General features: G+C 63.0%; 56 protein-coding genes and 1 tRNA gene (2 of these 57 cut by a window edge). 30 read left to right on the top strand and 27 right to left on the bottom strand.

Annotated features, from left to right (window positions below; genetic code table 11):
- The 3 genes from glmU to AC4BBN_RS05365 form a co-directional block, all read left to right on the top strand.
- Positions 1-783, top strand: partial view of a bifunctional UDP-N-acetylglucosamine diphosphorylase/glucosamine-1-phosphate N-acetyltransferase GlmU gene (gene glmU / locus AC4BBN_RS05375; RefSeq protein ID WP_490590919.1) — the 3' portion only. The gene continues 618 nt to the left of window position 1, outside the view; only the last 783 of its 1,401 coding nucleotides appear in the window; the start codon falls outside the window, past its left edge; the stop codon is at positions 781-783.
- A complete protein-coding gene (locus AC4BBN_RS05370; protein ID WP_490590918.1) occupies positions 780-1,520 on the top strand; it encodes a sensor histidine kinase in 741 nt (246 codons plus the stop codon). The genes glmU and AC4BBN_RS05370 overlap by 4 nt, the downstream gene beginning before the upstream one ends.
- A 63-nt stretch (positions 1,521-1,583) precedes the next feature.
- The gene (locus AC4BBN_RS05365; protein WP_490590917.1) at positions 1,584-2,144 is read left to right on the top strand and encodes a DUF2059 domain-containing protein; all 561 of its coding nucleotides are present in this window, start codon (positions 1,584-1,586) and stop codon (positions 2,142-2,144) included.
- Between the two features lie 83 nt (positions 2,145-2,227).
- Here AC4BBN_RS05365 and AC4BBN_RS05360 read toward each other — a convergent pair whose 3' ends face one another.
- Together AC4BBN_RS05360 and AC4BBN_RS05355 are read right to left on the bottom strand one after the other, a co-directional pair.
- A complete protein-coding gene (locus tag AC4BBN_RS05360; RefSeq protein WP_490590916.1) occupies positions 2,228-3,484 on the bottom strand; it encodes an Hsp70 family protein in 1,257 nt (418 codons plus the stop codon).
- Complete coding sequence (locus tag AC4BBN_RS05355) at positions 3,481-4,185, bottom strand: alpha/beta hydrolase (RefSeq protein WP_490590915.1); 705 nt, start codon at positions 4,183-4,185, stop codon at positions 3,481-3,483. The genes AC4BBN_RS05360 and AC4BBN_RS05355 overlap by 4 nt, the downstream gene beginning before the upstream one ends.
- 100 nt (positions 4,186-4,285) lie before the next feature.
- Between AC4BBN_RS05355 and AC4BBN_RS05350 the strand changes: the two genes are divergently transcribed.
- Positions 4,286-5,041, top strand: coding sequence for a hypothetical protein (locus AC4BBN_RS05350; RefSeq protein WP_490590914.1), 756 nt, complete (start codon positions 4,286-4,288; stop codon positions 5,039-5,041).
- Positions 5,042-5,045: 4 nt separating this feature from the next.
- Here the strand turns inward: AC4BBN_RS05350 and ftsY are convergent, their stop codons facing one another.
- Positions 5,046-6,116 carry a signal recognition particle-docking protein FtsY gene (gene ftsY, locus AC4BBN_RS05345; protein WP_490590913.1) on the bottom strand — a complete coding sequence of 357 codons (1,071 nt, stop codon included), beginning with the start codon at positions 6,114-6,116 and terminating at the stop codon, positions 5,046-5,048.
- Positions 6,117-6,144: 28 nt separating this feature from the next.
- Between ftsY and AC4BBN_RS05340 the strand changes: the two genes are divergently transcribed.
- From AC4BBN_RS05340 to coaD, 4 genes are read left to right on the top strand one after another with little or no spacing between them, the layout of a single operon-like run.
- Positions 6,145-7,527, top strand: a complete 1,383-nt coding sequence (locus AC4BBN_RS05340) for a M16 family metallopeptidase (RefSeq protein ID WP_490590912.1) — start codon at positions 6,145-6,147, stop codon at positions 7,525-7,527.
- A complete protein-coding gene (locus tag AC4BBN_RS05335; RefSeq protein ID WP_490590911.1) occupies positions 7,527-8,870 on the top strand; it encodes a M16 family metallopeptidase in 1,344 nt (447 codons plus the stop codon). The genes AC4BBN_RS05340 and AC4BBN_RS05335 overlap by 1 nt, the downstream gene beginning before the upstream one ends.
- A complete protein-coding gene (rsmD, locus tag AC4BBN_RS05330) occupies positions 8,867-9,526 on the top strand; it encodes a 16S rRNA (guanine(966)-N(2))-methyltransferase RsmD (RefSeq protein ID WP_490590910.1) in 660 nt (219 codons plus the stop codon). Before AC4BBN_RS05335 ends, rsmD begins: the two co-directional genes overlap by 4 nt.
- Positions 9,523-10,023 (top strand): pantetheine-phosphate adenylyltransferase, encoded by a 501-nt coding sequence (coaD, locus tag AC4BBN_RS05325; RefSeq protein ID WP_490590909.1) that lies wholly within the window; start codon positions 9,523-9,525, stop codon positions 10,021-10,023. Before rsmD ends, coaD begins: the two co-directional genes overlap by 4 nt.
- 4 nt (positions 10,024-10,027) lie before the next feature.
- Here coaD and AC4BBN_RS05320 read toward each other — a convergent pair whose 3' ends face one another.
- The gene (locus AC4BBN_RS05320; RefSeq protein ID WP_490590908.1) at positions 10,028-10,762 is read right to left on the bottom strand and encodes an alpha/beta fold hydrolase; all 735 of its coding nucleotides are present in this window, start codon (positions 10,760-10,762) and stop codon (positions 10,028-10,030) included.
- Positions 10,763-10,844: 82 nt separating this feature from the next.
- Between AC4BBN_RS05320 and AC4BBN_RS05315 the strand changes: the two genes are divergently transcribed.
- Entirely contained in the window at positions 10,845-11,282 is a 438-nt protein-coding gene (locus AC4BBN_RS05315) for a universal stress protein (RefSeq protein ID WP_490590907.1), read from the top strand.
- Positions 11,282-12,301: a tripartite tricarboxylate transporter substrate-binding protein gene (locus AC4BBN_RS05310; protein ID WP_490590906.1), complete on the top strand. Its 1,020-nt coding sequence runs from the start codon at positions 11,282-11,284 to the stop codon at positions 12,299-12,301. Before AC4BBN_RS05315 ends, AC4BBN_RS05310 begins: the two co-directional genes overlap by 1 nt.
- 21 nt (positions 12,302-12,322) lie before the next feature.
- Here AC4BBN_RS05310 and AC4BBN_RS05305 read toward each other — a convergent pair whose 3' ends face one another.
- On the bottom strand, positions 12,323-12,625 hold the full coding sequence (locus AC4BBN_RS05305) for a DUF1840 domain-containing protein (RefSeq protein ID WP_490590905.1): 303 nt from the start codon (positions 12,623-12,625) through the stop codon (positions 12,323-12,325).
- Between the two features lie 121 nt (positions 12,626-12,746).
- Between AC4BBN_RS05305 and AC4BBN_RS05300 the strand changes: the two genes are divergently transcribed.
- The 4 genes from AC4BBN_RS05300 (at position 12,747) to AC4BBN_RS05285 (ending at position 15,307) form a co-directional block, all read left to right on the top strand.
- Positions 12,747-13,043 carry a polyhydroxyalkanoic acid system family protein gene (locus AC4BBN_RS05300; protein ID WP_490590904.1) on the top strand — a complete coding sequence of 99 codons (297 nt, stop codon included), beginning with the start codon at positions 12,747-12,749 and terminating at the stop codon, positions 13,041-13,043.
- A 135-nt stretch (positions 13,044-13,178) separates the two neighbouring features.
- Positions 13,179-13,670, top strand: a complete 492-nt coding sequence (locus AC4BBN_RS05295; RefSeq protein WP_490590903.1) for a phasin family protein — start codon at positions 13,179-13,181, stop codon at positions 13,668-13,670.
- A gap of 148 nt (positions 13,671-13,818) precedes the next feature.
- Positions 13,819-14,493: a TetR/AcrR family transcriptional regulator gene (locus tag AC4BBN_RS05290; protein ID WP_490590902.1), complete on the top strand. Its 675-nt coding sequence runs from the start codon at positions 13,819-13,821 to the stop codon at positions 14,491-14,493.
- A gap of 40 nt (positions 14,494-14,533) precedes the next feature.
- Positions 14,534-15,307 (top strand): hypothetical protein, encoded by a 774-nt coding sequence (locus AC4BBN_RS05285; protein ID WP_490590901.1) that lies wholly within the window; start codon positions 14,534-14,536, stop codon positions 15,305-15,307.
- Here the strand turns inward: AC4BBN_RS05285 and miaB are convergent.
- Together miaB and AC4BBN_RS05275 are read right to left on the bottom strand one after the other, a co-directional pair.
- A complete protein-coding gene (gene miaB / locus AC4BBN_RS05280) occupies positions 15,304-16,650 on the bottom strand; it encodes a tRNA (N6-isopentenyl adenosine(37)-C2)-methylthiotransferase MiaB (RefSeq protein ID WP_490590900.1) in 1,347 nt (448 codons plus the stop codon). The two genes, AC4BBN_RS05285 and miaB, sit on opposite strands and share 4 nt — an antisense overlap.
- A gap of 102 nt (positions 16,651-16,752) precedes the next feature.
- A complete protein-coding gene (locus AC4BBN_RS05275) occupies positions 16,753-16,965 on the bottom strand; it encodes a hypothetical protein (protein WP_490590899.1) in 213 nt (70 codons plus the stop codon).
- A 528-nt stretch (positions 16,966-17,493) separates the two neighbouring features.
- On the opposite strand from AC4BBN_RS05275, the gene AC4BBN_RS05270 reads away from it, so the two are divergent.
- The 5 genes from AC4BBN_RS05270 (at position 17,494) to AC4BBN_RS05250 (ending at position 22,679) form a co-directional block, all read left to right on the top strand.
- Positions 17,494-18,588 (top strand): ABC transporter substrate-binding protein, encoded by a 1,095-nt coding sequence (locus AC4BBN_RS05270; RefSeq protein WP_490591391.1) that lies wholly within the window; start codon positions 17,494-17,496, stop codon positions 18,586-18,588.
- Between the two features lie 119 nt (positions 18,589-18,707).
- On the top strand, positions 18,708-19,586 hold the full coding sequence (locus AC4BBN_RS05265) for an ABC transporter permease (protein ID WP_490590898.1): 879 nt from the start codon (positions 18,708-18,710) through the stop codon (positions 19,584-19,586).
- Positions 19,583-20,383, top strand: a complete 801-nt coding sequence (locus AC4BBN_RS05260; protein WP_490590897.1) for an ABC transporter permease — start codon at positions 19,583-19,585, stop codon at positions 20,381-20,383. Before AC4BBN_RS05265 ends, AC4BBN_RS05260 begins: the two co-directional genes overlap by 4 nt.
- 44 nt (positions 20,384-20,427) lie before the next feature.
- On the top strand, positions 20,428-21,495 hold the full coding sequence (locus AC4BBN_RS05255) for an ABC transporter ATP-binding protein (RefSeq protein WP_490590896.1): 1,068 nt from the start codon (positions 20,428-20,430) through the stop codon (positions 21,493-21,495).
- Positions 21,496-21,497: 2 nt separating this feature from the next.
- The gene (locus AC4BBN_RS05250) at positions 21,498-22,679 is read left to right on the top strand and encodes an HAD family hydrolase (protein WP_490590895.1); all 1,182 of its coding nucleotides are present in this window, start codon (positions 21,498-21,500) and stop codon (positions 22,677-22,679) included.
- Here the strand turns inward: AC4BBN_RS05250 and AC4BBN_RS05245 are convergent.
- From AC4BBN_RS05245 to AC4BBN_RS05215, 7 genes are all read right to left on the bottom strand, one after another.
- Positions 22,668-23,879, bottom strand: a complete 1,212-nt coding sequence (locus AC4BBN_RS05245) for a multidrug effflux MFS transporter (protein ID WP_490590894.1) — start codon at positions 23,877-23,879, stop codon at positions 22,668-22,670. The genes AC4BBN_RS05250 and AC4BBN_RS05245 overlap by 12 nt on opposite strands.
- A gap of 95 nt (positions 23,880-23,974) precedes the next feature.
- Positions 23,975-24,051: transfer RNA gene (locus tag AC4BBN_RS05240), tRNA-Met, on the bottom strand.
- 114 nt (positions 24,052-24,165) lie between these two features.
- Positions 24,166-24,945: an enoyl-CoA hydratase gene (locus AC4BBN_RS05235; protein WP_490590893.1), complete on the bottom strand. Its 780-nt coding sequence runs from the start codon at positions 24,943-24,945 to the stop codon at positions 24,166-24,168.
- Positions 24,946-25,047: 102 nt separating this feature from the next.
- Positions 25,048-26,883: a M61 family metallopeptidase gene (locus AC4BBN_RS05230; protein WP_490590892.1), complete on the bottom strand. Its 1,836-nt coding sequence runs from the start codon at positions 26,881-26,883 to the stop codon at positions 25,048-25,050.
- Positions 26,884-26,920: 37 nt separating this feature from the next.
- Positions 26,921-27,355 (bottom strand): DUF3429 family protein, encoded by a 435-nt coding sequence (locus tag AC4BBN_RS05225; RefSeq protein ID WP_490590891.1) that lies wholly within the window; start codon positions 27,353-27,355, stop codon positions 26,921-26,923.
- Positions 27,356-27,448: 93 nt separating this feature from the next.
- The gene (locus AC4BBN_RS05220) at positions 27,449-28,168 is read right to left on the bottom strand and encodes a DsbC family protein (RefSeq protein WP_490590890.1); all 720 of its coding nucleotides are present in this window, start codon (positions 28,166-28,168) and stop codon (positions 27,449-27,451) included.
- A 51-nt stretch (positions 28,169-28,219) separates the two neighbouring features.
- The gene (locus AC4BBN_RS05215) at positions 28,220-29,338 is read right to left on the bottom strand and encodes an FAD-dependent monooxygenase (protein WP_490590889.1); all 1,119 of its coding nucleotides are present in this window, start codon (positions 29,336-29,338) and stop codon (positions 28,220-28,222) included.
- A gap of 103 nt (positions 29,339-29,441) precedes the next feature.
- On the opposite strand from AC4BBN_RS05215, the gene AC4BBN_RS05210 reads away from it, so the two are divergent.
- Positions 29,442-30,326: an MOSC domain-containing protein gene (locus tag AC4BBN_RS05210; protein WP_490590888.1), complete on the top strand. Its 885-nt coding sequence runs from the start codon at positions 29,442-29,444 to the stop codon at positions 30,324-30,326.
- A 13-nt stretch (positions 30,327-30,339) separates the two neighbouring features.
- Here AC4BBN_RS05210 and AC4BBN_RS05205 read toward each other — a convergent pair whose 3' ends face one another.
- The 8 genes from AC4BBN_RS05205 to deoC form a co-directional block, all read right to left on the bottom strand.
- Entirely contained in the window at positions 30,340-31,383 is a 1,044-nt protein-coding gene (locus tag AC4BBN_RS05205) for an ABC transporter permease (protein ID WP_490590887.1), read from the bottom strand.
- Positions 31,380-32,957, bottom strand: coding sequence for a sugar ABC transporter ATP-binding protein (locus AC4BBN_RS05200; RefSeq protein WP_490590886.1), 1,578 nt, complete (start codon positions 32,955-32,957; stop codon positions 31,380-31,382). Before AC4BBN_RS05200 ends, AC4BBN_RS05205 begins: the two co-directional genes overlap by 4 nt.
- Before the next feature lie 75 nt (positions 32,958-33,032).
- A complete protein-coding gene (locus AC4BBN_RS05195) occupies positions 33,033-34,034 on the bottom strand; it encodes a substrate-binding domain-containing protein (protein ID WP_490590885.1) in 1,002 nt (333 codons plus the stop codon).
- 25 nt (positions 34,035-34,059) lie between these two features.
- Positions 34,060-35,088 (bottom strand): ABC transporter permease, encoded by a 1,029-nt coding sequence (locus AC4BBN_RS05190; RefSeq protein ID WP_490590884.1) that lies wholly within the window; start codon positions 35,086-35,088, stop codon positions 34,060-34,062.
- Positions 35,089-35,098: 10 nt separating this feature from the next.
- Positions 35,099-36,043: a ribokinase gene (gene rbsK, locus AC4BBN_RS05185; RefSeq protein WP_490590883.1), complete on the bottom strand. Its 945-nt coding sequence runs from the start codon at positions 36,041-36,043 to the stop codon at positions 35,099-35,101.
- 4 nt (positions 36,044-36,047) lie between these two features.
- Complete coding sequence (locus AC4BBN_RS05180; RefSeq protein ID WP_490590882.1) at positions 36,048-36,500, bottom strand: RbsD/FucU family protein; 453 nt, start codon at positions 36,498-36,500, stop codon at positions 36,048-36,050.
- Between the two features lie 42 nt (positions 36,501-36,542).
- Positions 36,543-38,939 (bottom strand): aldehyde dehydrogenase family protein, encoded by a 2,397-nt coding sequence (locus tag AC4BBN_RS05175; protein WP_490590881.1) that lies wholly within the window; start codon positions 38,937-38,939, stop codon positions 36,543-36,545.
- A gap of 4 nt (positions 38,940-38,943) precedes the next feature.
- Entirely contained in the window at positions 38,944-39,972 is a 1,029-nt protein-coding gene (gene deoC, locus AC4BBN_RS05170) for a deoxyribose-phosphate aldolase (protein ID WP_490590880.1), read from the bottom strand.
- A gap of 222 nt (positions 39,973-40,194) precedes the next feature.
- On the opposite strand from deoC, the gene AC4BBN_RS05165 reads away from it, so the two are divergent.
- The 3 genes from AC4BBN_RS05165 to AC4BBN_RS05155 all read left to right on the top strand — a co-directional run bounded on the left by AC4BBN_RS05165 (position 40,195) and on the right by AC4BBN_RS05155 (position 43,193).
- Positions 40,195-40,977 carry a DeoR/GlpR family DNA-binding transcription regulator gene (locus AC4BBN_RS05165; RefSeq protein ID WP_490590879.1) on the top strand — a complete coding sequence of 261 codons (783 nt, stop codon included), beginning with the start codon at positions 40,195-40,197 and terminating at the stop codon, positions 40,975-40,977.
- A gap of 198 nt (positions 40,978-41,175) precedes the next feature.
- Positions 41,176-42,267, top strand: a complete 1,092-nt coding sequence (gene ychF, locus AC4BBN_RS05160; RefSeq protein ID WP_490590878.1) for a redox-regulated ATPase YchF — start codon at positions 41,176-41,178, stop codon at positions 42,265-42,267.
- Positions 42,268-42,440: 173 nt separating this feature from the next.
- A complete protein-coding gene (locus AC4BBN_RS05155) occupies positions 42,441-43,193 on the top strand; it encodes an RNA pseudouridine synthase (RefSeq protein ID WP_490590877.1) in 753 nt (250 codons plus the stop codon).
- Here the strand turns inward: AC4BBN_RS05155 and AC4BBN_RS05150 are convergent, their stop codons facing one another.
- Positions 43,194-43,673, bottom strand: coding sequence for a YqaA family protein (locus AC4BBN_RS05150; protein WP_490590876.1), 480 nt, complete (start codon positions 43,671-43,673; stop codon positions 43,194-43,196).
- Between the two features lie 309 nt (positions 43,674-43,982).
- On the opposite strand from AC4BBN_RS05150, the gene aceA reads away from it, so the two are divergent.
- Entirely contained in the window at positions 43,983-45,302 is a 1,320-nt protein-coding gene (gene aceA, locus AC4BBN_RS05145) for an isocitrate lyase (protein WP_490590875.1), read from the top strand.
- A 58-nt stretch (positions 45,303-45,360) separates the two neighbouring features.
- Here aceA and dkgB read toward each other — a convergent pair whose 3' ends face one another.
- Together dkgB and AC4BBN_RS05135 are read right to left on the bottom strand one after the other, a co-directional pair.
- On the bottom strand, positions 45,361-46,176 hold the full coding sequence (gene dkgB / locus AC4BBN_RS05140; RefSeq protein WP_490590874.1) for a 2,5-didehydrogluconate reductase DkgB: 816 nt from the start codon (positions 46,174-46,176) through the stop codon (positions 45,361-45,363).
- A gap of 36 nt (positions 46,177-46,212) precedes the next feature.
- Positions 46,213-47,418: an MFS transporter gene (locus AC4BBN_RS05135; RefSeq protein WP_490590873.1), complete on the bottom strand. Its 1,206-nt coding sequence runs from the start codon at positions 47,416-47,418 to the stop codon at positions 46,213-46,215.
- Between the two features lie 100 nt (positions 47,419-47,518).
- On the opposite strand from AC4BBN_RS05135, the gene AC4BBN_RS05130 reads away from it, so the two are divergent.
- Entirely contained in the window at positions 47,519-48,409 is an 891-nt protein-coding gene (locus AC4BBN_RS05130) for a LysR substrate-binding domain-containing protein (RefSeq protein ID WP_490590872.1), read from the top strand.
- Here the strand turns inward: AC4BBN_RS05130 and AC4BBN_RS05125 are convergent.
- Positions 48,406-48,915, bottom strand: coding sequence for a septal ring lytic transglycosylase RlpA family protein (locus AC4BBN_RS05125; protein WP_490590871.1), 510 nt, complete (start codon positions 48,913-48,915; stop codon positions 48,406-48,408). The two genes, AC4BBN_RS05130 and AC4BBN_RS05125, sit on opposite strands and share 4 nt — an antisense overlap.
- Positions 48,916-49,043: 128 nt before the next feature.
- Between AC4BBN_RS05125 and dusB the strand changes: the two genes are divergently transcribed.
- From dusB to AC4BBN_RS05100, 5 genes are read left to right on the top strand one after another with little or no spacing between them, the layout of a single operon-like run.
- Positions 49,044-50,093: a tRNA dihydrouridine synthase DusB gene (dusB, locus tag AC4BBN_RS05120; protein WP_490590870.1), complete on the top strand. Its 1,050-nt coding sequence runs from the start codon at positions 49,044-49,046 to the stop codon at positions 50,091-50,093.
- Entirely contained in the window at positions 50,090-50,326 is a 237-nt protein-coding gene (locus AC4BBN_RS05115) for a Fis family transcriptional regulator (RefSeq protein ID WP_490590869.1), read from the top strand. The genes dusB and AC4BBN_RS05115 overlap by 4 nt, the downstream gene beginning before the upstream one ends.
- A gap of 51 nt (positions 50,327-50,377) precedes the next feature.
- The gene (gene purH, locus AC4BBN_RS05110) at positions 50,378-51,949 is read left to right on the top strand and encodes a bifunctional phosphoribosylaminoimidazolecarboxamide formyltransferase/IMP cyclohydrolase (RefSeq protein ID WP_490590868.1); all 1,572 of its coding nucleotides are present in this window, start codon (positions 50,378-50,380) and stop codon (positions 51,947-51,949) included.
- A gap of 4 nt (positions 51,950-51,953) precedes the next feature.
- Positions 51,954-52,277, top strand: a complete 324-nt coding sequence (locus tag AC4BBN_RS05105; RefSeq protein ID WP_490590867.1) for a c-type cytochrome — start codon at positions 51,954-51,956, stop codon at positions 52,275-52,277.
- 26 nt (positions 52,278-52,303) lie between these two features.
- The gene (locus AC4BBN_RS05100; RefSeq protein ID WP_490590866.1) at positions 52,304-52,594 is read left to right on the top strand and encodes a putative quinol monooxygenase; all 291 of its coding nucleotides are present in this window, start codon (positions 52,304-52,306) and stop codon (positions 52,592-52,594) included.
- Between the two features lie 58 nt (positions 52,595-52,652).
- Here the strand turns inward: AC4BBN_RS05100 and AC4BBN_RS05095 are convergent, their stop codons facing one another.
- Positions 52,653-53,820, bottom strand: partial view of an MFS transporter gene (locus tag AC4BBN_RS05095; RefSeq protein WP_490590865.1) — the 3' portion only. The gene runs 125 nt beyond the window's last position; 1,168 of the gene's 1,293 nt are visible here — the last part of the coding sequence; its start codon lies off the right edge, out of view; it ends in the stop codon at positions 52,653-52,655.

Here is a 53,820-nt window from a genome sequence, read left to right as displayed (position 1 = left end):
GTCAAGATGGCCGTGGCCGATGGCGTGCCGGTAGTGGCGCACAAGATCAGCGACGAGCTGCAGGTCGCTGGCGTCAACAGCCCGGTGCAGCTGGCCGAGCTGGAACGCGCTTACCAGCGGCAGCAGGCGCTATCACTCATGGAGCAGGGCGTCCGCCTGGCCGACCCAGCGCGGCTTGATGTGCGCGGTAGCCTGCAGTGCGGGCAGGACGTGTCAATTGACGTGAACTGCGTGTTTGAAGGCCAGGTCAGCCTGGGCGAAGGCGTGCGCATAGGCGCCAACTGCGTGATCGCCAACGCCCAGATCGCCGCGGGCGCGGTGATCCACCCGTTCACCCATATCGATGGTGAAAAGCTGGGTGTTTCGGTAGGGCCCGGCTCCTTGATCGGCCCGTTCGCCCGGTTGCGCCCGGGTGCCCAGCTGGGTGCCGAGGTGCATATCGGCAACTTTGTAGAGGTGAAGAACTCCACCCTGGCCAACGGCGCCAAGGCCAACCATCTGGCCTACCTGGGGGACGCCACCGTGGGTGAGCGCGTCAACTATGGCGCCGGCAGCATCACCGCCAACTACGACGGCGCCAACAAGCACCGCACGGTGATTGGCGACGACGTGCATGTGGGCAGCAACTGCGTGCTGGTTGCGCCCATCACCATCGGTGCGGGCGGTACGGTGGGCGGTGGTTCTACCCTGACCAAGGATGCCGCGCCCGGCGTGCTCAGCGTGGCGCGTGGCCGCCAGGTAGCGATTACCAACTGGAACCGTCCGAAAAAGGCCAAACCTTGAGCGGGGCCGACGCCACCATCGCTGATCTGCAAGCCTGCCTGCAACGTAGCGAAGCGCACAACGCCGCGCTGCAGGCTGAGCTGGAGCGCTTCGCCTATACCGTGTCTCACGACCTGCGGGCTCCGCTGCGCCATATCACCGCTTACGCGCCACTGGTGCGCGAGATGCTGGCCGAGGGCGAAGACCCTGCGCAATGCCTGGATACGTTGGAGCAAGCGGCGCGCAATATGGCCCGCATGCTGGACGCCGTGCTGGAGCTGTCCCGCCTATCGCGTGTGGCCGTGCAGCCGGTCGTGCTGCCCATGGCCGCGCTGGTCGCCGAGGCCCAGCGTGCACTGGCAACTGCGGCGGCCGGCCGCCAAGTGGAGTGGCAGCTGCCCGACAGCTGGCCCGAGGTGCATGGCGACCCCGCACTCATACGCCAGTTGTGGCAGCAGCTTTTGTCGAATGCGCTGAAGTTCACCCGATCGCGTGCTTTGGCGCAGATTGCGCTGGGCTGGGAGCTGCAGGATGGTATGTTGGCGTTTTGGGTGCGCGACAACGGCGTGGGTTTCAACCCTGCGGCCAGCGGATCCATGTTTGACCTGTTCCAGCGCCTGCACACCACGTCGGAGTTCGAGGGCGCAGGTGTGGGCCTGGCTTTGGCGCGCCAGATCGTGCTGCGCCATGGCGGCAGCATCCATGCGGAAGGCGTGCTGGATGGCGGCTGTACCCTGCGTTTCACCCTGCCTGGTTAGGGCGCGATAATGTTTCGCAGAGTGCCACTACCCGCCACATATTTTTCCAACTGAGAACCGACCATGAAAAAAACCATCCTTGCGGTAACTTTGCTGGCTGCAGCTGCTTTGGCGCAGGCGGAAATTAGCCCAGCCAAGCAAGAGCTGATCAACAAGGTGTTGCAGCTGCAACAGCCCACGCTGGACCAGATGTCGCGCCAATTGGCCGAAGGGGATGCCCTGCGTTTGATGCAGAACGCCATGTCGGTGATCCAGTTCAAGGTACCGCCTGAAAAGCGCGAAGCCCTGGCCAAGGACGTGCAAGGCGATGTGAAGAAATACGTGGACGATGTGCGTCCCATGCTGCGCGACCGTCTGACCAAGCTCGCACCTAGCGCCGTCGGCCCACTGCTGGATGGTCGCTTCAGCGAAGACGAGTTGCGTCAGCTGATTGCGGTGCTGGATTCGCCCGTGTTACGCAAGTATTCGCAGATGGCGCCAGACCTGAACAAGGCGATATTCGAGAAGATTTCCGCCGACAGCAAGAGCCAGATCGAGACCAAGCTGCGCGCGCTGGATGCGGCCATCGTCAAGCGCCTGAGCGCTGTGGGCGTCATGGGCGCTGCACCTGCCGCCAGCAAATAAGGCCTAGGCATAAAAATAGCCGCCAGCGCAGTATCTACCTGCGCTGGCGGCTATTTATTTGATAGCGAATCCTGCGCGCAGCTTTAGGCTGGCACAGCCTCCCGCGCCACCGAACCTGCATAGGCCAAGCCGGCCGCCACGCTGGAGAAGCGGTCGCCCGCCACCAGGCGGGAGTGGGGGAACAGGGCCTGCATGGCCTGCTGCAGCGGCGCCAGGGCAGACGAGCCACCTGTGAGGTAGACCACGTCTGGCTGGGCCAGCCCAGCCATATCCACGCAGGACTGGGCGGTTTGCACCACGCGTGCCAGCTGGGCCTGCAGCGCCTGGGCCAGGCCTTCAGGGGTGAGCAAGGCTGTCAAACCGCGCTCTATGCAATCTAGGTCCATGGTCGCCTCCGCCCCGGACAGCGAGCAGGCAATCTTGCTGGTTTCCACATTGGCCAGGATGTGGTGGCCCACGCGCTCTTCCAGAACGTGCATCAGCCGCTGGTGCAGAGCGCGGTCCTTGTAGTCGTCGCGCAGGTCGGTGGCCTGGGCCAGGCTTTTGCGTGAATACGACTGGTGGATCAGGTGCCAGGTGGACAGGTCGAAAAAGATGCCGGACGGCACCTCGCGCCCGCTGGGGCCGGTATGGCCCAGGCCCAGCAGCGGCATGGCGTGGCGCAGGTTCAGCAACTGGTCAAAGTCGGTGCCGCCGATGTGCACGCCGGTGGTGGCCAGGATGTCGCTGGCGCGGTCGGCGTGCAGCTGGCGGCCTGGGCCGACGCGGACCACGGTGAAGTCTGAGGTACCGCCGCCAATGTCCACCACCAGCACCGTGGTCTCGGTGCTGACGCGGCGTTCGAAGTCGAACGCGGCCGCGATGGGTTCCAACTGGAACTGCACGTCCTCAAAGCCCGCCGCACGGGCGGCCTGCTCCAGCGTGGCCTGGGCCAGGGCATCGCGCTGGGCGTCGTCGTCCACGAAATGCACCGGGCGGCCCAGCATGGCGTGCTGCACGGCGTGGCCCAGATGGGCTTCGGAGCGCTTTTTCAATTCTTTGAAGAACAGCACCAGGATCTCGGTGTAGCTGATGAGCTGGCCGTTGACCACGGTTTTCTCGTCCATCAGCCGGCTGCCCAGCAGGCTTTTGATGGAGCGCATCAGCCGTCCCTCGGTGCCCGCCAGGTAGGCCTGCATAGCGGCGCTGCCAAAGCTGGTGTGCTGGTCTTCGTAGGAGAAGAACAGCGCGGTGGGCAGGGTGGGCTTGCCCGCGTCCAGCGGGATGGTTTCCAGGCTGCCGTCTGCCCGCACCAGGGCCGCTACGGTGTTCGAGGTGCCAAAGTCGATTCCCAGCATCATCCCTGTGCCGCTCCCAGAACAGACTTCAGGAAGTTGCTGATGTCAGCCACTTCCTGTGGGTGCACGCTATGCGGCATGGGATAGGTGTGCCACTGCACTGGGTGCCCCAGTGCGGTCAGCGCTTGGCGTGAGCCTTCGGCGCGGGCCAGGGGCACCACCGGGTCGGCCGTGCCGTGGGCCATGTAGATGGGGGTGTTGAAGTTGGCGGGGTGGCGCTCGGTCGCCAGGGTGTCGGCCAGCGGCAGGTAGCCCGACAAGGCCATGATGCCTGCCAGCCGTGCCGGATGGCGCAGCCCGGTGTGCAAGGCCATGGCGCAGCCCTGGGAGAAGCCGGCCAGCACGATGTTTTGGGGTTTGATGCCGCGTGCCACTTCGTGGGCGATCAGGGCCTCGATGGCGCGGGCCGAGGCGTGGATGCCGGCCGCGTCTTCCTGGCGCACCAGGTCCACATTCTTGATGTCGTACCAGGCGGGCATCACGTAACCGTTGTTGATGCTCACCGGCATGGTGGGTGCGTGCGGGAACACGAACCGGATGGGTGCACAGCCGCGCAGGTCCAGCTCGGGCACGATGGCCGCAAAGTCGTCACCGCTGGCACCCAGGCCGTGCAGCCAGATCACAGCGGCGGTGGGCTGCGGCGCGCTTTCAATTTCAATGCGTTGCAACAGGGCATTAAACGAGGCACTAACGGGAGAAGTCATGGGAGTCCATACGGGTAAACCGCGGGTTTGCGGCATCAGAAGGGGGTCGATTCTAAAGACCCGGGCCTACTGCCGCCTCCAAGGCAGGCAAAATCACCGGGTGCTCTATCTCCGCATCCTTATTCTGTTGTCTTTTTGCGCCAAGCTGGGCCCGGCCTGGGCGCAGCCCGCAACCAATCTGCCCGCCAGCAAGGACATGCAGATCGTGCAGCGTATTGACGATGTGCTGGTCGGCGTGGACGCAGTTTCGCTACAGATCGTGGACCGTAACCATGTCAGCGGCAGCTATTTCCTGATCAATCTGCACCAGCCCAGTCCGGTCGCTGGCAGCGCCGAGTTCGTGGTGGACTGCCAGGGGCCGCTGCGCATTGCTACGCTGGAATCGACCCTTCCGTCGGGCTCCCTGAAGGCCGAGACACCCCCGCTGCAGCGGCGCAGCGGGCCGCTGGACATGGCGCAGCTGGTGTTTGCGCCGGTGCACATGCTGGACGGCACCTGGCTGGTGGCTGAATTTGCCTGCCGCAGCAGCAGCCAGCCCGGCCGGGCGCGCCAGATCGCGCGCCAACTGCTGGAGCAGGGCGGGCCGCCCGACACGCGCACCCTGTACTGCGATTTGCGGGCCGATGGCAGCACCCAGGTGCGGCGCGGTGTGGAGCTGCGTTTCAGCGAGCAAGAGGACGCCGTGGCCGTGAACCGGCAGTGGCTCAGCTCCGGCTTTGTGGACAACAAAGAGGTGGTGTTTGGCAGCGGCGCCCAGTGGATCGTGGACCGCCAGGCCAGCCGCGCCCGGTTGCAGGCACCGGGGGGCGAAGTGCTGTACGCCGGCCGGTGCGATAGCCGGGCTCCAGCGCAGTAAGAAACTAGCTCAGCAAAGCCTGCGCGAATTCGCGCGCGTTGAAGGTTTCCAGGTCTTCCAGCTTTTCGCCTACGCCGATGAAATACACCGGAATGGGCCGTTCCTGGGCGATGGCGGCCAGCACGCCGCCCTTGGCCGTGCCGTCCAGCTTGGTGACGATCAGGCCGGTGAGCTGGATCGCATCGTCAAAAATCTTCACCTGGCTAACGGCGTTCTGGCCGGTGTTGCCGTCAATCACCAGCAGCACCTCGTGCGGCGCTGTGGGGTCGGCCTTTTGAACCACGCGGCGGATTTTCTTCAGCTCTTCCATCAGGTGCAGCTGGGTGGGCAGGCGGCCAGCTGTGTCCACCAACACCACGTCGCGGCCACGGGCCTTGCCGGCGCTGACCGAGTCGAAGGCCACGGCGGCCGGGTCGCCGCCGTCCTGGCTGATGATTTCCACCGTATTGCGGTCGGCCCAGACGCCCAGCTGCTCGCGTGCTGCGGCGCGGAAGGTATCTGCTGCTGCTAGCAAAACGCTAGCGCCTGACGCAGACAGATGGCGCGTCAGCTTGCCAATCGACGTGGTTTTTCCGGCACCGTTGACGCCGGTGACCATGACCACCGTGGGCGTGTGCTGGCCGATCACCAGGGCTTTTTCCAGCGGCGCCAGCAGGGCGGTGATGGATTCCACCAACAGGGCCTTCACGGCTTGCGGCTCGGTGGCCTTGGCGGCTTTGACGCGCTGTTTCAGGTCGGCCAGCAGGTGCTGCGTGGCTTTGACGCCGGTGTCGGCCATCAGCAGCGCGTCTTCCAGCTCTTCGTAGAGGGCGTCGTCGATCTGCGTGCCGGTAAAGACGGTGGTGATGCTGGAGCCGGTCTTGCGCAAGCCGTTCTTCAGCTTGTCCAGCCAGCCGGCGCGGGGTGCGGCGGGCTCTGCGACGGCGGCTGGTACCCGCGCTTCTGCAGGCGCGGGTTTGGCTGTAAATGGGTTGCGTAGCCAGCCTGCTGCAGGGGCTTCGGCGGCCGGGCTGGGGGGCGCCACGGGGGCGGCGGTATCGGGGGCGGGAGGTTTTTTCTTGAAAAAGCTGAACATTTGGTGCGTTCTTAGAATCAGCCATTCTATGAAACGTCATTTACTCCTGTTGTGCTGCGGCCTGAGTGCCCTGGCCCACGCCCAAACTGCAGCGCCCGCGGTCACCCGGTGCGACCTGCCGAATGGCATGGCGGTCATCGTCCAACCCGACCACCGCGCCCCCACGGCCGTGCACATGCTGTGGGTGCGTGCCGGCTCCATGGACGAGGTGGACGGCAGCTCGGGCGTGGCCCATATTCTGGAGCACATGATGTTTAAGGGCACGCCCAGCCTTCCGCCGGGCGAGTTCTCGCGCCGCGTGGCCGCCCTGGGCGGGCGTGAAAACGCCTTTACCGCCAAGGACAACACCGGCTACTACCAGCAGATCCCCGCCACCAAGCTGGAAGCGGTGATGCAGCTGGAGGCCGACCGCTTTGCCCACAACCAGTGGAGCGACGAGGAGTTCAAGCGCGAGCTGGAGGTGGTGAAGGAAGAGCGCCGCATGCGCACCGAGGAGTCGCCACGCGCTTTGCTGAACGAGGCGCTGAACGCCACCGTCTTCATGGCCTCGTCCTACCGCCGCCCCGTGGTGGGCTGGATGAGCGACCTGGACGCCATGACGCCCGACGACGCCCGGGCCTTCTACCAGCGCTGGTACACCCCGGCAAACGCCGCTGTGGTGGTGGCCGGCGACGTGGACCCGGCCCAGGTCTGCCAGCTGGCCAGCAAGTACTACGGCAGCATCCCGGCGCGCGCCGTGCCGCCGCGCAAGCCCCGGCTGGAGCCGCTGCAGGCCGGCATCAAGCGCATGGACTTCAAGGCCCCGGCCGAGCAGGCCTATGTGACCCTGGCCTTCAAGATACCCGGCCTGGCTGATGACAACGATGATGCCCTGGCGCTGACCGTGCTGGCCGCCGTGCTGGACGGCTACAGCGGCGCCCGGCTGGACCGCGCGCTGACGCAGGAGCACGGCCAGCCGGGTGGCCCGGTGGCCGACAGCGCTGGTGCCTACAGCGGCCTGATCGGGCGGGGCCCGCAGCTGTTCATCCTGGAAGGCGTGCCTGCCAGCGGCCACACCACCGAACAGGTTGAAGCCGCCTTGCGGGCCCAGGTGGCCCTGGTGGCGCAAAAGGGCGTGACCGAGGCCGAGCTGAACCGCGTCAAGACCCAGTGGGTGTCCAGCGAGGTCTACAAGCTGGACTCGGTGATGAACCAAGCGCGTGAATTGGGCGGCCACTGGGTGCAGGGCCTGCCGCTGGACACCAACCGGCGCCTGATCGAACGCCTGCGCGGCATCACCGGCGCCCAGGTGCAGGCCGTCGCCGCCCGCTATTTTGGCGACGACCTGTTGACCGTGGCGGCGCTGCGGCCCCAGCCGCTGGACCCGAACCGTCAAAAGTCCCGTGCCTTGCCCACCGGAGATCTGCGCTGATGAATACTATTAAAAAGATAGCTGCTTGCGCAGTATTTATATGCGCTGGAGGCCTTTTTTATGTACAAGCTGCGCAAGCCGCCATTCCTATACAGCACTGGACGCAGGGCGGCACCCAGGTCTATCTGGTGCCCAGCCCCGGCATCCCCATGCTGGACGTGCAGATCGACTTCGACGCCGGCAGCCGCCGTGACCCCGTGGCCCAGACCGGCCTGGCCAGCCTGACGGCCGCCACGGCGGGGCGCGGCATACGGGCCAGTGCTGGCCAGCCCGCGCTGGATGAAAACGCCTTGGGCGAGGCCTGGGCCGATCTGGGCGCATCTTTCAGCAGCAGTGCCAGCGCCGACCGCATGGGCTTTGCGCTGCGCACCCTGACCTACCCTGACCTGCTGGACAAGGCCGTGGCCCTGGCCGCCCGCCAACTGGCCGAGCCGGCCTTTCCCGAGGCGCTATGGGAGCGCGAGCGCCCGCGCATCCTGGCTTCGCTGAAAGAGGCGAATACCCGGCCGGCGACGATTTCCGGCCGCGCTTTTTCAACTGCCGTGTACGGCGACCACCCCTATGGCCGCGAGCTGACGCCCGAGACTTTGGCCCGTATCGGCGTGGCGGATATGCGCAAGCTGTACGCCAGCAGAATCCTGCCCTGCTATGCCACGGTCAGCCTGGTGGGGGCGGTGGACCGGGCGCAGGCCGAGCAACTGGTGTCGCGCCTGCTGCAGCGCCTGCCGCAGACGGCGCAATGCCCGGCCCTGCCGGCTGTGCCCGAGGTGGCCCCTTTGCAAAAAGCCAGCGAGCAGCACATTGCCTTTGCTGCGGCCCAGGCGCAGGTGCTGCTGGGCCAGCCGGGATACGCGCGTTCTGACCCTGACTTTTTCCCGCTGCTGGTGGGCAACCACATCCTGGGCGGCGGGGGCTTTGGCTCACGCCTGACCAGCGAGGTGCGTGAGAAGCGCGGCCTGAGCTACAGCGTCTACAGCGCTTTTGCGCCGGGTCGGCATGCCGGCGCCTTCACCATCGGCCTGCAGACCCGTCCCGACCAGGCGGTGCAGGCGCTGCAGGTGGCCAAGGACGTGCTGGCCCGCTTCGTGGCCGAGGGCCCGACGGCTGCCGAGCTGCAGGCCGCCAAGGACAATCTGGAGGGTGGATTCGCCCTGCGCCTGGACAGCAACCGCAAATTGCTGGACAACGTGGCTAACATCGCCTGGAACCATCTGCCACTGGACTACCTGGACCACTGGACAGAACAGATTGAACGTGTGACCCAGGCCGACATTAAGGCCGCGTTCGCCCGCGTACTGCAACCCGAAAAAATGGCCACTGTAGTGGTCGGAGAAAACCCATGAGCACCCTGCAGCGCCCCACCAAATCCCCTGCCAAGAAGACCAAACCCCGCCCCTCGGACCCGCACCCGGTGGGCGGCAAGCCCGGCGAGGTGCGCATCATCGGCGGCCAGTGGAAACGCACCCGCCTGGCGGTGGCCTCCAAGCCCGGCCTGCGCCCCACGCCCGACCGGGTGCGCGAGACCCTGTTCAACTGGCTGGGCCAGGACCTGGGCGGCTGGCGCTGTGTGGATGCGTTTGCCGGCACCGGCGCGCTGGGGTTTGAGGCTGCGTCGCGCGGTGCAGCCAGCGTCCATCTCTACGAGCAAGACCCGGCGCTGGTGGCCCAGCTGAAAGCCACGCAAATCAAGCTGCAGGCCAGTGCCACGCAGATTCAGCGCGGCGATGGCGTGGCGGCTTTGCGCCAGCTGGCCCCGGCCAGCGTGGACCTGGTGCTGCTGGACCCACCGTTCGAGTCCGACCTGTATGCCGGCGCCCTGGCGGCGGCGGCGCGGGCCGTGCAGGCCCAGGGCTTTGTGTACCTGGAGGCCCCCGCAAAGTGGACCGACGAGTTGCTGCAGCCGCATGGCCTGCGCACTTTCCGCTACCTCAAGGCGGGCGCGGTCCACGCCCATTTGCTGCAGCTGCTGGCGGCTGGAGATGCGGGGGGTGCGGCATGAATCCGCCGATTGTGGCCGTCTACCCCGGCACCTTTGACCCCATGACCCTGGGCCACGAGGACGTGGTGCGGCGCGCTACCCAGCTGTTTGGCAGCGTCATCGTGGCGGTGGCAGCTGGCCACCACAAGAAGACCTTGTTCAGCCTGGAACAGCGTATGGAGATGGTGCGCGAATCGGTCAAGGTTTACCCCCAGGTGCAGGTGGAAAGCTTCTCCGGCCTGCTGCGCGACTTCGTGGTGTCGCGCGGCGCCAAGGCCATGGTGCGCGGCCTGCGCGCGGTGACCGACTTTGACTATGAATTTCAGCTGGCCGGCATGAACCGCACCCTGATGCCAGACGTGGAAACCGTCTTCCTTACCCCCAGCGACGGCTTCCAGTTCGTGTCCAGCACATTTGTGCGCGAGATCGCTTTGCTGGGCGGCGAAGTGCATAAATTCGTCTCGCCCTTTGTGCAGCAGCAGCTGGATGCGAAGGTGCGCGAGCGGGCGGCACCCTGAGTCTTTACGTTCGGTGTGGCGTCTGCGACGTTGGCGTGGGCAGCAAGCGGTCCAGCCAGTCCAGCAGCAGGCGGTTCACCGCAGCGGGTTGCTCTAGCGTCAGCATGTGGCCGCACCGGGGCAGCAGATGCAGCTCCGCAGCCGGCACCAGGGCGGCGATTTCGCGGGATAGTTCGGGGGGCGTCATCAGGTCGTCGGCGCCGCACAGCACCAGCGTCGGGCAGCGGGTTTGGCGCAGATGGAGGCGGGCGTCGGGCCGCTCCATCAGGGCCTGGTTCTGCCTTACCCACTGTGTGGTGTCGGCGCGTAAGACCAGCTCCCTGTAGCGCGCCGCCAGTGCTTTGTTGCAGGCCTGTTCACGCGAAAAGGCCATGGCGCTGCTGGCGCGCACGAATTCTGCGACCCGCCCGTCTTTGAACATCTGGATGGCATTTTCCCGTTGCCGCCGGTGGGCCTCGGTTTCCGGGCGGGCGTTGGTGCCCAGCAGGGCCAGCCCCAGGATGCGTTCGGGCGCCAGGCGCGCGGCCTCCATGGCCACCATGCCGCCCATGGAGGCGCCGCACAGCAGCAGTTGGCCCTTGTGTTCTTGCAATAGCGCCTGGGCCATGGCTTCGATCCGGGCGTGGCGTGTATGTACATCACTCACCATTGCACGCCAGCGCGGAGCTAGTGCGGCCAGCTGATCGCGCCATATTTCAGCGTCTGTGGCCAGTCCGGGTATCAATATCAATGCGGGCATGCGGAATCTTTTGGCGGCGGGGGTGGCGTTGAAGGCGGATTTGGGCCTATGCTGGACTTTTCAAAGTTCGAGAGGATAAGCCATGAAAATTCTGTTGCCCCTGGATGGCTCCGACGTGTCTTTGCAGGCGGTGCGGCAGGTGATCAGCCTGGTGCGCCAGGGCTTGCAGGCCAGCGTGGTGCTGGCCAATGTGCAAGAGCCCGCGCAGTTGTACGAGATGGTGATGGCCGCCGACCCTTTGCTGATTGAGCGGGCCAGTGCCCAGGCCGGTGCCCATGCGCTCAAGGCCGGCGAGGCTTTGTTGCGGGAGGCCGATATTCCTTTTGAGTGCGAGGTGGCCAGTGGTGACCCGGCCCATACCCTGATCGACATCGTGGAACGCTACGGCTGCGATATGGTGGTGATGGGCGCGCGTGACAAGGGCAGCCTGCGCAGCGCCTTGCTGGGGTCGGTGTCGCATGAGGTTCTACATGCGGCCAATGTGCCGGTGATGGTGATCAAACCACAGGAGGACGCCTGATGCCCTTCAGACCCTGGGCCGTCAGCCTCAGGCCATTGCTTGCGCTCAAGCAATGCGCGGCGGTGCTGGCGGCTAGCTCTTTGGCGCTGTCGGTCCAGGCGGCCGGCTTCCCTGGTAAAACCATCAGCATCATCGTGCCGTTTTCAGCTGGTGGCCCCACGGACCGGGTGGCGCGAGATCTGGCCGAGGCCTTGCGCAAGCCACTGGGCGGCATCAGCATCGTGGTGGACAACGTTGCCGGTGCCGGTAGCTCCATCGGGTCGGCCAAGGCCGCACGCGCCACGCCAGACGGCTATACCTTGCTGCTCAACCATATCGGCATGGCCACCATGCCCACCCTGGTGCGCAACCTGCCGTTCAAGGTGGAAACAGATTTTGAATACCTGGGCCTGGTGGACGAGGTTCCCATGACACTGGTGAGTAAACCCAGCATGCCTGCCAGCAATTACAAAGAGTTGGCAGCCTGGATTGGGCAGAACAAGGGCCGTATCAACCTGGGCAATGCCGGGGTGGGCTCGGCCTCACACCTGTGCGGCTTGTTGTTTCAAAGTGCGCTGCAAGCCGATATGACTACCGTGCCCTACAAGGGAGCGGCACCTGCAATTACCGATCTGATTGGCGGCCAGATCGATCTGATGTGCGACCAGACCACCAACACTACCAACCAGATCGAGGCCAAAAAGGTCAAGGCATTCGCTGTAACGACAGCCAAGCGCCTGACCACGCCCCTGTTGAAAGACCTGCCGACCTTGCAGGAGCTCGGATTGAAGGACTTTGAGGTCACGATCTGGCATGGCCTGTACGCACCCAAGGGTACGCCAGTAGCTGTGTTGGCCAGGCTGAATGCGGCGCTGAAGGTTGCACTGAAAGACCCGGATTTCATCCGCAAGCAGGCAGATCAAGGGGCCGTCGTAGTTGCGGACAAACGCCTGGAGCCGGTGGAGCACAAGAAGTTCGTGGCCGCCGAAATTGCCAAATGGAGCCCCATCATCAAGGCTGCAGGCGTATACGCCGATTGAGCTCGGCGCAGCCGCTGCAAGCTACCAGGTCACGTCGGCATCTTCCTTGGCGCAGCGGTGCAGCATGGCGATAAAGGGCATGGCGCGCTGCTGCAGAGATACTGTGTCAGCCAGATGGGCCTTGGCTTCTGCGGTGGCTTCCTTGCGTTCCTGGTTGTCTTTTGTAACGGCAGCGTTCAGCGCGGCTTCGGCTGCCGCAAACTCGCTGACCAAAATGATGCCGTGGGCACCTGGCGTCTTACCGATGATTTCCAGTACCTGGCGTCCATTGGCTTCGTGCATGATGAGATCGCCGTCGGCTTTGGATTTGAATTTGTACAGCATGGAAAACCTTTTCAAAGAGGTGTCACTATTGTGCCCTTCTTGGGCGCAATAGACTGGCATCATCCGGCCTTGCATCCGGTTTGGAGCAGATGTTTTCAGTCCTTTTTTCAGGAGTATCTTGGTGAGCGATATCCATATGCAGCGTGAACACACTTTGGGTTTGTTGAATGCCCGCAAACTTGTCGGCGAATGGATCGAGCAGGCCGAAACCCGGCTGGGTATGAGCTGCAGCTACCAGCAAGGCGAGTCCAGCGACGAGATCAGCTTCCAGCGTCCGGGCGTGACCGGAACGGTGCAGATTACCGAGGACCGCTTTGTGTTGGACGCCGAGCTGGGCTTTCTGCTGAGTGCCTTCAAGGACAAGATCGAGTCTGAGGTAGCCCGGCGCATGGACAAGATGCTGGCCCAGGCGGTTTAGGCCGCTGTTTTATGGTGTTGGCTAGAGCTGCGCCTCTAGCAGCTTAGGATCACGTCCCTACACCTTATGCGTGGTCGTGTGTACAGTGGCGCCATTGTTTTTGAGATCGTTCATCTCTATTTTTGAGGATATTCCATGGCCACGAAACAGCCCGGCGACAGCGGCACCACTCCAGAGGGCGGCGCCTCCGCCAATCCATCTGTCAAGGATTCGGCCCAGCAGATATGGCTGGCGGGTTTGGGCGCATTCGCCAAGGCGCAGGAGGAGGGCGGCAAGGTGTTTGAAGCCTTGGTCAAAGAGGGGCTGGGCATGCAGCGCAAGTCCCAGGTCATGGCCGAAGAAAAAATCACCGAAGCCGCCAGCAAGATGACCAACCTTGCCCAGGGCATTACCGAGCGCGCCACCGGACAGTGGGACAAGCTAGAAAATATTTTTGAAGACAGGGTTGCCAAGGCTTTGAAGAAGCTGGGCGTGCCCTCGGCCCGCGATGTGGATTTGCTGCTGCAGCGGGTGGACGCCCTGACCCAGGCGGTGGAAGCACTCTCGGCCCGCGTCGACGATGGCAAGCCTGCTGCCAAGCGGGCGACCCCGCGTAAAACCGCAGCCGACGATAGCTCTGCGGAATAAGACAGGGGTTGTTACTCCTGGACTGAAAAAGGGTGCTGCGGCACCCTTTTTTGTGGTCTGTGCACCGATGACCCTAATAGCGCCATCCCTAGTTTTATCGCCGCATGGCCTGGGGTAGAGTGGGGCATTCATCACAGGGAAGACATCCATGGCGAAAAAAGCGCCGCGCCGCACTGCAGAACGCATTCTGGAGGTTTCGCTGGATCTGTTTAACCGGTTTGGAGAGCCGAACGTCTCCACCACACTGATCTCCGCCGAATTGTCTATTAGCCCCGGCAACCTCTACTACCACTACCCGGCCAAAGAAGAGCTGATCAACGCATTGTTCGACCGCTATGAGCGGGGTTTGACCGAGCTGCTCAATGCCAGCGACGGCGTGCGTGATGTAGAAGACGCATGGTTCTTCATGCACAGCCTGTTCGAGTTGATTTGGGAATACCGCTTTTTGTACCGTGACCTGAATGATTTGCTAAGCAATAACCGCCACCTGGAAACCCATTTTCAGTGGGTGCTGAAGAACAAGACAAGGGCCTTGCGCGCCTTGCTGGACAGCATGGCCCAGGCCGGGGCCTTGCAGATCGATGCCCGCGAGACCGAAGCCACCGCCACCAGCATGGTGGTGGTGCTGACGTACTGGCTGAGCTTTGAATACGTGCGGGACCCGCGCCACGCCATGGAGCCGCAGAGCGCGCAGCTGGCGCCATTGCGCGGCGCCCACCATGTGCTCAATGTGCTGCTGCCTTATCTGGAAATGGGGCAGCGCATGCACCTGCTCAAACTGGTTTCTGCCTATAGTGACGGGGCTGCCAACGTAGCGGCCTGATTCCCCCAGCGAGCAACGCTGCCAACCCAGGAGACATGCCATGACAAAGTGGACGACTTTTCCTTATCCAGGCGCTTTTGCTTTTGATACGGCCAGCCTGGCCAAGAGCTGGCAGCGGCTGCACCAGCTGGATGTGGAGCCACCGCCAGGCGACGCCCGTCTACTGGAGGCCTGGGCGCTGTTCCACAACGGTGAATTCCAACAAGCCACCGAAGCCGGGCTGGCACTGGGGAATGCGGGTATGAACGTGGCCAACAAGGCCTGCAGCATGTACGCCACCTATCTGGAGCCGCGTGAGAAGGCGCGGTTGGACCTGTTCCTAGACGTGGCCAAGCGTGCACAAGCCCAGGCCGAGTCCGAGCCGAGCAACGCCAATGCCTGGTACTGGCATGCCTATGCGCTGGGGCGTTACAGCCAGTGCATCAGCGTGGCCAAGGCGCTGGCCCTGGGCTTGGGCGGCAAGGTCAAAGATTCCTTGGAGCGCACCATCCGTTTGCAGCCGCACCATGTGGCGGCCCATGTGGCCCTGGGGGCATTCCATGCCGAGGTGATTGACAAGGTTGGCCCCTTGATTGGCAGCATGACCTATGGCGTGAGCAAAGAGGAAAGCCTGCGCCTGCTGCGTGAGGCACTGCGTATGCATCCGAGCTCGGCCATTGCCCTGGTGGAATATGCGAATGCCTTGGTGATGCTGAATGGCGAGGCGTCCATGCCCGAGGCCACGCGTCTGTATGAGCAGGCCTCGGGGGTGGAGCCGCTCGACGCTTCCGAGCGGCTTACGGCGGACCTGGCCCGCGCCGAACTAGAGTCTTAGCTCGCGGTTTCCAGCAACCGGACTTCGCCGCGCAGCGAGAACGACATGGCCTCGGTGATGGTGACGTCCACCATCTGGCCGATCAGGCGTTCAGGCCCTTGGAAGTTGACGGCCCGGTTGCATTCCGTGCGGCCCATCAGCTCCAGGCCATGGGCACCAGGGCGGCGTGAAGGGCCTTCCACCAAAATCCGCTGAACGGTACCCACCCGCTGGGCGGCAATGGAGCGCACGCTGTCGTTCAACACGGTCTGCAGGTGCTGCAGGCGTGCCAGTTTCACCTCGTGCGGGGTGTCGTCTGCCAAGTTGGCCGCCGGCGTGCCGGGGCGGGGGCTGAAGATAAAGCTGAAGCTGTTGTCATAACCCACGTCGTGCACCAGCTTCATCATTTTCTGGAAGTCTTCCTCGGTCTCGCCTGGAAAGCCCACGATGAAATCGCTACTCATGGCCATGTCAGGGCGTATCGCGCGCAGCTTGCGCACCGTGCTCTTGTATTCCATAGCGGTATAGCCGCGCTTCATGGCCATCAGGATGCGGTCGGAGCCGTGCTGCACCGGCAGGTGCAAATGGCTGACCAACTTGGGCAGCTTGTCGTAGGCATCGATCAGGCGCTGGGTGAACTCGTTCGGATGGCTGGTGGTGTAGCGGATGCGTTCGATGCCGGGAATGTCGGACACGTATTCCAGCAGCAGCGCGAAGTCGGCAATCTCGGCAGTGTCACCCATGCTGCCCCGGTAGGCGTTCACGTTCTGGCCCAAAAGCGTCACTTCCTTCACACCCTGGTCGGCCAGGCCGGCGACTTCCACCAGCACGTCATCGAAGGGGCGTGAAACCTCTTCGCCGCGCGTGTAGGGCACCACGCAGTAGCTGCAGTATTTGGAGCAGCCTTCCATGATGCTGACGAAGGCGGAGGCGCCTTCTACACGGGCTGGCGGTAGGTGGTCGAACTTCTCGATTTCCGGGAAGCTGATGTCCACCTGGGGCCGGCTCTGCAGCACGCGCTGGTTCAGCATCTCGGGCAGACGGTGCAGGGTCTGCGGGCCAAACACCACGTCCACATAGGGTGCGCGGGCGATGATGGCTGCACCTTCCTGGCTGGCCACGCAGCCGCCCACGCCAATTTGTACACCCTTCTTTTTCAGGTGCTTGATGCGACCCAGGTCGCTGAAGACTTTCTCTTGCGCCTTCTCGCGCACCGAGCAGGTGTTGAACAGGATCAGGTCGGCTTCGTCCACGTTCTGCGTGGTCTCGTAGCCTTGCGCTGCATGCAGCACGTCCACCATCTTGTCCGAGTCGTACTCGTTCATCTGGCAGCCAAAGGTTTTGATAAAGACTTTTTTACTCATTGGGTACTTTCTGGGCAGGCGGTAGTAGCTCTAGGCCGCATGCCATTGCAATGCTTGGAATCGTGCTGCCGCCTGGGCTGGCGGCGCCAGGTATCAGAGAAATCAGAAAAAGAAGAAGCGTTTGGGTTTGGTGCCGTTACGTTCCAGGGCCGCCTCGGCCTCGGTCAGTATCCAGATTTCGGACAGCAAGCCGCTGGTGTCGCGGGTGTAGTTCACCCACATGGTTTGTCCCACCAGGCTGCCGGACAGCACCAGCAGATTGTTGGTGCCATGGATGCGTGCGCCGGGCGAGAGCTGATCGGCTTTGCCGTCCATTTCGACCTGGGGTGGCAGCGTTACTTGCAGCGATCCGCGCAATGCGCTGGCCGGGAAGTCTCGGGTCTGCGCCGCAACATTTAAAGAAAAAATGGCTGTGACGCAAAATATGACTGCGCTGATAGCTATAAAAAATATAGCAGAGAGGGAGCGTGATGGTGTAGGCATGCAGCGATTCGTGGTGTACATCCAGAGGCTGGGTAGCCGCGATTTTACCGCGTGACCCCGGCTGCCACCTTGGACATGGTGCGCTGCGTAAAGATGGCTTGGATATTGCTCGATGTCATGGAATAGTCGCGGAATGGTCATAAACCGTCACTAGCATTGCGCCAGCTAAGGGGGAGCGCTAGTATGCAATCGGGGGTCTAGTTGTAATTTTTTGGTAACTGTTTAGACCTTTTGTCTCCAGCCTGGGCTGGGTGTTTGTGGATGTTGTTGCCTTGGCGCGCCGGTCTGCAAAACCCCTGATCTTTCACTGTCAACTGTCTCTCTGCTAGATAACGAAAAGGAAGTGATATGCCTCGTCAAATGTTCAAGCTCCTCGCTGTGTCGGCTGCCGCTGCTGTGGCACTGGGTAGCGCCCAGAATGCCTCGGCCCAATCGGCCCAGCTCGTTGCAGCGGCCAAGGCCGAAGGCGAGTTGACTGTGATCGCGCTGGCGCGATCGTGGTGTGGCTACGGCAAGATGATTGACGCCTTCAAGGCCAAGTACGGCATCAAGGTCAACGAACTCAACCCCGACGCGGGTTCTGGCGATGAACTGGAGGCCATTAAGGCCAACAAGGACAACAAGGGCCCGCAAGCACCCGACACCATCGACGTGGGTTTGTCCTTCGGCCCGCAGGCTAAGGCAGCCGGCTTGCTGCAACCCTACAAGGTCGCCAGCTGGGCTTCTATTCCGAATGACTCCAAGGACGCCGACGGCTACTGGTACGGCGACTACTACGGCGTGCTGGCCTTCGAGGTGAACACCGACCTGATCAGCAAGGTGCCCACCGACTGGAGCGACTTGCTGAAGCCTGAGTACAAGAATTCTGTGGCTCTGGCAGGTGACCCGCGCGCTGCAAACCAGGCCATTCAGGGCATCTACGCTGCAGGTATTTCCAAGGAGCCCAATGATCCTGCCAAGGCCGCCGTCGCAGGCCTGACCTTTTTCCGTGATTTGAACAAGGCCGGCAACTTTGTGCCCGTGATTGGCAAGGCTGCATCGCTCGCACAAGGCACTACCCCCATCATCATCCGTTGGGATTACAACGCTCTGGCAGACCGCGATGCGTTGAAGGGCAATCCCAATGTCCAGGTCGTGGTGCCAAAGACTGGTGTTGTGGCGGGCGTTTACGTGCAAGCCATCAGCGCGTATGCACCGCACCCGAATGCAGCCAAGCTGTGGATGGAGTATCTGTACTCCGACGAAGGCCAGGCCGCTTGGCTGGACGGCTACTGCCACCCCATTCGCTTTGCCGATCTGATGGCCAAGAAAAAACTGCCTAAGGCCAGTTTGGACAAATTGCCAGCAGCTGCCGGGTATGCGAAGGCAGTGTTCCCGACACTGGAGCAGCAAGGCGTTGCCAAAGAAACCATTACCAAACAGTGGGACACCCTCGTCGGTGCTGCTGTGAAGTAATCCAAAACATTTGGACAGTGCTGGCATGACCGGGCTCGGTCATGCCAGTTCCCTTTTGGCTTTCTCGCTTGCCTGAGAGGCGCTGCTACAAGTGGCTCATAGTGACTAATTCTTCAAGTATGGCGTCCTCAGCCATTGCGCCCAGGCCGGGCGGTGGACTGGGCTGGAGTTGGCTGGGGGTTGTTCCCTTTCTGCTTTTTGCGACAGTTTTCCTGCTTTTGCCCACCAGCTACCTGATGGTGGGCGCGTTCCAAGATTCGGCCGGTCATTTCACGTTGAACAACCTGCGTGGGTTGTTGGACGACAACGTTGTCAACGCCTACTGGATCAGCTTTCGTATCAGCGCGGCATCCGCCATCGGTGGTGGCTTGATCGGCTTCCTGTTGTCCTGGGCTGCGGTGCAGGGCCAGTTACCTGCCTGGATACGGCCTACGCTGATGACTTTTTCCGGCGTGGCATCCAACTTTGCGGGCGTGCCTCTGGCCTTCGCGTTTTTGGCGACGCTGGGGCGTGTGGGCCTGGTGACCACGTTGATGCGCAAGTACCTGGGCTTTGACCTGTACTCCACCGGCTTCAGCATCCTCAGCTTTACCGGCCTGACTCTGACCTATCTGTACTTCCAGATTCCCCTGATGGTGCTGATCGTATCGCCCGCACTGGAGGGGCTGAAGCGCGAGTGGCGCGAAGCCTGCGACTGCCTGGGCGGCTCGTCCTTCCACTACTGGCGCTACATTGCCTTGCCGATCTTGTGGCCCAGCATCATGGGCGCGATGCTGCTGCTGTTTGCGAATGCGTTTGGTGCTGTGGCAACCGCCTATGCGTTGACAGGTAGCTCGCTGAACATCGTGCCTATCTTGCTGTATGCGCAAATCCGTGGCGATGTATTGCACAACCCCAATCTGGGCTATGCCCTGGCCCTGGGCATGGTGGTGATTACCGGCCTGTCCAATGCCGGCTACATCTGGCTGCGTAGCAAGTCCGAAAAGGGGCGCACATGAAACCAGCATCGCAATCCACATCGCGATTAGGAGCCTGGATCGCCATCGGCGTGGGCGCCAGCTATTTTCTGATCCCGCTGCTAGCCACATTTGAGTTCAGCCTGCGCATGCTGCGCGGCGAGTACACCTTTGAGGCCTACCGGGTGGTGTTTAGCGACCCGCAATTCCAGGCCACGTTTGGCTACTCCATCATGATGGCGGTTATCACCATCATCGTGGGGGTGCTGCTGGTAGTGCCCACGGCCTATTGGGTGCAACTGCGCCTGCCCAAGCTGCGGCCGCTGGTGGAGTTCATCACCTTGCTGCCGTTGGTGATTCCGGCCATCGTGATCGTGTTCGGCTATCTGCGGATTTTCAACAGCAGCTCCTGGATACCCCTGACGGGCAACGAGCGGGCCACAGACTTCTTGCTGGTCTGTAGCTACGTGACTTTGTCGCTGCCGTACATGTACCGCTCCATCGATACCGGCTTGCGTGCCATTGACGTGCGCACGCTGACCGAGGCGGCCGAGGTGCTGGGCGCCAGCACCTTCACCATTTTGTTCAAGGTAATCTTCCCCAATGTGCGTTCGGCGATTTTGTCGGGCGCTTTTCTGACCTTCGCGGTGGTGATCGGTGAGTTCACCATGGCCAGCCTGTTGAGCCGGCCGGCCTTCGGCCCCTATCTGCAACTGGTGGGTGCCAACAAGGCTTACGAACCCTCCGCGCTGGCGGTGATGGCCTTTATGTTGACCTGGGCCTCGATGGGCCTGATACAGGTGTTTGGCCGCAGTGCCAAAAACGTCACCAAGCCCTGAACCCGTATATCCAAGTACACCCACTGTCTACCCACCACACCGCGATGGCTTTCCTCGAAATATCCCACCTGAAAAAAACCTTCGGTAACCAAACCGCGGTGCATGACTTCACCATGGATATCGCCAAGGGCGAGTTCATCACCTTTCTGGGCCCTTCCGGTTGCGGCAAAACCACCATCCTACGCATGCTTGCCGGTTTTGAAGGAGCGTCGGGCGGCAGCATCAAGTTCGATGGGCGCGACGTCACGCACGTGCCCACCAGCCAGCGCAAGATCGGCATGGTGTTCCAGTCGTACGCGCTGTTCCCGAACATGACCGTGGCCGAGAACATCGGATTTGGCCTCAAGGTCGCCAAGATGCCGGTGGAGCAAATCCACGCACGCGTGGAAGAAATGCTCAAGCTGATCGGCCTGGGGCACCTGGGTGGGCGCTATCCCTGGCAGATGTCGGGCGGCCAGCAGCAGCGCGTGGCGCTGGCGCGGGCCCTGGCCGGTAAGCCCCAGGTCTTGCTGCTGGACGAACCCCTGTCGGCGCTGGACGCGAAGATCCGCGTCTCGTTGCGTGAAGAAATCCGTGCGGTGCAACGCGAGCTGGGCATTACCTCCATCTTCGTCACACACGACCAGGAGGAGGCCTTGTCTATCTCCGACCGCATCGTGGTGTTGAACGAAGGCCGGGTGGAGCAAATCGGTACTTCGTCCGAGGTTTACAACTTTCCACGCACGCGGTTTGTGGCGTCTTTCGTGGGCACGCTGAACTTGTTGTCCGGTGTGGTTACGGATGCGGCTTCTGGCAGGTTGCAGGTATGCGGCCAAACGCTCACCACCGCCAACCCCATGCCTGGCGCCGCGACAGGTCAAAACCGTGCCCTTGCGATTCGGCCCGAGGCCATTTCGCTGGAGGCACCTGTGCCTGGCCGCAACTCGCTGGCCGCGACGGTGGAAGACGTGAATTTCCTGGGGGCCGTGGTGCGCATACGCGCGCGCGTTGATACGGCAGTGATTTCTTTGGATGTATTCAACAACCCCAGCCATGCCCTGCCAGAACGCGGCGCGCCTGTGCATTTGGGCTTTTCCTTCGACAACCTGCTGGTACTCGAAGAGGCGGCCTGAGCATGCTTGCGGACAACGCCATGACCGGCTGGTCGCCCGCGAATCGGCGCGCCCTGGACCGGGTGCGGAGCTCCCTGGGCCACACCGCTGCCAGCTATGACCCGGCCAAGAAGCCGTATGCCGTATTCGACTGGGACAACACCTGCATCATGAACGATGCAGAAGAAGCCTTGCTGCTGTACCAGGCTGAGCAGTTGCGCTTCAAGTTGACACCCGCCGAGTTTGCCCATGTGCTGCGCCTGGGGGTGCCCGAGGGTCTGTTCCATGCGGACTGCAGCAACTTGCAAGGCCAGCCTGTGGACATGCAAGATCTGACTGCCGATATCGACGAGGCCTACAGCTGGCTCTACGCCCGCAGCGAAACGCTGGGCGGTACAACGCCATTGGCCGAGCTGGTGCAAACCCCGCAGTACCAGAACTTCTGCGCCAAGTTCTACTTCATGTACGGGGCGCTGTGCGACAGCTACCCGATGGAAGTGGGTTACAAGTGGATCATCTATTTGTATAGCAACTTCAGCACAGCCGAGCTGCAGTCCATGGTGTTGGATGCGGTGGCCCACAATTTAGCGCTGCCACTGCAACAGGCGGCCATTACCAGCAGCGCAGAGCTACCGGGCCGGGCCGGCCAGCTTGCGCCGGTGCACTTCTATGGCATGCGCGTGCATAGCGAGATGGCCGAGCTGATGCGTGAGTTGCGCGCCAACGGTTTCGATGTGTTCGTGTCCACCGCATCGCTGGACGACGTGGTGCGTGCGTATGCAGGCCACCCCGGTCTGGGATACGACGTGCCGCCAGAAAATGTGCTGGGCCTGAAGCTGGAGATGTTGGACGGCAAATACACCCCGGTGTACCGCAAAGATTGGCATTTCAACTGGGGCCCGGGCAAGACACTGGGCATTCAAAAACACTGGGTTGCCACTAAGGGCTATGTGCCGGCTCTGGTATTCGGCGACAGCGATGGCGACGCCTGGATGATGAAAGACTTTGCCGACACCCAGCTAGGGGTGATCATCAACCGCCTGCACCCTGGTCAGATTGGCCTGAACAGCCAACAGGCCGCCGCCACGCTGGGCCAGGCGGATGCACGCTTTGTGCTGCAAGGCCGGGACGAAGCCCGGGGCTGCTTCAACGGCCAGGAACAGACGCTGAAATACGGACGCAGCGCCCCGCAGTTACTGGTTTGATGTAATGGCCGCGCTGCTGCTGTGCGTGCCGCGCAGCGTGGTGTACGCCAGTGCGAATGCGACCACGGCCGAGCCGGCGATGCCCACCACCATGGGCCTAGCGCTGCCATCCAAAAACAGGCCAACCAAGGCCATCACCAAGGCGCCTGCTGCGAACTGCAGCGTACCCATCAGTGCCGATGCGGTGCCGGCAATGTTGCCGTGCTTCTCCAGCGCCAGCACGCCGGTCAGCGGCATCATCAGCCCCAAGAATCCATAGCCCACGAACAGCATGCCGATGAATACATCCAGCCGGTCCATGTCCATCAGGTTGAGCAGCAACAGCAGGACCATGGTGGCTGCGTAGCCCGCGCCGGCGGTCTTCACTAGCGGTGCCAAGCCGTAGCGCGCACCCAACTTACCGGTGAACTGGGCGGCACCGATAAAGGCTGCTGCGTTCAGCGAGAAGGCCAGGCTGTACTGGCGCGGCGTCAGGCCGTAATGGTCGATCAGCACAAAGGACGAGTTCGCCAGGTAGGCAAAAAAGCTGGAGATGCCAAATGCGCCTATGCCCACCAGCCCCAGGTAGTGGCGGTCGCGCAGCAGCAGGCCGTAGGCGGCCACGGCGCTGCGCAGATTACTGCCTGCGCGCTGGGCGGGCGAGCGGGTCTCGGGCAGGCTGGTGGCCAGCAGCACCAGGCCCAGGCCTGCGGCCAGGGTCACAGCCCAGAACACGCTGCGCCAGCCGGCCCATTCGATCAGGAAGCTGCCCGCCAGTGGCGCCAAGATGGGCGACACGCTGAAGACCAGCATCAGCATGGACATCAGCCGGGCCGCCTCGGGCCCGGTGTGCAGGTCGCGCACTACGGCATTGGGAATGACCATGCCGGCACATGCGCCCAGGCCCTGCACAAAGCGCATCACTACCAGGGTGTGGATGTCGGGTGCCAGGGCGCAGCCCACGCTGCCCACGGCGAACAGGCTGAGGCCGAAGTACAGCGGCACCTTGCGTCCCAACATGTCCGATGCCGGGCCGTACAAAATTTGCCCGATGCCCAGCGCCACAAAGAAAGCCATCAAGCTGGCCTGCACGGCGGTCATGCTGGCGCCCAGCGTCTGGCCTATGGAAGGCAGGGCGGGCAGGTACATGTCGATGGCAAACGGGCCAATGGCCGACAGCAGGCCCAGCACCAGCGCGGTTCGGAAGAAATGCGATTTCATGGAGTTCCTTGGTGTCGTGGCCGCCAAGTGCTTGTGGGGAGCATGCGGGAACGAAAAAACCCGCAGGGCGATCGCTCTGCGGGTTTTAATATTTTTGGTGGTGATAGGTGGATTTGAACCACCGACATCAGCATTATGAATGCTGCGCTCTAACCAACTGAGCTATATCACCAACAGCCCAAGAGTATAGCCCACTTTTTTGCCGGTTTTGAAATTACCCTTAAATTTTTTGATCGGAGCCTCGGTTTCCAGGGCGGATGCGCAGCCCGTAGTCGGCTGCAAGGGCCTATTTGTGCGTGAAAATAGCCTTGCGTTTGTTGACGAATGCATCCATGCCTTCCTTCTGGTCGGCGGTGGCAAACAGGCTGTGGAACAGGCGGCGCTCGAACAGCATGCCGTCGTTCAGGCTGCTTTCGAAGGCACGGTTCACTGACTCCTTGGCGGCCATGACTGCCAGCTGGCCATAGTCGCAAATCATCAACGCGGCGCCCAGGGTCTCAAGCATCAGCTGGTCTACTGGCACGACGCGGCTGACCAGGCCCGCGCGCTCGGCCTCGGCTGCGTCCATCATGCGACCGGTCAGCGCCATGTCCATGGCCTTGGATTTGCCTACGGCGCGCGGCAGGCGCTGCGTGCCGCCCGCGCCGGGGATGATGCCCAGCTTGATCTCGGGCTGGCCGAACTTGGCGTTGTCGGCGGCGATGATGAAGTCGCACATCATCGCCAGCTCGCAGCCGCCGCCCAGCGCAAAGCCGCTGACAGCTGCAATCACCGGCTTGCGTACCGTGCGCAGGGTTTCCCAGTTGCGGGTGATGAAGTCGGCCTTGAAGGCATCGGCATAGCTGTAGCCGGCCATGGCGGTGATGTCGGCGCCTGCGGCGAAGGCTTTTTCGCTGCCGGTGATGACCATGCAGCCGATGGCGGCGTCTGCGTCAAACACCTTCAGCGCGTGGCCCAGCTCGTCCATCAACTGGTCATTCAAGGCGTTCAGCTGCTTGGGGCGGTTCAGCGTGATGATGCCGACCTTGTCGGCCTCGGTGCGTACGGTGATCAGTTGGTAGTCCATGCCATGCTCCTGGTGTGTAGAGAAATATTTGCTATCTAAAAAATAGCTGCTTGCGCAGGTGTTACCTGCGCTAGAGGCCTATTTCTTATAAATTCTTCAATATCAGCTTTTGGCAGGCTCCAGCCAGGCGCTGACTGCGCGCGGGTTCTCGGCTGCGAGACGCCAGGTGCTGGTGCTGGCCACGGTGGGCAGGTTCAGCGCCAGGCGCAGCAGCCGCTTGTCGCGGGCGACCAGGGCGGTGACCTGGCGTTGCTGGCCGGCGTACAGCAGCAGGTCGTCCAGCTTGGACATGCGCCAGCCACTGCTTTGTTTGCCCTGTGCCACTTCCACGCCCAGCCATTCGTCGCCGGCAGCGAAGCCGGCTTGCTCGGCCGCACCTCCGCGCAGTACCACCTTGACCTGCAGGCCCTGGTTTTCGGCGACGCGCAGGCCCAGGCGCTGGGCCAGTTGGGCCGGGTCTTCATGCACGGTGACGCCGTGGCCGGCCAGCAGGTCTTTCAGTGGCAGCTCGCCCGTGCCGTGCACCCAGGCCTGGATTTCGGCATGAAAAGAGCGGCCGCCCAGCTCGGCCAGCACGGCGGCGAAGTCGGCCTCGGCCATGGGCCCGGCCTGGCAACGCAGCCACAGGGCGCGCATCACATCGTCCAGCGTGGTTTGGCCTTCGCCGCGCAGGGTCAGGTCGAAGCACAGGGCGACCAGCGCGCCCTTGGTGTAGTAGCTGACGGTGGCGTTGGGCGTGTTTTCATCCTGCCGGTAGTACTTGACCCAGGCGTCCATGCTGGCATCGGCCACCGACTGCACCAGCCGGCCTGGGGTTTGTTGCACCTGGTTGATGGTCTTGTTCAGCAGCTTGAGGTAGGCCGTGTTGTCCAGCAGGCCGGCGCGGCGCAGCAGCAGGTCATCAAAATAGCTGGTGAATCCTTCAAAGAACCACAGCAGCCGGGTGTACTGCTCGGCGTCGTACTGGTAGCGGGTGAATTCGGCCGGGCGCAGGCGCTTCACGTTCCAGGTGTGGAAGTACTCGTGGCTGATCAGGCCCAGCAAGGTGGTGTAGCCCTCGCTGCGTTTGATGGGGGTGGTGGGCTTGGCTGGTTTTTTTGCATCTGCATCGCCCAGGCGTGGCAGGTCGCGGCGGTTGCAGATGAGTACCGTGGAGTTGCGGTGTTCCAGCCCGCCGTAGCCGTCGTCCACCGCGTTCAGCATGAACAGATAGTGGGCGTAGGGCGGCTTGCCGGCTTGTTTGTTGGCGTGCCAGAAGCGGATCTCGGTTTCGCAGATCGCTTTGGTGTCGGCCAGCAGGCGGGCGCCGTCGAAGGCGGGCGGTGCGCCGGCCACCACGAAGCGGTGGGGCACGCCACCGGCCTTGAATTCGCCGCTCCAGAACGTGCCCATTTCCACCGGGCAGTCCACCAGTTCGTCATAGCTGGCCGCGTGGTAGTGGCCGAAGCCGGCTGCGTCCACAGCCACGGCCTGCAAGCCGGTGGCCACGCTCCAGGAGGCGGTGGCCGGGCTGGTGGCCAGTTCCAGGCTGTGGGGGGCGTCCTCCTGGCCGTGCACGCGCAGGAACAGGCTGGTGCCATTGAAGAAGCCGCGCGCGGCGTCCAGCCAGGCGGTGCGTACGGAGGCGTCGTTGGCGTACACCTCGCAGCTCAGCACCAGGGGCTTTGCGGGCGTGGCCGTGGCCTCCCAGGTGTTCTTGTCCAGTTGCAACAGTGGTACAGCGCGTTTGCCCTGGCGGGCCTGCAGCAATTGTAGGTTTTTGGAAAACTCCCGTACCAGGTAGCTGCCCGGAATCCACACCGGCAACGACACCCGCTGCGTGGCGGCGGGCTGGGCGATGGTCAGCGTGACGCGGAACAGGTGGGCGTGGAGGTCGGCCACCTCCACGCGGTATGAGACGGCGCTGGGCGCGTGGGATGCGGGTTGGGGCGTAGGCATGGGGCTAAGAATACCCCAGCTGCGAGCTGACCCAGGCTTACGTGCCGGCGGCGCCCAGCAAGCAGCTCAGTACGGCGGCGATGGTGGTGTGCAGGCGCAAGGGCAGCCAGGCGGCCAGGCCGGCTTCGGGCCAGGTCTTATGGTCTACCACGCACCAGATGGCCAGCAGCAGGCCCAGCAGGGGCAGGCCAGCGTAGGCGGGCATGATGATGGCGATCCAGCTCAAAAATGCGGGAATGGTGGCCAGAGCAATGTTCTTACGCGGCTTAGGGGAGTCCATGTGCAGGCCGATGCCACCGTGGATGCCGCCTAAAAAGGTGGCATGGGTTGCGGCCAGGCCGACCAGTGAGATGGCAATAAACGGATGTAGGTTGTCTGGCACCAGCCAGATCAGGAGTGCCAGCAGTACATAGACCGCCATGCCAACGTGGGCGACGCGATGGACCAGAATTTCAGTGGAGTTTTTTTGCATGGGCGCGATTTTCCGGGCTTTGGCAGCCAGGTGCGACAGCGAATGGTCCACTGTGTGTAAAACACCACGCCGCTGGTGGCGGCGCGTGGGTTATTAATTCTTGATCTTGGCCAGCTGGGCTTCGACCTGCTCGGCAGGGATGGCACCCGGGATGCGCGAGCCATCAGCAAACAGCAGCGTGGGCGTGCCGGTGATGCGGTACTTTTTGCCGAACTCTACATTGCGCGCCAGGGCCGGGGCGTCGCAGTTGGCCGCTGCTGCGGGCGGCACCTGGCTGCGTACCATCCAGTCGGTCCAGGCCTTAGCTTTGTCCTTGGCGCACCAGATGTTGCGCGCCTTGTCCGTGGAGTCGGGGCTCAGGATGGGGAACAGGTAGAGCGAGACGGTGACGTTGTCCACCTTCTGCAGGTCTTTCTCGAAGCGTTTGCAGTAGCCGCAGTTCGGGTCTTCAAACACGGCGATCTTGCGCTTGCCATTGCCGCGCACGATGGTGAAGGCGTCTTTGCTGGGCAGGTCATCAAAGTTCACCGCGCTGAGCTTTTCAATGCGCTCTTCGGTCAGGTTGCGGCGCAGCTTGGTGTCGATCAAATTGCCCTGGATCAGGAAGTTGCCGTCAGCATCGGTGTACATGATCTCGCTGCCGCCCACGCGCAGCTCGTACAGGCCGGGCATGGGGCTTTTGATGACCTCGTCGATCTTGGGCATCTGCGGAATGCGCTCGGCCAGATTTTTACGGATGGCGGCTTCCTGGGCCTGTGTGCCCAGGCAGGCCAGGGTAGCTGCCGTGGCGACTGCGAGTGTCAAAAATCTCATGGATATCTACCTAAACCGTAAAAATTGAACAGAGCGAGACGCCCTGGACTCCTAGCCTTCCAAACCCATAGCCTGCCGCGCGACCCAGCTCTTCACCCAGCCGCTGCGTTCAAACCCCCTCATGCCCCAGTTGCGCACGCCCTGCCATGTCGCATCGTCGCGGGCAAACAGCTGCTGCAGCCCGTCCGTCGCGCCGCCCACCGTCAGCAGCGCGGTCTTGCGGGAACGCTCGTATTGGCGTAGCAGCTTGCTGTCGTCCACGCTACGCCAGTAGTCGCGGCCGTGCAGAATGCGCGCCAGTTCAGCCACATCTCCCAGTCCCAGGTTCAAGCCCTGGCCGGCCAGGGGGTGCACCGTGTGCGCCGCGTCACCCGCCAATACCCATGCACGCTGTTCCTTCTGCCCTACCCAGCGAGCTGCTTGCGCCTTGTGCAGCGGCCACGCGTTGCGCGGGCCATCCAGCGTGAGCGATCCCAGCGTACCGTGGCTGGCGGCTTCCAGTGCCTGGGCAAACGCCTCGGGCGGCAAGGCCAGCAGTTCGGCTGCGCGTTCCTCTTGCACAGACCACACCACGGCCACGGAGTTCCCCGCATCGCCCTGCATCGGCAAAAAAGCCAGTATTTCGCCCTGCGCAAACCATTGGCGGGCGGTGCCGCCGTGCGGTTTCTCACACACCAGGCGGGTGGCGATGGCGTGCTGGTGGTAGGCCATGCTGTCGAATGCCACGCCTAGTTCGGCACGGGTGGCGCTGGCCTTGCCCTCGCAGACCACGGTCAGCTTGGCCTCGACCGGGCTGCTGACGATCTCGATCATGGGTTGGTAGCGCACGGCATCAAACAAGCGGGCCTCCAGGGCTGGCACGTCCACGATCCAGGCCAGTGCGGGCACGCCTTGCTGCTCGGCGCTGAACTGCACTTCGCCACCCTTGTCGCCCCATACCTGCATAGCCTGCACGGCGGTGGCGTGCTGCGGCTCGGGCCAGCTGCGCAGGGATTCCAGCAGCTCGCGCGAGGCCGTGTTTAGCGCGTAGGCCCGCACGTCCTGGCTGGCAGTGGGGGCGGCCGGTTCGGCTACCAGGGCCACGCGCAGGCGGTCGCGCGCCAGCAGCAGCGCCAAAGTGCGGCCAACGATGCCAGCGCCGCGGATACATATGTCAAAGGATTGGGCCATATCTGATGAGTCGGTACGAACGGGTCACCCGGCGGGCAACAAGTCCAGTGCCGGGATTGTAGGAGGCGGGCACAATGCCCGGATTTGCCCAAGGAATTGCCCTATGGATGTGCAAGCCACCATCGCCCGCCTGTTTGTGTACCCGGTCAAATCCTGCGCTGGTGTGGAGCTGCAAGAGGCCACGCTGACCGAAACCGGCCTGGAGTTCGACCGCGCTTGGATGGTGGTGGACGAGCAGGGCATTTTTGTGACCCAGCGCGAGCTGCCGCGCATGGCGCTGATCCAGCCTGGGCTAAAAAACTTAGAGATGGTTTTACGTGCTCCCGGCATGTTGGCTCTGCACATCGCGCTAGATAAAGTAGAGCAGCCCACCCAGGTGACGGTGTGGGACGACAGCGTGGCTGCCTTCGATATGGGCGATGTGGCCGCCCAGTGGTTCAGCGATTTTTTGAACACCGACGCCGCCGGCCAGCGCGTGGCCGCGCCGCGCAAGCTGCGGCTGGTGCGCTTCGACCCTGAGCACCGCCGCCTGTCCAGCCTGAAATGGACCGGTGGCACCGAGGCGCTGAACCAGTTTTGTGATGGCTTTGCCGTTCTAGTGGTCAGTGAAGCTGCGATGGACGGCCTGAACCAGCGCCTGCTGGCCGCCGGCGAAGCTGCGGTGGGCATCGAGCGCTTCCGCCCGAACATCGTGCTGGCCGGCGTGGAGGCCCATGACGAAGACAGCCTGGACGAGCTGCAGATCAGCACCTTCCAGGGGCTGGCCCGTTTGCGCATGGTCAAACCCTGCCCGCGCTGCCCGATCCCGAACATTGACCCAGGCACCGCCACCAGCACGCCCGTGGTGGGCGACATGCTGCAAACCTACCGCCGCAACGAGGTGGTCGGCGGCGCCGTGGCCTTCGGCATGAACGCCATCGTGGTGGACGGCGTGGACATGGCGCTGCGCGTGGGGCAGAGCGCCACTGCCGACTACAAGTTTGAGTAGTTGACGAGTGGCTTCAGCTGGATTTGCGCCAGGCAAAACAGGTGCCCGCCAGCAAAATAAACGCGCCGATGATGACCTTCTGCCAGGTACTGGGCACACCGGCCAGTATCAGCACGTTGTTGATCAGCGTGACCAGCAGCACGCCCAGCAGGGTGCCGCCCACGGTGCCGCTGCCGCCGGTGATGCGGGCGCCGCCCAGGATCACCGCGGCAATCACATCCAGCTCGCTGCCGACCAGATCGAATGGGTTGGCCAGGCGCGTGCTGGACACATGCACGATGCCCGCCAGCCCCGACAAAAAGCCCGCATAGGCGAACACGAACACATGCACCGTGCGCAGGTTGTAGCCCAGGCGCTCGGCAATCGTCAGGCTGCCGCCAATGGCGTAGACGGCGCGGCCCACCAGGGTGCGGTTTAACAGCCACCAGGTCAGCCCGGCGGCCAGTATCAGCACCAGAAATGTCAGGGGCAATACCGAGTGCAAGCCTTCGGGCGTGTCGTGGCGCCACAGGGCCAGTTTGCCGAACGCATCCATGGAGGCGGGTACGTTCATGAAGAACACCGTGCCTACAAAGGTCAGCAGGATGCCGCGGTACAGGTACTGGGTGCCTATGGTGACGATCAGCGAGGGCGCTTTCAGCCAATGCACCATCAGGCCATTTAGTGCCCCCAGCGCCGTACCTCCTGCGCAGCCTGCTATCAAAATGATAGCAATTGGGGTTTCTGGGAATTGGGTGAGTACCAGTTTGGTGATGCTGTACATGGTGAGCGCGGCGATGGCGGCAAACGACACGTCGATGCCGCCGGCGGCCAGCACAATCAGCACGCCCAGCGCAAATAGGCCCAGCACCGTGCAGGCTCGCAGAATGTCGAACAGCACCGGCAGCTGGAAGAAGCTGGGGTTGACCAAGCCCACCGCCAGGCTGACCAGCACGATCAGCAGCAGCGTCAGGGCGGACGGATTACGGCCCATCCAGTGGAGCCAGGACCCGGCTTTAGAAGGCGAGGGGGCCGATGCGGCGCGCGGCACCGCTGCAGGGGAGACAGTTGCAGTCATGGTGTGGTGATGGGGGAGTTGTCGGAAACCAAGGTACGGTAAAGCTCGCCCTCGTCCAGGCCTTCGGCATCGAAGGTCTGTGTGACGTGGCCTTTGCTCATCATCAGGATGCGGTCGCAGTTCTGCAGCAGCTCCGGCAGGTCGTCGCTCACCAGGATGACACCCAGGCCGTCATCGGCCAGCTTCTGGATGATGCGGTAGATGGTGTCTTTGGAGCCCACGTCCACGCCCACGGTCGGCCCGTGCAGTATCAGCACGCGCGGCTGTATGGCCAGCCAGCGGCCAATCAAGACACGCTGTTGGTTGCCACCTGAAAGCGACTGCACCGCGCGATCCACATCGGGGGTGGCGATCTGCAGGTTCTGGATGGTGGCATCGGCCAGGGCCTGGCATTTTTGGGCGTCCAGCGCGCCGGTGCGGCCCCGCAGGCGGTTCAGCACCACGGTCACGATGTTGTCACGGATGGACTTGTCCAGGAACAGACCCTCGTTGATGCGGTCTTCCGGCACATAGCCTATACCGTGCTGTATAGCGTCGCGCGGGGTTTTAAGCACAATCGATTCGGTGCCCAGGGTGATGCGCCCCGCGTCTGCGGCCTGCACACCAGCCAGAGCCAGGGCCAGCTCATTGCGGCCTGAATCCAGCAGGCCGGTAATGCCCAAGATCTCGCCTTTGTGCAGTTCGAAACTCACGTCGGCGAAGGCCTGGCAGTGGCCCAGCCTGTCCACGCGCAGCAAAGGGACATGGCTGTGCGATTGCTGGCGGTAGCGGGCGCCGTCGAGCTGCTTGCCGGTCATCCAGTGGCTGAGTTCGGCCTTGGTGAAATTCTGGATCGGCCCTTGCGTGACCTTGGCGCCGTCGCGGAACACGATGGCCTGGCCGCCAATGGCAAAGCATTCGTCCAGCTTGTGGCTGACGAACAAAACCGCCACGCCGCTGGCGCGCAGGCCCTCGACCACGCGCACCAGGTTGTCCACCTCCTTTTGCGTCAAGGATGTGGTGGGCTCGTCCATGATGACCATGCGGGCGCGGGTGGCGATGGCCCGGGCGATGGCCAGCAACTGGCGCGTGGCCAGGGGCAGCTCGTCCACGCGGGTGGCCAGAAAATCGTCGTCGGTGGGCAGATTTACCGTGGCCAGTGCGCGCCTGGCGGTGGCGGCCACGGCCGCGCGGTCAAAGCGGCGTGCCAGCCGACCGCCGGTGTGCACCAGCTGTTCGCTCAGCGCCACGTTCTCGGCCACGCTCATATTGTGCAGCAGCGATAGATCCTGGTACACAGTCTCTATGCCCAGCGTCAGCGCCTGCAGCGGCGACAGTGCGGCATGGGCTACGCCATCCACCACCAGATCGCCCTGGCTGGGCGGCTGCGCGCCGGAGATGATCTTGATCAGGGTGCTTTTGCCGCAGCCGTTTTCGCCCAGCAAGTGGTAGATCTCACCGGCCTCTATGGTTAGTGAAATGCCGCGCAGCGCGTGCACGCCGGCAAAGCGTTTATGCACATCGCGCACATGCAGAAAGACGCGGCGCTCAGCGCTCCCGTGCGACGCGCCGTGTGCGTGGGGGGTATGGTTCATGGCTTGGCTCTCATTGCGTGTCTTGGCGGTATTGGCAGAGCCCCGTTGTCGGGGCTCTGCTGGAAAGTGCCCGGACTAGAACGCGTATTTCTTGTAGTTCTGCTTGTCTACTTCCACCCAGGCCTGGCCGGTCACGATCACGCCCACACCTGGGCCCTTTTTGACCTGCACCTTGTTGTAGCCGGTGACGCCCATGTCCATGCCATCGGTAGGTTGCTTGCCATCCAGCAGCAGCTTGGCGACCTTGTTCATGACGATGCCGGCGTCTTTCGGGTCCCAGAAGGCGATGCCGCCGACAGCGCCTGACTCCAGGAACTTGGCGGCTTCGCTGGGCAGGCCGGTTCCGTAGACGCAGATCTTGCCTTGCAGACCGGCTTCTTCCACCGCCCGGCCGATGCCCAGCACATCCAGCGAGGACGAGCCTTGGAAGCCTTTCAGGTCGGGGTGCTTGCGCAGCATTTCCTTGGCTTTGGAATAGGCTTTTTCGGCGTCGTTGGCGGACTCGTTCTTGGCGTCCACCAGGGTCATCTTGGGGTACTTCTTGGCGGCATTGCCCGCACCGCCATCGGCCCATTGGACCTGCGATTGGCTGCCCAGCGAGCCAACCAGCGAAGTCCATTTGCCGGACTCGCCCATGCAAGCCGCCAGGCGGTCGTTCAGACGTGCGCCATAGGCGGTGTTGTCAAAGGCCTCGATGTCGGCCATGGTGTTCTTCTGGTTGTCTGCTTCATGCGTCACCACCTTGATGCCGCGTTCCATGGCGCGCTTGAGCACGGGCTCCAGGGTGGGCGGGTCCATGGACACCACGGCAATCGCATCTACCTTCTTGGCGACCAGATCTTCCACCAGGCGTTGCTGCTGGGCAGCGTCTGACTGGGCGGGGCCGATTTGCTGGGTTGTCACGCCAGGGGTGGACGCGCCAAACTCCTTGACGCCGACCTCCATGCGGTTGAACCAGCTGATGCCGGTGATCTTCACCACGGTGACGATATTTTGCGGTTTGCCTTGGGCGAACAAGGCACCGGCAAAGCCAAGGGAACTCAAAACAAGAGCAGCGCAAGCAGATTTTTTAAACATATTTGTCTCCTAACCCTCGGGTGATTTACGGTGATCCAGGAGGGGGCTGGTTCAACGATGCGCGATTGCGCGGTAACAAAGCGGAAAAGTCGGGCAGACTCCAGCGCGCCGATGCCAGGAAGACCAGCAGCAGCAGGCCCCAGGCACAGTCGCGGAAGAAGTTGGAAATGCCCAGCAGGTTGAAGGTGCTCGACAGCAGCTGCAGCGCCATGGCCGAGAAAAACAGGCACACCATGCGGCCATAACCGCCCTGGGGGCGTACGCCGGCCATCACCGCCATCAGGATGGCAATCAGCAAATAGGATGTGCCGTAGTCTGATTTCACGCTGGCCGTGCGCGCCGCGATGATGACCCCGGCCACTGCAGCCAGCAGGCCGCTCACCGCATAAGTGGCCATCAGCATGCGCTCTTGCGAGATGCCGCTGTAGCGGGCAGCTTTGGCGTTGGTGCCCAGCAGGAACAGGCGGATGCCAAAAGTGCTGTAGCGCAGCAGCCAGCCCACCAGCAACAAGATCACCAGAAATATGGCAAACGGGATGGGAATGCCCCACACCAGCTCGTTGCCAATGGCAGAAAGCGGATCGGCATTGCCTACCCGCAGGCTGGAGCCCTTGGTCAGCACCACGGCGGCGCCGGTGAACAGCAATTGTGTGCCCAGCGTGCAGAGTATGGGCGTCAGGCCTGCGATGGAAATCAGCCAGCCATTCAACAGCCCGCCGGCCGTGCCCACAAGGAGCGCAATCAGCGCAAAGGTCAAGGTGTACATCCACGGCGCCGTGTCGGCGGAGAACAGCAGCGGCGCCAGGCTGGCCCCCACTACGCCGGCCAGGTTGGCCAAGGCCACGCCCGACAGGTCGATGCCGCCGTTGCCAGAGATCATCGACAGCGCAACGCCGATGGCGATCAAGGCCAGTTCGGGCAACTGGCTGGCCATGGACTGGAAGTTGTAGACATCCAGAAAGTCGCCGCTTGACAGCAGCGTGGCCGCCAGCAGGATGGCGACATTGATGCCAACCAGAAAATTCAGCTGCGGGTCTGCGGATTTGAACTTCATGGTGCGCACCTCAGGCGTATTTGCGCAGCAGCGCATCGACTTCGGCCCGCGTGGGCATGGACGGGGCCGTGCCAGCGCGCGTCACCGAGATGGCCGCCACGGCAGAGCCAAAGCGCGCTGCCACCAGCGGCGTGGCGCCTTCGGCCAGGGCCGTGGCAAAGCCGCCGTTGAAAGCGTCGCCTGCGCCAGCTGTTTCCACCACGCGGCCAGCTTCGAAGGGGGGGATGTGCACCGATTCCTGTGCGCTGTGCAGCAACGCGCCATGCGCCCCCAGGGTGATCAGGGCGCAGCCCACGCCTTTGGCCAGCAGGGCATCGCCTGCTTTGCGGGCTTGTTCCAGGTTGCCAATCGGGAGGCCGGTCAAGGCGGCGGCTTCGTGTTCGTTTGGCGTGATGTAGTCACACAGGGCATATACCGCGTCATCGAACGCCAGCGCGGGCGCCGGGTTGAAGATGGTGGTTGTGCCGGCGGCTCGGGCAATCTCCAGGCCGCGCTGTGCTGCCGCCGCCGATTGCTCCAGCTGGGTCATGAACACACGTGCGCCCTGGATTGCGGAGGCCGCGGCCTCTACATCGCTGACATGGATGTGCGCAGCCGCACCGGGTGACACGATGATGGCGTTGTCGCCCGTGGTCTCGTGCACAAAGATGAAGGCCGCGCCGGTGGCGGCATCCGCCAGCTGGCTTACCTGGGTGGTGATGCCTTCTTGGGCCCACAGCGCCAGGGCCGCGTCGCCAAAAGCGTCTTTGCCCAGCTTGGAGATGAAGGTGACTTTGCCGCCTGCGCGGGCAGCTGCCACGGCTTGGTTGGAGCCCTTGCCGCCCGGCCCCATGGCAAAGCTGGAGCCAGCCACGGTCTCGCCGATCCCGGGTAAGCCGGCGGCGCGGAATGCCAGGTCGGCCACATAAATGCCCAATACGGTCACGCCGTGCTGGGAGGTGTTGGTGGTGTGCATGGCGTCAGGCTTCCGGTGCGATCACGCCTTTTTTGAGCAGAAAGCAGCCGTAGAAGCGGCGCTCGCTGGTCGCAATGACGCAATAGGCTTTGCGGGCGGCTTCGTAAAACGCGAAGCGCTCTATAGATCCCATGGGCCAATGTTTGCCTTCTGCGTGGTCGATTTCGGCCTGCAGCTCGGTTTGCACCGGGGGTATCTCATCGGGCTGGCCCATGATCTCCATGCGCTGTACCGGTGTTTCCACCGCGCCGTCGAGTGGCATCACCGACAGGATGGCGCGCGCGGCCTCTTGCGTACCCACTCCGTCGATGCGCAGCACCCGGCCGAGGACGGTTTGGCGGGCCACCGAGTCGGCGGGGAAGTTGCCGTCGCACAGCACCAGTTCATCGCCATGGCCCATGGCACGCAATGCGTACAGCACGTCTGCATTGAGCAGCGGATTGATTGATTTCAGCATGTCTCCTCCTATTGTTTTCAGCGCGATGTTGGGGGTGCTAAGTCAGTCGCCATAGGGCACCCAAATGTTCTTGACCTGCACCGCGTGGCGCAGAAAGATCGGGCCCTCTGCGGCGGCCAGGTTGTGCCAGTCGGTGGCCAAGCCGTGGTCTACCAGCGTGCGTTTCAGGTTGCCGGCAGATAGCTTCTCTGCGCTGAGCGATAGCGCTGCCGAGCCAAAAGCCCATAGGCTGTCCACATCGTCGTGCTCGGCCAGTGTTTGGGCGAGGGTGGCGGATATGCCCGTCACCACGTTCACCACGCCGCCGGGTAGATCTGACGATTCCAGCACCTGGCAGAAGTCCGTGACGGCCAGCGGGAAGCGCTCGCTCGGCACCACCACTACGCGGTTGCCCATGGCAATCAAGGGTGCCACCAGGCTGATGAAGGCCAGCAGGGGCGCCTCGTCGGGGCACACCACGCCCACTACGCCGATCGCTTCGGTCATGGCCAAGGCTACGCCCCGCAAAGGCGGTACGTGCACCACGCCTTCGTATTTGTCAGCCCAGGCGCCGTAGCTGAACAGGCGGGCGACAGAGGCCTCTACTTCCGCTTCGGCCGCAGCGGCGCTGATACCCGTGGTGACTGCAATGCGGTCGGCGAATTCGCTGGCGCGGATCGCCAGGTTTTCTGCCAGGTAGTACAACGCCTGCGCGCGGCGATGCGGTGTGGCCGACGACCAGGCACTGGCAGCGTGCGCAGCTGTCACCGCGTTGCGGATGTCCTTGCGGTTGCCGGTGCCGACTTCGCCTTGCGGCACGCCGTTAGGGGCGTACACGGTATGGCAGTACTCACCGTCTGGTCGCACTTGTTTGCCGCCGATAAAGAGCTTTTGGGTACGGTCTACCCCCGCCAAGCGCAGCACGGACTTTTTCGTGCTGGGCTTCTCTTTGGAGACGATTGCTGCCAAGGCTTTGCGCGGTGCCCGTTGGGCCCATGCGCGCGGTTTGAGGTATTCGTAGCAGCCCTCGCGCCCACCTTCACGGCCGTAGCCGGATTCGCGGTAGCCACCGAATCCCACGCCTGCGTCGAACAGGTTGGTGGCGTTGATCCAGACCACACCGGCTTGCAGTTTGGGCGCCATGCCCAGTGCCAGGCCTATGGTTTCGCTCCACACGCTGGCGGCCAGGCCGTAGCGGCTGTTGTTGGCCAGGGTCACCGCTTCGTCGGGGGTGCGAAAGGTCATGGACACCAGCACCGGGCCAAAGATTTCTTCGGTCGCCACGGTGGACGCTGGATGCACATTCGTCAGCAAGGTAGGTGGGAAGAAGCTCCCACCTGTGGGGCAAGCATGTGGCGTCTGGTAGCACTCGGCGCCCTCACGTATGCCGGTATCGACCAGTTTGTGCACGCGGGCGATCTGCGACGGGTCGATCAGCGCACCCATGTCGATGCACTTGTCCAGAGGCATGCCCACCCGCAGGGTCAGCATGCGCTGCTTCAGGCGCTGGATGAAATCGGTGGCAATGCTTTCTTGCAGCAGCAAGCGCGAGCCAGCGCAGCAAACCTGGCCCTGGTTGAACCAGATAGCGTCCACCACGCCTTCTACGGCGGCGTCCAGGTCCGCGTCGTCGAACACGATGAAGGGGGATTTGCCGCCCAGCTCCAAGGTCAATGATTTGCCGCTGCCCGCCGTGTGCTGGCGTATCAGGCGCCCTACCTCGGTGGAGCCGGTAAAGGCGATCTTGTTGACATCCGGGTGGGCCACCAGTGCCGCGCCTGTGGTTCCGTCGCCTGTCACCACGTTCAGGACACCGGCGGGCAGGCCCACCTGGGCGGCCAGTTCGGCAAACAGCAGCGCGGTCAGCGGTGTGAACTCGGCCGGTTTCAGTACCACGGTGTTGCCCAGGGCCAAGGCCGGGGCGATCTTCCAGGCCAGCATTAGCAGCGGGAAGTTCCAGGGAATGATCTGACCGATGACGCCCAGGGGCACCTGGTCGGCAAATTCGCGTTCCTGCAACTGGGCCCAGCCTGCGTGGTGGTAGAAGTGGCGGGCTGCCAGCGGCACGTCCAGATCGCGGGTTTCGCGGATGGGCTTGCCGTTGTCCAGCGCCTCCAGCACGGCGAACTGGCGGGCGTGGCGCTGCACCATGCGTGCTAGTGCATACAGATGGCGGGCCCGGCCGGGGCCACCCAGGGCTTCCCACTTGGGTTGGGCGGCGCGGGCGGCAGCTACGGCGGCATCCACATCAGCGCCTGACCCTTGGGCTACCGAGGCCAGGCGTTGCGTTGTGGCGGGCTCCAGCGTGTCGAAATACACGCCCTCGGCGGTGGCGGTTTGGCTGCCGTTGATGAAATGGCCGAAGCCTTCGGCATGCTTGGCCAACCAGTGGCGCACCTCGGTATCGCTTTCGGGGGCTGGGCCGTAGTCCATGGTGTCAAAGTAGTGGGCGACGTTCATCGCTTTATCCGATCGGGTGGTGGTGGAAGGCCGAGTAGCGGCCAGTCAAGTGGTGCTCCAGTTGGCGCTCGATGTCGGCCAGCAGGGTGGACGCGCCAACACGGAACAAGTCGGGCTCCAGCCAGTCGCGGCCGAGTTCCTCCTTCATCATCACCTGGTACTCCAGCACACCTTTGGCGGTAGACACGCCGCCGGCGGGCTTGTAGCCCACCCGAAAGCCCGTCAAGGCCTCGTAAGCGCGGATCATGCGCAGCATCACCAGGGTGACCAGCAGCGTGGCATTTACGCTTTCTTTGCCGGTAGATGTCTTGATGAAGTCGGCCCCGGCCATCATGCAGACCATGGATGCCTTGGCGACATTGCGCAGGGTCTTGAGTTCACCGGTGGCCAGGATGGCCTTGACATGGGCATCGCCACACGCGCGGCGGAAGTCACGCATTTCGTTGTAAAGCGCTTGCCAGTTGCCGGTGAGCACATGCTCTCGGGTGATGACGATGTCGATTTCCTGCGCGCCGTCACGCACCGAGGCTTCGATCTCCTTGAGCTTGAGGTCGTGGGGAATCAACCCTGCCGGGAAACCGGTGGACACGGCCGCGACGGGAATGCCCGTGCCTTGCAAGGCTTCGACCGCCGTCGATACAAAGCGGTGGTAGACACAGACGGCTCCAGTGTGCATCACGCGGTCGGCAAAGCCCAGTTGCGCCAGCAAGTCCGGGCGTACCGGGTGGACGGCCTTGGCACACAGGCGGCGCACGCGCTCCGCTGTGTCATCGCCGCTTAGCGTGGTCAAGTCCATGCAGGTAACGGCTTTCAGCAACCAGCCGGCTTGCGCGTTTTTTTTGACCGATCGGCGGCCAGGGAGGCTGGCGACCCGGCGTTCGGCTGCGGACAGGTTGACGCGCAGAGCGTCGATCCAGCTCTTGTCGAAGGCCACACCTGCATTGCGCAGATGCGGCGGGCTGGCAGTCGTGGCTGGCACAACCCGGTGTAGGGCCTGCGGCGCGTCGCGCAGGGCAATCGATGTAGTGGTCATAGTGCGGGCAGCAAAGCGCGGGTTGGAGCAATGGAGTGGGATGGTGGGGACTCTGAAAGCATGCTGTGTCTCGGTTGGCTGGCGCTTGCATCGGTGGCGGACGCCGCGCATTTCGTTGTGGTGTTGTGAATGTTATTACAGTAACATTTATCTTTGCAACATGTTTTTATAAAAACATTTAAATGCTCGATACTTACCCTTAGTCAGATATGGAAATCCAACATGCGTAAAACATCCGGGGCTGAAGCTCGACTCCTGCGACTCGCGCGGATGCAGGAGCTGGTGAATGCCAATGGCCCGCTTCCGCTGAAGGCGGCGGCCCAGGCGCTGAACGTGACGGAAATGACAGTCCGCCGTGACTTGGCCAGTGCTGACGCACCTCTGTCATGCCTGGGCGGCTATGTTCTTGCCGCTACATTGCCTGCCTCGGACAAATACTCGCTGGATGTGGCAGGTGACGAACATGCGCACAACAAGCGCCTGGCTTGCCAGCAGGCGGTTGAACTTGTGGAGGAGGGGGATTGCATCTTTGTGGATTGCGGCACCACCATGGCGCAATTTGCCGAGGCGCTGCCAACCAATAAGGCGCTGAGCGTGGTGTGCTACTCCTTGAATGTGGCCAATATCCTAAGCCGCCGCCCAAACATCCAGCTCATGCTCTTGGGCGGCTTGTACAACGCCTCGTCTGCGACCTTTTATTCAGAAGATGCCGTGCAGTACCTGGAGCGCCTGGGTGTTAACAAAGTGTTTATTTCTGCCGGCGGTGTCCAGGCGGACCGGGGTGCCAGCTGTTCTAACTTCCATGAAGTACCGGTGAAGCAGGCGGCCCTGCGTGTTGCTGCGGAGCGATTCTTGGTGATTGACGAAAGCAAGCTGGGCCGCGTGCGGCCGGCGTTCTTCGGCCCATTGGACGGGTTCTCGCAAATCATTGTGGGCGGGCCTGTCGCGCCGGGCCTGCGCAAGCTGTTCAAGGAATGGCCCTTACGGATAGCGCCGGGGCTATAGCCGCCAGCGCTGCGTTGGTCATTACAATTAGGGCGTAAAACCCTGACAAAACCAGCACAAAATCCTGCAAAAAAGCAGGGCTGCTGTGAGTCATTCCATCTGTATCGGCCCTCGCCCCTTGACGGGCGCCCGGCACGCGCACCACGCCCGCACTGGGCTCGATGCTGTGCGTAGGCCTTTGATTCCTAAGGATATTTCATGAGTTTGAAGTGCGGCATTGTGGGCCTGCCCAACGTCGGTAAATCGACCCTGTTCAACGCGTTGACCAAGGCGGGTATCGCCGCGGAAAACTATCCCTTCTGCACCATCGAGCCCAATGTGGGTGTGGTGGAAGTGCCCGATCCGCGCCTGCAGCAGCTGGCCGAGATCATCACGCCAGAGCGCATCGTGCCCGCGATTGTCGAGTTTGTGGACATCGCCGGCCTGGTGGCCGGTGCCAGCACCGGCGAAGGCCTGGGCAACAAATTCCTGGCGCACATCCGCGAAACCGACGCCATCGTCAACGTGGTGCGCTGCTTTGAAGACGACAACGTGATCCACGTGGCCGGTAAGGTCGACCCGATTGCCGACATTGAAGTGATCCAGACCGAGCTGTGCCTGGCCGACTTGACTGCGGTCGAGAAGGCATTGCACCGCGTGACCAAGACGGCACGTTCGGGCGACAAGGAGTCGATCAAGCTGGTGGCCATTCTGGAGAAGTGCCAGGCGGCGCTGGACCAGGGCAAGCCCGTGCGTACCATCGATTTCAGCAAGGAAGAGTTGCCCCTGCTCAAGCAGTTCTTCTTTATCACCGCCAAGCCGGCCATGTTCGTTGGCAACGTCAGCGAAGACGGTTTCGAGAACAACCCGTTTCTGGACCGCCTGAAGGCCTATGCTGCGACGCAGAACGCTCCTGTGGTGGCCATCTGCGCCAAGATTGAAGCCGAGTTGTCCGAGATGGACGACGCGGATCGCCTGGAGTTCTTGAAGGAACTGGGCCAGGACGAGCCGGGCTTGAACCGCCTGATCCGCTCCGCCTACTCGCTGCTAGGCCTGCAAACCTATTTCACCGCCGGTGTGAAGGAAGTGCGCGCCTGGACCATCCATGTGGGCGACACCGGTCCGCAGGCGGCTGGTGTGATCCACACCGATTTTGAGAAGGGCTACATCCGCGCCCAGACCATTGCGTTCGACGACTTCATCGCCAACAAGGGCGAGCAGGGCGCCAAGGATGCGGGCAAGATGCGCGCCGAAGGCAAGGACTACGTCGTCAAGGATGGCGACGTCATGAACTTCTTGTTCAGTTCTTAGGTTCACCCCCAGGCTACGCTTCGCTTCGCCAACCCCCTTACAGGGGGCGATACCAGTGGCCCGGCAAAGCCGGTTCCACGGTATCCTAGAACAAGACAGTGATGCAATTTTTATGCTTTAGGCCCTCAGCGCTTATTCCACCTGCGTAAGCAGCTATAAAAAAGATAGTGTCTATGACCGAACCGGTTCGTCTCGCCAAACGCCTTGCCGAGCAGCTCGGCTGCTCCCGCCGCGAGGCGGAGCAGTACATCGAAGGCGGCTGGGTGCGCGTGGACGGACAACTGGTGGAAGAGCCGATGTTCCGCGTGGCCGACCAGAAGATAGCGGTGGACCCGGATGCCAGCCTGCTGGCGCCGCCCACCGTGACCCTGGTTTTGCACAAGCCGGCGGGCTATACCGCTGGCCTGGATGCTGGCCCCGGCCCCAAAGCCCAGGCCGCACTGGCGCTGTTGACGCGCGAGAACCACACCCCGGACGACCGTTCCGGCATCCGTACCCTGAAGAAGCATTTTGCCCAGCTGCGCCTGGCCTCGCCGATGGACAGCCGGGCCAGCGGGCTGGTGGTCTACACCCAGGATGGCCGCGTCTTGCGCAAGCTGGAAGAAGATGCGGACCTGATCGAACACGAGTTGATCGTGGAAGTGGCTGGCTCGGTAACGCCCGGCATGTTGCGCACCATGGCAGAGCCTGTGCAGTACCACGAACGGTTGTTGGCGCCAGCCAAGGTCAGCGTCAGTAGTAATACCGACAATGAAACCCGATTGCGCTTTGCGCTCAAGGGCGAGCGCCCAGGCCAAGTGGACTACCTGTGTGAAAGTGCCGGGCTGCAAATACGCAGCGTCAAGCGCATGCGTGTGGGGCGTGTGGCCATGACCGCGCTGGCGCCTGGCCAGTGGCGCTACCTGGCGGCACACGAGCGGTTCTGATCACCCGCCCAGGGTGGGGAACGCCCACACCAGCGATACCGTCATCAGAAAATAGCGCACAAATTTGCCTACCGCCATATAGCCCAAGCAGGGCCAGAACGGCAGCTTGAGCCAGCCCGCCACGGCGCACAGCGGGTCGCCCACCAACGGCAGCCAGGCCAATAAACAGGCTTTCGGCCCCAGCTTTTCCAGCCAGCCGAGTACCCGCACATGGTGCTTGGAATGGCTGTATTTATTGGCTACCTTGTGGGCACCATAGCCCATCCACCAGTCCACCGCGCCGCCTAGGGTGTTGCCTACGGTAGCCACGAGGATGGCCGGCCAGAACAAGCCGGGGTTGAGTTTGACCAGGCCGAAAACCACCGGCTCGGAGCCCAAGGGCAGCAGGGTGGCGGAGATGAAGGACACCACAAAAATGGTGCTCAGGCCGAACTGCGGCAGGGCTAACAGCGTTAGCAAATGGTTTATCCAGGCTTCCATCGGACCAGTATAGGGTTGTGACGCAGGGGGGCAGCGGACCCATAGATTGAAAATTTCACCATGTGATATTCGCCTACCGCTGCGCGAAATGGCGCGCTGCTGCGGTGCAGCATTTATTTTCGGCCAGCGGTTTTTTGTTTCGCATTGCAAAAAGTTATCGTAAGTTGTTGATTTAAATGGTGTAAATATTTACTCTTATATAAGACATAAGAGTATGAAAAGTCTTGTAGAAGACTTAGAATTTTTCCATCGGCACCGCAAAACACATTGCTGGTGCAGACCCTGTTTCACTCAACCTCTGGAGTTTCTATGCCGCAATCCATCACCGAACAACTCAGCCGTGACCAACAAGCAGCCGCTCTGCAAAAGGATTGGGACACCAACCCCCGTTGGAAGGGTATCAAGCGTGGCTACACCGCGGCCGAAGTCGTGCGTCTGCGCGGCTCCTTCCCCATCGAGCACACGCTGGCCCGCCGTGGCGCGGAAAAACTCTGGGATTTGCTGCACACCGAAGCCTATGTGAACTGCCTGGGCGCGTTGACCGGTGGTCAGGCCATGCAGCAGGTGAAGGCCGGCGTGAAGGCCATCTACTTGTCTGGCTGGCAAGTTGCTGCCGATAACAACGGCTATGCCGCCATGTACCCCGACCAGTCGCTGTACCCCGTGGACTCGGTGCCAAAGGTGGTGGAACGCATCAACAACACCTTCCGCCGTGCGGACGAAATCCAGCATTCCAAAGGTATCGACGCTGGTGACGCAGGCTATATCGACAACTTCGCGCCCATCGTGGCCGACGCCGAAGCCGGTTTCGGCGGCGTGCTGAACGCGTTCGAGCTGATGAAGGCCATGATCAATTCCGGCGCCGCCGGCGTGCACTGGGAAGACCAGTTGGCATCCGTCAAGAAATGCGGCCACATGGGCGGCAAGGTGCTGGTGCCTACAGCTGAAGCCGTGCAAAAGCTGATTGCCGCCCGCATGGCCGCCGACGTCTGCGGCGTGCCGACCCTGGTGATTGCCCGCACCGACGCGGAAGCCGCCGATCTGCTGACCAGCGACTACGATGAAAACGATAAGCCTTTCATCACCGGTGAACGTACCTCCGAAGGTTTCTACAAGACCAACAAGGGTATCGACCAGGCCATCAGCCGCGCTATTGCCTACGCCCACTACGCGGATCTGGTGTGGTGCGAAACCGGCACGCCAGACCTGGCCTTCGCCAAGAAGTTTGCCGACGCCGTGCACAAGGTGCACCCCGGCAAGATGCTGGCCTACAACTGCTCGCCTTCCTTCAACTGGAAGAAGAACCTGGACGACGCGACCATCGCCAAGTTCCAGCGCGAACTCGGCGCCATGGGCTACAAGTACCAGTTCATCACGCTGGCCGGCATCCACAGCATGTGGTTCAACATGTTCGATCTGGCACAGGACTATGTGAAGCGCGGCATGTCGGCCTATGTGGAGAAGGTGCAAGAGCCCGAGTTCGCCGCCCGCGACCGTGGCTACACCTTTGTGTCGCACCAGCAAGAAGTGGGCACGGGTTACTTCGACGAAGTCACCACTGTGATCCAGGGCGGCAAGTCCAGCGTGACGGCGCTGACCGGCTCCACCGAAGAAGAGCAGTTCCACTAAGCTCTGTTGAATGCAGTAAAAAAGCCCGCAGTTGCGGGCTTTTTTCATCGGCGGGCCATCAGTCCCATAGCGGTGCCAGCCCGTCCGGGTTAGCCAGGCGTTCACCGCGGTCGAGACGGGCAATGGCCGCCATGTCGTCGTCGCCCAAGCGCAGCGCCGCAGCAGCCAGGTTGCTCTGCAGATTGGCCCGTTGTGTGGAGGATGGAATTACCCCCAGCCCGCGTCGCAACGCCCAGGCCAGCACTACTTGCGCGGGTGTGGCGTTGAGGCGCTGCGCGATGGACAGCACCACCGGGTCGGTCAGCACCTTGCCATAGGCCAGTGTCATGTACGAGGTCACGTTTATTCCCTGGCTTTGCGTGAAGTCCACCAGCTTGCGGTTTTGTAGATAGGGATGGACTTCCACCTGGTTGGTGGCAATGGCCGCTGCGCCCACCGCAGCGATGGCCTGTTGCAGCAAAGCGATGTTGAAATTGGACACGCCAATCTTGCGCGTCAGGCCCTGGGCCTGTGCTTGCTGCAAGGCCTGCAGCGACTCTGCCGCCGGCACCGCACCGCCGGGTGAGGGCCAGTGGATCAGCGTCAGGTCCACATAGTCCAAGCCTAGCTTGGCCAGGCTTTCTTGCAGGCTGGGGATGAGCTGGGTACCGGCCAGGTGGTCCGTCCAGATCTTGGTGGTGACGAAGAGTTCGTGGCGCGGCACGCCGCTTTCTGCAATCGCCTGGCCTACGGCGGCCTCGTTGCCGTAGATCTGGGCGGTATCGATATGGCGGTAGCCCAGCTCCAGTGCTGTGCGTACCGATGCGGTGGCGGTGTCGCCCTGCAGGCGGAAGGTGCCCACGCCGATCGGCGGGACGGTGTTGTGTGTGCGCATAGTGTTTGCTTTCAAAAACAGGGTTGAAGTGGGAGATCAATGACCGCCAGCGATGGCGGCTCGGCGGGTGCCGGTAGGCGCCGGGTGACGCTGGTCCAGTAGGCCGCTCCAGGCCGTCAGGCCCCAGGCCAGCAGTACGACCAGGGCGCCTATCCAGGGTGTGTGCATCAGACCGATGCTGTCGACGATGCGGCCACCGCCCCAGGCACCACCTGCGATGCCGAGGTTGAATGCGGCGATGTTCAGGCCCGAGGCCACGTCGACGGCGCGGGGTGCAAAGCGTTCAGCCTGCTGCACCACATACACCTGCAGGCCGGCCACATTGCCAAAGGCCACGGCGCCCCAGGCCAGCACGGTCAGCACCATCAGGCCTTTGTGTGCGGCTGTCCAGGTCAGCACCAGCAGCACCGCTGCCAGCAGCGCAAAAATCAGCTTCAGCGCACCCACTGGGCCCCGCTGGTCGGCCAGCTTGCCGCCCCAGATATTGCCTACCGCCACCGACACGCCGTAGGCCAGCATCACCAGGCTCACTGCGTTGGCGTCAAAGCTCGATACCTGTTGCAGCATGGGCGCCAGATAGGTGAAGGCGATGAATGAGCCTCCATAACCCACGGCTGTCATGGTGTAGACCAGCAGCAGGCGGGGCTGGCGCAGCACGGCCAGTTGCTGCAGTAGCGACGCTGGCTGGCTGCGCTGCAGCTTGGCCGGCAAAAATGCCAGGCTGCCGATAAAAGCCACTACGCCGAGCGCTGCAACGGCCAGAAAGGTGGCGCGCCAGCCAAAGTGCTGGCCTATGAAGGTGCCCAGCGGCACGCCCGTCACCAAGGCCACGGTGAGGCCGCTGAACATGGTGGCGATGGCGCTTGCGGCCTTTTCCTTGGGCACCAGGCTGGTGGCGATGGTGGCGGCGATAGAGAAAAACACCCCGTGCGCCAGGCCGGTGACCAGTCGCGCCACCACCAGGCTGGTGTAACCCGGTGCCTGCCAGGCCAGCAAGTTGCCCAGGGTGAACAGCAGCATCAGTGCCAGCACCAGGGTTTTGCGCGGCAGCTTGCCGGTCAGCGCAGTGAGTACCGGGGCGCCCACGGCAACCCCCAGCGCATACAGGCTGACCAGCAGGCCGGCGGATGGCAGGTTGACGCCCAGGTCGGCGGCAACCGTCGGGATTAGACCCACGATGACGAACTCAGTCGTTCCGATGGCGAAGGCGCTAAGGGTCAGCGCACGCAGGGCAAGAGGCATGGAATCCACTCCAAATGAGTCACAAGGCCCGCAGTGTCTGGTGTTTATTCTTGGAGAAAAAGCCGCTATCCAGCACAATATTCTTGATGGAAAGTCAACAATGAAGACGAGTCTGGACGAACTGCTGGCCTTTACCACCGTGGTGGACAGCCACTCCATCACCGCCGCAGCCACGCAGCTTGCCCAGACCACCTCCGGCATCAGCCGGGCGCTGGGTCGCCTGGAGCAGAAGCTGGGCACCACCTTGTTGCGCCGCACCACGCGCAAGCTGGAGTTGACGGAAGAGGGGCAGGTATTTCTGGCGCATGCCCGTGAGATCCTGGCGGCGGTGGACGCGGCCGAGGAGCAGATGCTGTCGCGCCAGCGCAAGCCGTCCGGTCTGCTGCGGGTGAATGCCGCCGCGCCTTTTGTGCTGCATGGCATCGTGCCCCTGGTGAAGGATTTCCGGGCGCGGTACCCGGACATCACATTGGAGCTGCACAGCAGTGACAACATCATCGACCTGCTGGAGCAGCGTACCGATGTGGCCATCCGCATCGGTGCGCTGCGCGACTCCAGCCTGCACGCCCGGCCCCTGGCCCATTACCCGCTGCGCGTGCTGGCCAGCCCGGCTTACCTGAAAGCCCAGGGCCGGCCGAAAACCGTGGACGATCTGCGCCTGCACAGCCTGTTGGGATTCACCCAGCCCGAGAGCTTGAACCTCTGGCCGCTACGCCATGCCGACGGCGACGGCTTTGCGGTACAGCCGGTGGTCAAGGTCTCCAGTGGCGAAACCCTGCGCCACCTGGCGCTGGCCGGTGTTGGCATCGTCTGCCTGTCGGACTTTATGACGGCGCAAGACCGCGCCCGGGGGGACTTGGTGCAGGTGTTGCCGCGCGACACCATCGAAGTGCGCCAGCCCATCCACGCGGTGTACTACCGCAATACCGCGCTGGCTTTGCGCATCCGCTGCTTCGTGGATTTCATGGCCGAGCGCATGGCCGCCGTTTAACCTGGCAGGCGCAGACCGGTGCCCGTGCTTTGCTCAGGCGTGCGCTGCAACACGCGCTCTACCAGCACTTCGGCCGTGCCCAGGGCCAGCAGGCCAATTTCTGCGGCAGCGGCCTGGCTCAGGTCGATGACGCGGTGGGTCAGGATGTGTGGGCCCCGGTCATTGATGCGTACCACCACGCTTTTACCGGTGCGCAGTAGCGTCACCCGGGCGTAGCTGAACAGCGGCAGGGTGCGGTGCGCGGCGGTCAGTTCATTGGACTTGAAAACCTCGCCCGAGGCGGTGCGCCGGCCATGGAAGCGCCGCCCGTACCAGCTGGCCACGCCGCGCTGTCCCGCGCCCTGGCCCAGGTCGCTGGACCAGAAATCCGCCGCGCTCTCTGTCGGAACGGGCGCGGCTTCGACGCTGCCATCTTCGGCGGGAATGGTTTGTGCCCAGCCGCCCGCAGTCCGCATTCCGACAAAGGACAGCAGCAAGGCCTGAAGTGCAAGACGCTTCTTAAACATCGCGGAATGTTACTTGGCTCGCCACTGTCGCCAAGGTGACGCATTTTGATTGCTGAAATTTTGAGCAGCTAGAATAGCGTTCCCCCCGATTTTTCCTTGGCGCCTCACCGGCGCGTTGACCTATTCCCATGCACATTGGCCCGTACGCTTTGGTGAACCGCTTGTTTGTTGCGCCCATGGCTGGCGTGACCGACAGGCCGTTTCGTCGCCTGTGCAAAGCCCTGGGGGCAGGCTACGCCGTGAGCGAGATGGTGACCTCGCGGCGTGATTTGTGGAACACACTGAAGACCTCGCGCCGTGCCAACCATGACGGCGAGGTAGCGCCGATTGCCGTACAGATTGCCGGTACCGATGCCGCCATGATGGCCGAGGCAGCCGCCTACAACGTGGCCAATGGCGCCCAGATCATCGACATCAATATGGGTTGCCCGGCCAAGAAGGTGTGCAACAAATGGGCTGGCTCGGCCTTGATGCAGGACGAGCCTTTGGCTCTGGCTATCGTCGAAGCCGTGGTCGCAGCCTGTGCGCCGCACGGCGTACCAGTCACGCTGAAGATGCGCACCGGCTGGAGCCAGGACAACAAGAACGCCGTGGCCTTGGCCCGTTTGTTCGAGCAGGCCGGCGTGCAGATGCTGACCGTGCACGGACGCACCCGCGAACAGGGCTACAAAGGCCATGCCGAATACGACACCATCGCCGCCGTCAAAGCTGCAGTGCGCATCCCTGTGGTGGCCAATGGCGACCTGACCACCCCCGAGAAAGTGCGCGACGTGCTGGCCTACACCGGCGCCGATGCGGCCATGATCGGCCGTGCAGCCCAGGGCCGCCCTTGGATCTTCCGCGAGGTGGCGCACTTCCTGGCCACTGGCACGCACCTGGCGCCGCCCCTGGTGGCCGAAGTCCAGCGCCTGCTGCTGGAACATCTGGAAGACCACTACAGCCTGTACGGCGACTTCAGCGGCGTACGCACCGCGCGCAAGCACATCGGCTGGTATGTCAAAGACCTGCCGGGGGGCGAGGCCTTCCGTGCCCGTATGAACCTGCTGGAAGAGCCGCAGCTGCAGCTGGCTGCGGTGGACGCATTCTTTTCCGAGCTTGCCGCCACCATGGACCGCATGCCCGAAGCCGCCGACCCCAGCACCCAAGAAACAAGCCCGCATCTGGAGAGTACCGAGTGAGCCAAAAAAGTATCGATGAATGTGTAAGAGCCAGTTTGGCCGGCTACTTCAAGGACCTGGACGGCATTGAGCCCGCAGGCATGTACGACATGATGGTCCGGGTGGTGGAAAAGCCCCTGCTCGAAGTGGTCATGGCCCAGGCCGACAACAACCAGTCCCGCGCGGCCGCCTGGCTGGGCCTGAACCGCAACACCCTGCGCAAGAAGCTGCTGGAACACCGCCTGGTGGAATAAGCCCGCGCCTGCGCGCCTTTTTTATTTTGACTCCCTGACCTTTAGAACCCCATGAACGCACTTCTCTCCGTCTCTGACAAAACCGGTGTCCTGGAACTGGCCCGCTCCCTCCACGCCCTGGGCTATGGCCTGCTGTCCACCGGTGGCACCGCCAAGCTGCTGGCCGACAACGGCCTGCCCGTGACCGAGGTGGCCGACCACACCGGCTTCCCCGAGATGCTGGACGGCCGCGTCAAGACCCTGCACCCCAAGGTGCACGGTGGCCTGCTGGCGCGCCGCGACTTCCCCGAGCACATGGCGGCTTTGAAGACGCATGACATCGCCACCATCGACCTGCTGGTCGTCAACCTGTACCCGTTTGAAGCCACCGTGGCCAAGCCCGGCTGCACGCTGGAAGACGCCATCGAGAACATCGACATCGGTGGCCCGGCCATGGTGCGCAGCGCCGCCAAGAACTGGAAAGACGTGGCCGTGCTGACCGACGCCAGCCAGTACGACGGCGTGGTCGCCGAGCTGCAAGCCACTGGCAGCGTCAGCCAAAAGACCAAGTTCGCCTTGTCGGTGGCCGCGTTCAACCGCATCAGCCAGTACGACGGCGCCATCAGCGACTACCTGTCCGCCATCAAGGAAGACGGTAGCCACGCCCAGTTTCCTGCGCAAACCAATGGCCGCTTCGTGAAGCTGCAAGACCTGCGCTATGGCGAGAATCCACACCAGCAAGCCGCTTTCTACCGCGACCTGTACCCCGCCCCTGGCTCCCTGGTGACCGCCAAGCAGCTGCAAGGCAAAGAGCTCAGCTACAACAACATCGCCGATGCTGACGCGGCCTGGGAATGCGTGAAGAGCTTTGACGTGCCGGCCTGCGTCATCGTCAAGCACGCCAACCCCTGCGGCGTGGCCGTGGGCGCGAACGGGCTGGAAGCCTATAGCAAGGCCTTCCAGACCGACCCGACCTCGGCTTTTGGCGGCATTATTGCCCTCAACCGAACATTAGATAAGGACGCTGCGCTACAAATTTCGAAGCAGTTCGTTGAAGTGCTGATGGCCCCTGGCTACACCGCCGAGGCGCTGGAAGTGTTCAAGTCCAAGGTCAACGTCCGTATCCTGGAAATCGCTCTGCCTACCGGTGGTGCGACTGCCTGGGAAAAAGGCCAGAACGCCATGGACATCAAGCGCATCGGCTCCGGCCTGCTGATGCAAACCGCCGACAACCATGAACTGGTGCTGGCCGACCTGAAGGTCGTCACCACCGTGCAGCCCACGCAACAGCAACTGCAAGACCTGTTGTTCGCCTGGAAGGTGGCCAAGTTCGTTAAGAGCAACGCCATCGTCTTCTGCAAGGAAGGCATGACCATGGGGGTGGGCGCCGGCCAGATGAGCCGCCTGGACTCGGCCCGCATCGCCAGCATCAAGGCCGGCCACGCGAATCTGAGCCTGGCCGGTACGGCCGTGGCCAGCGACGCTTTCTTCCCGTTCCGTGACGGGCTGGACGTGGTGGTAGACGCCGGCGCGACCTGCGTGATCCAGCCCGGTGGCTCTATGCGTGACGACGAAGTCATTGCCGCCGCCAACGAGCGCGGTGTGGCCATGGTGTTCAGTGGCGTGCGCCACTTCCGTCACTAAGACCATGTCCAAGATCACCTCCCTTGCTGCTGTGCTGCTGTGCGCCAGCGGCTGGGCGGTGGCAGCCATCTCGCCGCAAGAGCTGGCCCAGCAGTCCGGCTGCATGTCCTGCCACGGCCTGGTGCACAAGCAGGTCGGGCCGGGCTTTGGCCAGGTGGCGGCGCGCTACCAGGGCGATGCCGAGGCAGCAGCCCGGTTGGCCGCCAAGATACGCCGTGGCAGCGTCGGCAGCTGGGGCCGCATCATCATGCCGCCGCAAACCCAGGTGTCGGAAGCCGATGCGCAAGTGCTGGCGCGCTGGGTCTTGTCCCAACCGCCCGCACCCTGATTTCACCGTTTTGGAGTACCCACCGCATGTCTGATTTCGTCGTCGTTGCCCTGGCCCAGGCCAAACCGGGTTATGAAGCGGCCCTGGTGGCTGCGCAGGCCGCGCTGGTATTGGAGGCGCGCAAGCAGCCCGGCTGCATCGTCTACGAGCTGCATGAAGACGACAGCCAGCCCGGCAGGGTGGTGTTTTTTGAGCGCTGGCGTGACCGCGCCGCCTGGCAAAACCACATCACCGGTCCGCATATCGAGGCCTTCAAGTTCCAGGCCGGCGATTGGATCGCCCATTCCGAGCTCTTGCAGATGCATCAGGTGGCTTGAGCGAAATAGGCCTCCAGCGCAGTATTTATCTGCGCGTGCAGCTATTAATTAAATAGCATCAGGCACGCAGAGGTTGCAACAAGGGCTTTCCCGGCGCCCGCGACAGGATGATGGCGGTGGCCGCCACCAGGCAGGCCGCGCCCGCCGTATACAGCGCGGGGCTGTACGAGAACATCACGGTACGCGTCAACCCGGCGCCATAGGCCGCCACCGCGCTGCCGATCTGGTGGCCAGCAAACACCCAGCCAAACACCATGCCGGCGCGCTCCTTGGAGAAATGCGCCGTCACCAGCTTCACGGTGGGCGGCACCGTCGCCACCCAGTCCAGGCCGTAGAACATGGCAAACAGCGACAGGCCGTATAGCGTGAACTCCGAGTGCGGCAGCCAGAACAGCGACAGTCCGCGCAGGCCGTAGTACCAGAACAGCAGCTTGCGGTTGTCATAGCGGTCTGACAGCCAGCCCGACAGGATGGTGCCGACAAAGTCAAAGGCGCCAATCATCGCCAGCACGGATGCCGCCGGCAGCGCCGCCAGCCCGTAGTCGCCGCACAGCGAGATGAAGTGCGTCTGGATCAGCCCGCTGGTGCTCAGCCCGCAGACGAAGAAGGTGCCGAACAGCACCCAGAAGATGCCGCTACGCGACACGCTGCCCAGCAGCTTGATGGGCTCGGCCAGGCCCATGCGCGTGGCGGCAGGGGGCGTGTCCGGCACATGGGGGTTGGCGCCGTAGGCGCGCAGCCCCAGGTCTTGCGGCCGGTTGCGCAGAAAGCAGAACGCCAGCCCGGCCACCAGTAGGCAGCTTGTAACGGCCGGCAGCACCGCCATACGCCAGCCGTAGCGGTCTATCAGCCAGGTGGCCAGCGGCAGAAATACCAGCTGCCCGGTGGCCGAGCTGGCCGTCAGCAAGCCCAGCGCCAGGCCGCGCCGCTGCTCGAACCAGCGGGTGGCCACCACCGCGCCCAGCACCAGGGCCGTCAGCCCCGAGCCCACGCCCAGCACCACGCCCCACAGCAGTACCAACTGCCACAGCGCCGTCATGCGCGTGGCCAGTAGCAGGCCGGTGGCCACCAGCAGCATGGCGGTGCAGACGATGGTGCGCAGGCCGTAGCGCTCCATCAGGATGGCGGCGAACGGCCCCATCAGCCCGAACAGCACGAAGCGCAGCGCCATCGCGGACGAGATCTGATCGGCGGTCCAGCCGAACTCCTTGCCCAGCGGCTGCAAA

The organism is Rhodoferax sp. SPJ21 (genome assembly GCF_058216335.1).
Note: the sequence above shows the minus strand (reverse complement) of the source record. Positions and strands in the feature narration are given on the sequence as shown.

Bases quoted from the DNA above. Each gene is read 5' to 3' on its own strand.
- AC4BBN_RS05365 (WP_490590917.1), top strand. From the start codon at position 1,584: ATGAAAAAAACCATCCTTGCGGTAACTTTGCTGGCTGCAGCTGCTTTG.
- AC4BBN_RS05360 (WP_490590916.1), bottom strand. From the start codon at position 3,484: ATGATGCTGGGAATCGACTTTGGCACCTCGAACACCGTAGCGGCCCTG.
- AC4BBN_RS05355 (WP_490590915.1), bottom strand. From the start codon at position 4,185: ATGACTTCTCCCGTTAGTGCCTCGTTTAATGCCCTGTTGCAACGCATT.
- ftsY (WP_490590913.1), bottom strand. From the start codon at position 6,116: ATGTTCAGCTTTTTCAAGAAAAAACCTCCCGCCCCCGATACCGCCGCC.
- AC4BBN_RS05340 (WP_490590912.1), top strand. From the start codon at position 6,145: ATGAAACGTCATTTACTCCTGTTGTGCTGCGGCCTGAGTGCCCTGGCC.
- AC4BBN_RS05335 (WP_490590911.1), top strand. From the start codon at position 7,527: ATGAATACTATTAAAAAGATAGCTGCTTGCGCAGTATTTATATGCGCT.
- rsmD (WP_490590910.1), top strand. From the start codon at position 8,867: ATGAGCACCCTGCAGCGCCCCACCAAATCCCCTGCCAAGAAGACCAAA.
- coaD (WP_490590909.1), top strand. From the start codon at position 9,523: ATGAATCCGCCGATTGTGGCCGTCTACCCCGGCACCTTTGACCCCATG.
- AC4BBN_RS05320 (WP_490590908.1), bottom strand. From the start codon at position 10,762: ATGCCCGCATTGATATTGATACCCGGACTGGCCACAGACGCTGAAATA.
- AC4BBN_RS05315 (WP_490590907.1), top strand. From the start codon at position 10,845: ATGAAAATTCTGTTGCCCCTGGATGGCTCCGACGTGTCTTTGCAGGCG.
- AC4BBN_RS05310 (WP_490590906.1), top strand. From the start codon at position 11,282: ATGCCCTTCAGACCCTGGGCCGTCAGCCTCAGGCCATTGCTTGCGCTC.
- AC4BBN_RS05305 (WP_490590905.1), bottom strand. From the start codon at position 12,625: ATGCTGTACAAATTCAAATCCAAAGCCGACGGCGATCTCATCATGCAC.
- AC4BBN_RS05295 (WP_490590903.1), top strand. From the start codon at position 13,179: ATGGCCACGAAACAGCCCGGCGACAGCGGCACCACTCCAGAGGGCGGC.
- AC4BBN_RS05290 (WP_490590902.1), top strand. From the start codon at position 13,819: ATGGCGAAAAAAGCGCCGCGCCGCACTGCAGAACGCATTCTGGAGGTT.
- AC4BBN_RS05285 (WP_490590901.1), top strand. From the start codon at position 14,534: ATGACAAAGTGGACGACTTTTCCTTATCCAGGCGCTTTTGCTTTTGAT.
- miaB (WP_490590900.1), bottom strand. From the start codon at position 16,650: ATGAGTAAAAAAGTCTTTATCAAAACCTTTGGCTGCCAGATGAACGAG.
- AC4BBN_RS05275 (WP_490590899.1), bottom strand. From the start codon at position 16,965: ATGGACGGCAAAGCCGATCAGCTCTCGCCCGGCGCACGCATCCATGGC.
- AC4BBN_RS05270 (WP_490591391.1), top strand. From the start codon at position 17,494: ATGTTCAAGCTCCTCGCTGTGTCGGCTGCCGCTGCTGTGGCACTGGGT.
- AC4BBN_RS05265 (WP_490590898.1), top strand. From the start codon at position 18,708: ATGGCGTCCTCAGCCATTGCGCCCAGGCCGGGCGGTGGACTGGGCTGG.
- AC4BBN_RS05260 (WP_490590897.1), top strand. From the start codon at position 19,583: ATGAAACCAGCATCGCAATCCACATCGCGATTAGGAGCCTGGATCGCC.
- AC4BBN_RS05255 (WP_490590896.1), top strand. From the start codon at position 20,428: ATGGCTTTCCTCGAAATATCCCACCTGAAAAAAACCTTCGGTAACCAA.
- AC4BBN_RS05250 (WP_490590895.1), top strand. From the start codon at position 21,498: ATGCTTGCGGACAACGCCATGACCGGCTGGTCGCCCGCGAATCGGCGC.
- AC4BBN_RS05245 (WP_490590894.1), bottom strand. From the start codon at position 23,879: ATGAAATCGCATTTCTTCCGAACCGCGCTGGTGCTGGGCCTGCTGTCG.
- AC4BBN_RS05235 (WP_490590893.1), bottom strand. From the start codon at position 24,945: ATGGACTACCAACTGATCACCGTACGCACCGAGGCCGACAAGGTCGGC.
- AC4BBN_RS05230 (WP_490590892.1), bottom strand. From the start codon at position 26,883: ATGCCTACGCCCCAACCCGCATCCCACGCGCCCAGCGCCGTCTCATAC.
- AC4BBN_RS05225 (WP_490590891.1), bottom strand. From the start codon at position 27,355: ATGCAAAAAAACTCCACTGAAATTCTGGTCCATCGCGTCGCCCACGTT.
- AC4BBN_RS05220 (WP_490590890.1), bottom strand. From the start codon at position 28,168: ATGAGATTTTTGACACTCGCAGTCGCCACGGCAGCTACCCTGGCCTGC.
- AC4BBN_RS05215 (WP_490590889.1), bottom strand. From the start codon at position 29,338: ATGGCCCAATCCTTTGACATATGTATCCGCGGCGCTGGCATCGTTGGC.
- AC4BBN_RS05210 (WP_490590888.1), top strand. From the start codon at position 29,442: ATGGATGTGCAAGCCACCATCGCCCGCCTGTTTGTGTACCCGGTCAAA.
- AC4BBN_RS05205 (WP_490590887.1), bottom strand. From the start codon at position 31,383: ATGACTGCAACTGTCTCCCCTGCAGCGGTGCCGCGCGCCGCATCGGCC.
- AC4BBN_RS05200 (WP_490590886.1), bottom strand. From the start codon at position 32,957: ATGAACCATACCCCCCACGCACACGGCGCGTCGCACGGGAGCGCTGAG.
- AC4BBN_RS05195 (WP_490590885.1), bottom strand. From the start codon at position 34,034: ATGTTTAAAAAATCTGCTTGCGCTGCTCTTGTTTTGAGTTCCCTTGGC.
- AC4BBN_RS05190 (WP_490590884.1), bottom strand. From the start codon at position 35,088: ATGAAGTTCAAATCCGCAGACCCGCAGCTGAATTTTCTGGTTGGCATC.
- rbsK (WP_490590883.1), bottom strand. From the start codon at position 36,043: ATGCACACCACCAACACCTCCCAGCACGGCGTGACCGTATTGGGCATT.
- AC4BBN_RS05180 (WP_490590882.1), bottom strand. From the start codon at position 36,500: ATGCTGAAATCAATCAATCCGCTGCTCAATGCAGACGTGCTGTACGCA.
- AC4BBN_RS05175 (WP_490590881.1), bottom strand. From the start codon at position 38,939: ATGAACGTCGCCCACTACTTTGACACCATGGACTACGGCCCAGCCCCC.
- deoC (WP_490590880.1), bottom strand. From the start codon at position 39,972: ATGACCACTACATCGATTGCCCTGCGCGACGCGCCGCAGGCCCTACAC.
- AC4BBN_RS05165 (WP_490590879.1), top strand. From the start codon at position 40,195: ATGCGTAAAACATCCGGGGCTGAAGCTCGACTCCTGCGACTCGCGCGG.
- ychF (WP_490590878.1), top strand. From the start codon at position 41,176: ATGAGTTTGAAGTGCGGCATTGTGGGCCTGCCCAACGTCGGTAAATCG.
- AC4BBN_RS05155 (WP_490590877.1), top strand. From the start codon at position 42,441: ATGACCGAACCGGTTCGTCTCGCCAAACGCCTTGCCGAGCAGCTCGGC.
- AC4BBN_RS05150 (WP_490590876.1), bottom strand. From the start codon at position 43,673: ATGGAAGCCTGGATAAACCATTTGCTAACGCTGTTAGCCCTGCCGCAG.
- aceA (WP_490590875.1), top strand. From the start codon at position 43,983: ATGCCGCAATCCATCACCGAACAACTCAGCCGTGACCAACAAGCAGCC.
- dkgB (WP_490590874.1), bottom strand. From the start codon at position 46,176: ATGCGCACACACAACACCGTCCCGCCGATCGGCGTGGGCACCTTCCGC.
- AC4BBN_RS05135 (WP_490590873.1), bottom strand. From the start codon at position 47,418: ATGCCTCTTGCCCTGCGTGCGCTGACCCTTAGCGCCTTCGCCATCGGA.
- AC4BBN_RS05130 (WP_490590872.1), top strand. From the start codon at position 47,519: ATGAAGACGAGTCTGGACGAACTGCTGGCCTTTACCACCGTGGTGGAC.
- AC4BBN_RS05125 (WP_490590871.1), bottom strand. From the start codon at position 48,915: ATGTTTAAGAAGCGTCTTGCACTTCAGGCCTTGCTGCTGTCCTTTGTC.
- dusB (WP_490590870.1), top strand. From the start codon at position 49,044: ATGCACATTGGCCCGTACGCTTTGGTGAACCGCTTGTTTGTTGCGCCC.
- purH (WP_490590868.1), top strand. From the start codon at position 50,378: ATGAACGCACTTCTCTCCGTCTCTGACAAAACCGGTGTCCTGGAACTG.
- AC4BBN_RS05105 (WP_490590867.1), top strand. From the start codon at position 51,954: ATGTCCAAGATCACCTCCCTTGCTGCTGTGCTGCTGTGCGCCAGCGGC.
- AC4BBN_RS05100 (WP_490590866.1), top strand. From the start codon at position 52,304: ATGTCTGATTTCGTCGTCGTTGCCCTGGCCCAGGCCAAACCGGGTTAT.